This window comes from Psychroserpens luteolus (assembly GCF_021032705.1).
GTDB classification, from domain to species: domain Bacteria; phylum Bacteroidota; class Bacteroidia; order Flavobacteriales; family Flavobacteriaceae; genus Psychroserpens; species Psychroserpens luteolus.
Map to the genome: position 1 here is coordinate 115,343 of NZ_JAHVXI010000001.1, position 57,671 is coordinate 173,013.

The window sequence follows — 57,671 nt, forward strand, 5'->3', positions numbered from 1 at the left end:
CTTCGTCTGCAATATCTTTAGTTGCATTTACTAATGCCAACGATTTTATATGCTGCCCTAATGCTTGTCTTTTTTCCGAAGAAGACATTAACCTATTAAAGTGATTTTCAAACGTTTCATCTAAATCGTTTTCTTTAATTAAAATCGCAGCATTTTTATCGGCTATTGCTTTAGCGTTTTTGGTTTGATGATCTTCTGCAACATTAGGTGACGGAATAAAAATCACAGGCTTTCCAATCACACAAAGTTCAGACACAGAACTCGCTCCTGCTCGAGATATAATAACATCGGCAGCTGCATAGGCCATATCCATATTATTCAAAAAGGCATGCACCTGAACGTTTTCTATATCATTGTAGTGTTTGTACTGCTGATAATATAACTTTCCGCATTGCCATATCAATTGTATTCCCTGTTGTTTAAAATACTCTAGCTTATCTTCAATCAATTGATTCACACGCCCTGCACCTAAACTTCCGCCTAAGACCAACAGCGTATGTTTGCTATGTATAAGTGAAAAAGCATCTTTCCCTTCAATATGTTTATTCTCCACATTTAGTAAATCCTTTCGAATAGGATTTCCGGTAAGGACTATTTTTTCTTTAGGAAAGAATGTTTCCAGACCTTCATAAGCCACACAGATCTTATCTACTTTTTTAGACAGTAATTTGTTGGTAATTCCAGGATAGGAATTTTGCTCCTGAATTAAGCTAGGCACACCTTTAGAGGTTGCTACTTTTAATAATGGTCCACTTGCGAATCCGCCAGTACCAATCGCTATATCTGGTTGAAACGCGTTAATAATCTTGCGTGATTTTAATAAGCTTGATATCAATTTAAATGGAAACATTAGGTTTCTTAAAGTAAGCTTACGCTGAATTCCAGAAATCCATAGTCCTTCAATATCATAACCCGCTTGTGGCACCTTTTCCATTTCCATACGATCTTGAGCACCAACAAATAAAAATTCAGCATCAGGAAAACGAGATCTCAACTCATTTGCAATTGCGATAGCAGGATAGATATGTCCTCCTGTTCCGCCTCCGGATAATATGATCTTATAATGACTCATTAAATAGTTTCGCTTAAGATTTCTAGTGGATTATCATTATTTATCTCTTGTTCTTTAATTTGTTCTCGTTTCGCACTAACACTTAATATGATACCTATTGCTAAACAAGTCATCCATATTGAAGTACCACCACTACTAATTAAGGGTAAAGTTTGCCCTGTAACTGGAAATAATTCGACCGCTACAGCCATATTTATTAATGCTTGAAAAATGATGGGTAGGCCAACGCCTAAAACTAGGAGTTTACCAAAAATGGTATCTGATTTTTGTGATACAATCACAATTCTGAATAACAACCACGAATATAAAATCAACAAAAACAATCCGCCTAACAAACCATATTCTTCAACAATAATGGCGAAAATAAAATCTGATGATGACTGTGGCAATACATTTTTTTGTCTGCTTTTCCCTGGCCCTAAACCTCGAATCCCTCCAGAAGCTATAGCTATTTTAGCATTTTCGATTTGATAATCCCCTTCAGTATCTTCATTGTTTGAGTAATTAAGTATTCTATTTTCCCATGTTGTAACTTTCACATTTAATGATCCCGTTGTTAACTTTGCCATTGTCACAAAAAGAGCTAATGCAACGACACCAGAAATTAAAATTATTCCTAAATACCTTATAGGATAACCTCCAATAAAAGCCAACATCATTACCATTAAGAAAATAATAGCAGTCGTTGAAAAGTTAGCAGGTAATATTAAAATTAAAACTAAGAATACAGGTGCCCATAATGGAATAATGGTTTCGATGAACGACACTTTTCTATCGTGAATTTTTGATAAATACCTTGCTACATAAACCATTAATACTACAGCTGCCAATGTAGAGGTTTGAAAAGACATACCAACAAACGGTATTTGAATCCAACGACTTGCATTTGCACCTCCTATAGTAGTTCCTTGAAGCATTGTTATAACTAACAATACCAACACTATTGGAATCATTACCATAGACAACCCTCTGAAATAGCGATATGGAATTTTATGCACGCCGTACATAATTGCAAAACCTAAAAACAAATGCATAAAGTGCTTTACAAAATAGGTGAAAGTATTGCCTGAACCTCCAGTGTAAGCTAAATTACTCGCAGCACTATATACAGGAAGAAATGAGAAAATTGCCAACAGCGCTGCAATTGCCCAGATTAATCGATCTCCTTTTATATTTTTAAATAGTGCCTGCACTGTTTACCGATTATAAGTTTCTTACTGCGTCCTTAAACTGACGCCCTCTATCTTCATAATTTTCAAACAAATCAAAACTTGCACAGGCAGGAGACAACAATACATTATCACCTGCTTCAGCAATTTTATATGCTATTTTCACAGCCTCACTCATAAACTGAGTCTCAACGATGATATCTACCATACCACCAAAGTTTTTCATCAACTTTTCATTGTCGACTCCTAAGCATATCACAGCTTTAACCTTTTCGTTTACAAATTGAAATAATTCTTGATAATCGTTACCTTTATCTGTACCTCCAACAATCCAAATTGTAGGCGCATCCATGCTTTCTAAAGCGAAATATGTAGCATTTACATTAGTCGCTTTCGAATCATTAATATACTGCACCTTGTTAATTTTGAGCACATGTTCAAGACGATGTTCTACACCCTGAAAATTCTCTAAACTTTCTCGAATGGTTTGCTTTCTAATTTTAAGCAAATGCGCTACTGTTGAAGCAGCCATTGCATTTTTAATATTGTGTTTTCCCTCTAATGCTAAATTCGCTGTTGGCATAATTATTTGATTGTTATCTATTGTTATTTTAATATTGTTGTTGTCTAAATACGCACCGTTTTCAATGATTTTTGTCAATGAAAATGGTAATAATGTGGATTGAACTGGATGATCTTTTAACCAATTTAGAATTACTTCATCATCACCATCATAAATGAGATAATCATCTTTGGTTTGATTTTCTGCAATTCTAAATTTTGAAGCGATGTAGTTTTCAAATTGATACTCATACCTATCCAAATGATCTGGAGTAATATTTGTTATAACCGCTATTTTTGGTTTAAATTCAATAATATCATCTAATTGAAAACTACTCACTTCCAGTACATAGTTTTGATAATCATGTTCTAAAATTTGCTTTGCAAAACTATCTCCTATATTACCTGCTAAACCAACATTTAATTCTTGATTTAGCACATGATATGTTAAAGTAGCTGTTGTTGTCTTACCATTACTTCCTGTTATCCCAACTAATGTTGCATTGGTATATTGGGATGCAAATTCAATTTCAGAAACCACAGTAATTCCTTTAGCCCTAATCTCTTTTATTAAGGGAATTTTATCTGGAATTCCTGGACTTTTCATGATGATATCAGCATTTAGAATTTTCTCTTCAGAATGCGCTCCATCTTCAAATTCAATCTCATTATGTATAAGAACTTGTTTGTACTTTTCTTTTATTTCTCCTTTATCAGAAACAAACACTTCGAATTCTTTATCCTTTGCTAAAAGTGCTGTCCCAACACCACTTTCTCCTCCACCAAGAATTACTATTCGTTTCATCTATCTAATTTTCAGTGTTACTATCGTTATGATAGCTAACAGTATGCCTACAATCCAGAATCTAGTTACAATTTTACTTTCGTGATAGCCAGATTTTTGATAATGGTGATGCAAAGGAGACATCTTAAAGATGCGTCGACCTTCACCAAATTTCTTTTTTGTGTATTTGAAATAACTGACTTGCATTATGACTGATAAATTTTCAGCTAAGAATATTCCGCATAACACTGGAATGAGCCATTCTTTACGAACTGCTATTGCAATTACTGCTATGATTCCTCCAATAGTTAAACTTCCAGTATCTCCCATAAACACTTGAGCTGGATAGGTGTTATACCATAAAAACCCAATTAATGCTCCAACGAATGCTGCAATATAGATTGTGATTTCTTCCACTCTTGGGATGTACATAATATCTAAGTAATCTGAAAAAATGATATTACCAGAAACCCATGTGAAAATCCCTAAAGTGAGTACAATTATAGCCGAAGTTCCAGCCGCTAACCCATCGATACCATCGGTAAGATTGGCGCCATTTGAGACTGCAGTGATGATAACTATAGATGCTAAAATGAAAATAATCCAAGCATACTTACCTAAGCCTGGACTGATCCAAGTAATCAAATTTGCATAATCAAACTCATTACCTTTTACAAAAGGAATTGTTGTCTTTGTAGATTTTTCTTCTTCTTCAAATAATTTAGCAGGAGAGATATTTGGGTCTTCAGCTAAAAGCACTCTTTGCTGTTCTATAGGCAACTTTTCCTTGATTGTAACATCTTCATGAAAGTACATTGTTGTTCCAACGATAATCCCAAGACCCACTTGTCCAAGTACTTTAAAGCGCCCTTTTAATCCTTCTTTATTATTCTTAAATTTTTTAATGTAATCATCAATAAATCCAATGGTTCCCATCCATATTGTAGTTACAATAAGAAGTATGATATATATATTTTCGAGCTTAGCTAATAGCAATACAGGAATAAGGGTTGCAAGAATTATAATAATACCTCCCATGGTTGGTGTTCCCGCTTTTTCAACTTGACCTTCAAGACCTAGATCCCTTATAGTTTCACCTACTTGTTTTTTCTGCAAGAAACGAATGATACGTTTTCCAAAAATGGTTGAAATCAGTAGAGATAGTATAATAGCAACAGCAGCTCTAAACGTAATAAAACCAAAGAGTGAGGCTCCAGGAAACTGAAACTGCTGTTCTAAATATTCGAATAGGTAATACAACATATTATTTTTGTAACTGCTTTAAAAATTCTTTAACTATTTTATAATCATCAAAATCTGTTCGCTTACCATTAATCTCTTGATAGGTTTCGTGCCCCTTTCCTGCGATTAGAATGATATCATTTGAATGTGCTAATTGGCAAGCTGTTTTAATCGCTTGCTTTCGATCCACTATGGACATGGTCTTTTTGAAATTTTGAGGCTCTACTCCTTTTTCAATGTCTTCAATTATAACTTCAGGAACTTCACTTCTTGGATTATCACTCGTAAAAATGACTTTGGTACTTAATGCCGAGGCAATGTGTCCCATTTTTGGACGTTTGGTTTTATCTCTGTCTCCACCACAACCGACAACCGTAATCAATTCCTCATTATTTGTACGAATACTATTAATCGTTTCCAATACATTTTTTAGAGCATCAGGTGTATGAGCATAATCTACAATTGCGGTAACCTTTTCATCGGAAATGAGATACTGAAATCTACCACTAACACTTTCTAACTCACTTATTAATCTTAAAATCTCAACCTTTTCCAAGCCAAGTAATTCAGCAGCTCCATAAATTGCAGTAATGTTGTATGCATTAAAACTCCCAATGAGCTTAGTCCATAATTCACTGTCGTTAAGCTTGAGCAAAAGCCCGCTAAATTCATTCTCTAAAACTTGAGCTTTGTAGTCTGCATATGTTTTAAGTGCGTATGTGTGGGTTTTGGCTTCAGTATTTTGCAACATTACCAAACCATTTTTATCATCGATATTTACTAATGCAAATGCTGTCTTTGGAAGATGATCAAAGAATGATTTTTTGACATCACGATATTCAGCAAACGTATCGTGGTAATCTAAATGATCATGTGAAAGGTTAGTAAAGATACCACCTTCAAAATAAAGACCCTCGGTTCTATTTTGATGAATCCCATGAGAGCTAACTTCCATAAAGCAAAATTCAACACCTTCGTCATTCATAAGCTTCAAATACTTATTGATAGTCAATGAATCTGGTGTAGTATGCGTGGCTTTATATTCGACATTATCCACCATAATCTTAACAGTAGACAACAATCCAACTTTATATCCTGCCTTTTTAAACAATTGATATAGCAAGGTCACAATTGTTGTTTTTCCATTTGTTCCAGTAACACCGACTAATCGTAAATTTTCCGAAGGATTTCCATAGAAATTTGCCGCCATGAATGCCAAAGCCTGACTAGCACTTTCTACTTCTACATAAGTAATACCATCTTTTAAATCTGCTGGCAATACCTCACAAATAATTGCAATCGCTCCTTTTTCAACAGCCGTATCAATAAATTGATGACCATCAACCACTGTACCTTTTATAGCAATAAATACATCTCCTTTTGATACTTGTCGAGAATCAAAATGCAAAGCATTAACAGCTATGCTAGTACTTCCAACTACAGCATTAATAGTAACCTTATACAATATGTCTTTTAATTGACTCATCAAGTTCCTATAACAATGATTTGGTTTGGTTTTATCTTTGTTCCTTTACTAATGGATTGTGACTTAACAGTACCCACACCTTCTAACTTTACTTTTAGCCCCATATTTTCTAATAGTGCTAATGCATCCATGGCTGGGAGACCAATAACATTAGGCATAATCGTGATATAGGTTTGTGCTGTTTTGAAAAATGATTGGTATTGCTCCTCTGCTTTAGCGTTAACAACTTCCAATGATTCTACTTCATCAATAAGTGGTGTTTCGGTATAAATTTTTTGAGCAATTCTTTTGAATACAGGACCAGAAACATCAGCGCCATAAAATCCAACTTTGGTACTTGGTTTATGAATCACGACAATGCAAGAGTATTTAGGATTATCTGCTGGAAAATAACCCGCAAACGATGAGACATACTTTTTGTCCTTTTTCCATTCTTCAAAATTATTATACTCAGTTCTGGCGGTTCCTGTTTTACCAGCCATAGAAAAATTTTCAGAATACATACGTCTCCCTGTTCCTCTAACCACAACATTCTTTAATATTTCACGAATTTCACCAAGTGTTTTATCCGAACATATCTTTTGATTGATCACTTCTTTTTCAAACACCTCTACTTCTCGATCAAATTCTTTAACCGCCTTAATAAATCGTGGCCTTACCATTTCACCGCTATTAGCAATTGCATTATAAAATGCTAAGGTTTGCAAAGGTGTCATTCGTAAATTATATCCATAAGCCATAGAAGGCAATGCATTTCTACTCCAAATTTTATCGCCTGGCTCTGGAATAACAGGTTTTCCTTCACCTATAATTGAAACACCTAATGTCTCATGTAAATTCCAGCTTTTAATACGGTTGATAAACTTTTTTGGCTGCTTAGAATAATGCTCATCTACAATGGTAGCCAAACCAATATTTGAAGACACTTCTAAAGCACGAGCAGCAGAAATTTTACCATTTCCACGAGAGTCGCTTATCGTTCTTCCATAGAAGCGTTTAGATCCGTTTTGCGTATCAACAACTGTTGATGTATCAATAACTTTATCTTCTAAGGCTGCCATAAATGCCATTGTTTTAAAAGTAGATCCAGGTTCATGACTTTCTCCAACAGCATAGTTGAGACGTTCGTAATATTTCCCGTCTTTGTTACGCCCTAAATTTGAAATCGCTTTTATCTCACCTGTTTTTACATCCATCACTACAGCACAACCATGATCTGCTTCATATTTTTCTAACTGGCCCAATAAAGAATGATGTGCTATATCTTGAATGTTTACATCAATTGTCGTATACACGTCATACCCATCTTGAGGCTCGACTTGATTATAATCAACAATAGGTTTCCATTGTCCGTTACCAATTTTTTGTTTTAATCGTTTACCGTTGACACCACTTAAATATTTTGCTCCAAATGCGCCATCAATTCCTGGTCTAGTTACATTTCCATCTTCATCTTTTCTCTCATAACCAATAGTACGTTCGGCAATACCACCCATTGGATGCTCACGTCTAGTTGTTTGTTCTACTATAAGACCGCCTTTAATCGCACCAAGTTTTAACAATGGAAAATTTCGAAGTCTGATATAATCGGAATAACTGATATTTCTAGCCAAAAGGAAGTAACGATTTTTATCAAGCCTTGCTTTTTTAATACCTTTTAGATAATGACTTGAAGATTTCCCTGAATAATTAGACAAAGAATCTGCAAGCGCTTTTATGTTCTCGTTAAAGATGTCTTGCTTAGGTTGAATGGCATCAATACGAATGTCATATTTTGGAATTGAAGTGGCTAACAAACTTCCATCTGCAGAATAAACGTTACCTCTGTTTGCAGGAATTTCTACATCCTTTATCGTACGTTGTTCAGCTAAGCTTCTATATTGATCTCCTTGAATAAATTGGATACTGCACAACTTAAAGACCACAGCAAGAGCGAAGACAAACATACTGCCAGCTACGAAATACAATCTGTTTAATATGTTAGTTTCGGTTGTTGCCACGCTATCAATTCTGTGTTTTTACTTTTATTTTTTGAGGCGGAATCTCTGATATTTTGATTCCTTTTTTTTCTACTTTTTTTATGATTGAAGACTCCATTTTTAGCCTCATCAATTTTGATCTTCCATCTACAAATGCAGATCGTAATTCTTTTACTTCATTTTTGAGTCTTGCAATCTCATATACTTTTTGATCTGCACTATGCGAACTTGCAATCATAATAATGGCTAAAACCGAAATAAAAATGATGATTCGCCAGTTTTTAAAAGAGTCATCACTCACTAAAAATTTACCTCTTAATATGCTGTAAATGCTTTTTTTCATAGTTTTTCAGCTATTCGAAGCTTTGCGCTTCTAGCCCTATTATTTTGACTTATTTCTTCTTTAGTTGGAACAATTAAACCTCCAACTTTTTTTAGAGGCACTTCAAAATTCCCAAACATGTCTCGTTCAGGCTCTCCCTCAAACAAACCGTTTCTTATAAAACGCTTCACCAGTCTATCTTCCAAAGAGTGATAGGATATCACACTTAATCGTCCTCCTTTCACCAATACTTCTGGTGTTTGCAACAAAAACTCTTTTAACACTTCTATCTCCTGATTGACTTCTATACGAATCGCTTGATAGATTTGAGCCAACACTTTATTTTCCTTTTTATGATTAAGAAAGCGTTTAAGCGTTGTTTTTAATTGCTCGCTCGTTTTTATTTCTCCATCACGACGTGTTTCAACAATTACTCTAGCCATAGCTGGTGCCTGTCTTAACTCTCCATATTGAAAAAGAACTTGTCGTAGTTGTTCTTCATCATATTCGTTAACCACATGATATGCTGACAACGCATCATCTTGATTCATACGCATGTCTAAATCGGCTTCAAATCGTGTAGAGAATCCACGTTCGGCTACATCAAATTGATGTGACGACACACCAAAATCAGCTAGAATCCCGTCAACCTGTTTGACTCCATAAAACCTTAAAAAACGTTTTATGTATCTAAAGTTTTCATTAATTAATGTGAAGCGATCATCATCAATTGTATTTAAAAGAGCGTCTTTATCTTGATCGAAAGCATATAACTTTCCGTTAGGTCCTAATTGGCTTAATATTTCTTTGCTATGTCCTCCACCACCAAAGGTGACGTCAACGTAAATCCCGTCTGGTCTTATATTTAAACCTTCAACAGTTTCCTTTAACAATACTGGATTATGATATTCCATCGCTATCATCTTGTCCCATCACTTCCTCTGCTAAATCTGCAAAATCACCTGTCGCATCATCAATGGCTTTTTCATACTTTTCTTTATCCCATATCTCAATAATGTTTATTGCAGATGAGACCACGATATCCTTAGTTATGCCAGAAAAAGCGACTAGATCTTTTGGAATCAATAATCGTCCAGCAGCATCAACTTCCACTTGCTTTAAACCTGCTGTAAAACGACGAATGAAATCGTTGTTTTTCTTTTTGAAGCGATTGAGTTTATTTACTTTTTGCATCAAAACCTCCCATTCACTCATAGGATACAACTCCAAGCATGGCTGAAAAACAGCACGCTTCAATACAAACCCATTTTGCAACACAGGCAACAACTGCTTCTTTATAGCAGCAGGGAGCATCAGCCTTCCTTTGGCATCAACTTTACATTCGTATGTTCCGATTAAAGGGTTCAAAATGATTGATTTACTTAGAATAACGATTAAGATTCAAATATATTGAAAAATTTACCACAATTTACCACTCTACTCCACTTTTGTTGATAAATTTCTAGTTTAGACTAAATTTGCTCTAAAAAATTTCAGTTTAAAATGCCATAAAAACTTTACTATCAGCTTAATAAATCTTCAATTGAAAATCCCATTTTCATTGTTAACATCTTCGTTCAAACTATTCATTCTCATAGCAAATAATTATGCTAATGTTTTAATGGAAATACCTATATTTGTTTTTGACCAAAACCACTAACTCGTACATGACGCATCGTTTAAAGGAAGAGAAAGACTATAAGTATATTGAAGTTGGAGAGGGCACTCCTATAATTGTGCTACATGGGTTAATGGGTGGATTGAGTAATTTTGATGCTGTTACAGATTTTTTTAGCAAAAAGGGTTACAAGGTCTTAATTCCTGAACTTCCAATATACACGATGTCTTTACTAAAGACTAATGTTAAGAGTTTTGCTAAATACCTACGAGATTTTATTGATTTTAAAGGTTTTGATGATGTTATTCTACTCGGAAATTCTCTTGGAGGTCATATTGGTCTTTACCACACGAAATTATATCCCGAAAAGGTAAAAGCATTAATCATAACAGGTAGCTCTGGTTTATACGAAAGTGCCATGGGAGGTGGATACACCAAGCGTGGAGATTACGAGGTTATTAAGAAAAAAGCTCAAGAGGTTTTTTATGATCCAGCAGTAGCTACAAAAGAGATTGTTGATGAAGTTTATGAAACTGTTAATGATAGAAATAAGCTCATTAAGACCTTAGCTATAGCAAAAAGTGCCATACGACACAATATGGCTAAAGATTTACCAAAAATGGTTTTACCTGTTTGTATTATTTGGGGTAAAAATGATACTGTGACACCTCCTGAAGTTGCTACAGAATTCAATGAACTTTTACCTAATTCAGACTTGTATTGGATTGACAAATGTGGTCATGCTGCAATGATGGAACATCCAAATGAATTCAATCAAATCCTTAATGATTGGTTGACTAAAAAAGAATTATAGTTCTCCATTACAATTAACTTAAAGAACTATCATGGTCATAAAAACTGCCGAATTTATAGTGAGCAATTCTGATGTGGACAAATGTCCAAAAAATCAGATACCAGAATATGCATTTATTGGACGTAGTAATGTTGGAAAATCATCTTTAATCAACATGCTTACCAATCATAAAAATCTTGCTAAAACTTCGGGACGACCAGGAAAAACGCAGCTTATCAATCACTTTATGATTAATAAGGAATGGTTTTTAGTCGATTTACCTGGCTATGGTTATGCACGTGTATCTAAAACCGCAAAAAAGAAATTTCAGAAGTTTATTACCAACTATTTTGAGACACGCAGACAACTGGTTTCAGCGTTTGTTTTGGTTGATGTGAGACATGAACCACAAAAAATAGATTTGGAATTTATGGAGTATTTGGGTGTTAACCAAATTCCTTTTTCAATTATTTTTACAAAAGCTGATAAGCTTAAACCAAAAGCGATTGAGCGTAATGTAGAAGCATATTGTCAAGAACTTTTAAAAACATGGGAGGACATTCCAAATTATTTTATCACTTCATCTTCAAAAGCTATAGGAAGAGCAGAAGTTTTACAATTTATTGATGATACGAATACAGAAATTGAAGCCCTACGTTAGCATTAAGACTTGACATCTAACGCATCTCTCAAAGCATTTCCAATAAGCATAAACGCCATCACTAAAATCATAATACACAATCCAGGAATCATTGCTAAATACGGTTTCCCAAGAATAATATAATTATAATGGTCTTTGATCATTGCTCCCCAACTTGCCATTGGAGGTTGTGCACCAATTCCAAGAAAACTCAAACCACTTTCAATAAGAATAGCAGCAGCAAAATTTGCAGCAGAGATAACAATTATGGGCGCCATAATATTTGGCAAGATATGTTTGGTTATTATTCTATAATCATTAAACCCTAAAGCTCTAGCAGCAGTGACATATTGCATTTCTTTAGCACTAATAATTTGACCTCGTACAACTCTTGCGACCTCAACCCACATGGTCAAACCTACAGCTATAAAAACTTGCCAAAAACCTTTACCTAGAGCAAGTGTAATGGCTATTACAAGTAGCAAAGTTGGAATGGACCAAGTGACATTGATAATCCACATGATAATTGCATCAATTTTTCCACCATAATAACCAGCAATACTTCCCATAAAAATTCCAATAACTAAAGAAATCAACACCGCTATAAACCCAATGGAAAATGATATCCTTGAACCAATAAGAATGCGACTTAAAAGATCACGTCCATACTTGTCTGTTCCAAAAATGAAGGTTTTTTGCTTAATGTATGAAGCGTAATCTTTTTTTGGGAAAACATCTAAACCTATAGATTTACTTACACCAACTAGTCCATCTGCAGCATATTCTGTATAAATCAAGGTATCGTTTTCTACAGAATATTGAGACACAGGGATTTCATTGGGATTGTTATTTTTACCAAATAATAGTTTAGAAAATATATTTTGATCACTTACTATTTCAGAAGGCACATACAACATTTGCACTTTAAATCCTGGACGCTGGGAATGGATTGACAAATGCATTTGATTTGCATTTTGCGAATCGTCTGGCGCAATAACATAAGCAAACAATGACACTAGACCAATACTAACGATTAGCCAAAAACTCAAAACGCCCCAAAAGTTCTTTTTGAACTTTCGGAGCGCTAATTGTGTTAATGAGTCGCTTGTTTTACTCATTTTAATTTTTTACAGAAGTCGCTACTTTTTTGATTTCGTAGGTCATTTTAAGATCATTCAAAACATTTAATGCTTCTTCGATATATACATCTTTACTTAGACTAACATGCCAACGTTCACGTTTCTCTTTTAAAATAGAATCCTTATTCATTAATTTCATTTCATAAGGCAATGATTGGAACGTTAAATTTGTTTTATAATCTGAAAGCTTTTCAAAGCGCTTAGACTCTTCTTCATTACTTTCTAAAGCTTTTTTATAATCGTCATAGTTAAGTGAGTACATTTCTCGATCTCTGATCTTTTTTACCCACTGTGCATTAGCATCAATTAACTTAAGTTGTTCATTATTTGCCATACGTTCTTTACTCTTTGCAATAGTTGCATCGTAATCGTAATAGCTTTCCCAAACATTATAATCTACGGCATCTATTTTATCCCATTCTAATGGATTCTCTTGATCTTTCTCACCTATGTCGATATAACTATAACGATCTGGAACAACCACATCACTCTTTACACCTTCTAACTGTGTTGAACCTCCATTAATTCTATAAAATTTCTGGGTTGTAAACTTCAATGCGCCTAAATCGCCGTTACTACTTTGTCTTACCATTCGGTTCAGATCTAGTACATTTTGCACAGTTCCTTTACCATAAGTTTGCTTACTACCAATAACAATAGCACGTTTGTAATCTTGCATTGCAGCTGCAAGTATTTCAGACGCAGATGCTGATAATTCATTAACCAATATCACTAAAGGACCATCCCATACAATAGATTTATCTCTATCTCTAAGCACTTCTTTAGGCTCACCAGCTGTTTTAACTTGTACGATTGGACCTTGATCAATAAATAATCCACCCATATCAACCACGGTTTGTAACGATCCTCCTCCATTATTTCTTAAATCAAGAACAAGGCCTTCAACACCTTCAGCTTTTAATCTTTCGATTTCCAACTTGATATCTGATGCCGCATTTCTTTTCTTATAATCTTCAAAATCTACATAGAATTTTGGCAAATTAATTACACCAAACTTTTTACCATCTTTAATAACGGTTGATGATTTAGCATAGGTTTCTTCCAATTCAACTATGTCTCTTTTAATTGTAATATCTTCTACTGTACCATCAACTTTTTTCAACGTAAGTGTCACATCTGTTCCCTTAGGACCTTTAATAAACTTAATAGCATCATCTAAGCGCATACCAACAATATTAATACCTTCATCTTCATCTTCTTGTCGCACTTTCAGTATCTGATCACCAACTTCTAATTCATTTTGTCTCCAAGCTGGACCACCACTAATGATTTCATTCACAAGGATAGCATCCATTTTTTTCTGAAGCCTTGCGCCAATACCTTCAAAATTTCCAGACATGGCCACATCAAAACGATCTTTATCTTCAGGAGCGAAATAAAAGGTATGTGGATCAAACTCTTCTACAATGGCATTGATATAAACTGCAAACCAATCTTTACGCTGTCTATCATCAATAAAATCGTATAATTCATCTAAAGATCTTTGGGTAGCATCTCTAGCATCGGCTTCTAATTCGGCTTTTGACTTATCAACGATAGATTTCTCTGTTGACTCTGCAGAGCTTTCACTAGGTAAGTTTTGTTTTTTTGCATTTTCTTGATCACTTAATAGGTCATCATAGTTAGCAATAGTTGAAAACTTAAGCTGTTGTCTCCAACGCTCTTTCATTTCCTTTTTTGAAGTTGCATAGGTCAATTTCCCATAATCTGTTGAAAAGTCTTCAGCTTTAGAAAAATCGAAAGGTTCAGACAATACATCATTGTATATATCTTTAGACTCTTCAATTCTCTTTAACAAACGCTCATGAGTTAAGTTAAAAAACGAAATATCATACGCCTTGATTTGATCATCTAACTCAATTTTATAAGCTTCGAACTCTTCAATATCTGAGGCATAAAAATAACGTTTGAACGGATCTAATTGCTCAAGATAGTCATTGAATACTTGCTCTGAGAAGTTATCATTGAGATCTTGTGGGTTGAAATGTCCATTCTCTAAAACATAAGTTATAAGCTGTATTAACAACTTATCTTTATTTGGGTCTTCATTTTTGGTAGTAAAACTGCATGAGGCAAAAGCTAACAATAAAACAAGTAGCAGCAGTTTATAATTCCTTTTCATCATATTCTTCATATTTTTTTGATATAAAACGCACTTAACCAGAAATTAATTCTTTAGTCATGTAAGTTAATGCTAAATTCTATAATTTCTACTAAAGTAATTGAAAAAATCATGCCAATAAAATCATGTGCTACTAATTTTTTGTTAAACCCTTATTTATAGGAAATTCGAGCGCGTTTACCTATTTTTGTAAATATATAAATCAAGACATTTTATGCCAAAAAAGCCTCTAATTTTAATTACCAATGACGACGGAATTACTGCTCCTGGAATACGAACGCTAATAGACGTTATGAATACCATTGGAGACATTGTCGTAGTCGCACCTGATAGCCCTCAAAGTGGAGCTGGACATGCGATTACGATTAATTCTACATTGCATATTGACAAGATGACTGATGGCACTGGAGACTATGAAGAATATAGCTGCTCCGGAACACCTGCAGATTGTGTAAAACTAGGTATTAGAGAAATTCTTGAACGAAAACCAGACCTATGTGTCTCTGGAATTAATCACGGTTCTAACTCTTCTATCAACGTTATCTATTCGGGCACAATGAGTGCCGCTATAGAAGCAGGTATTGAAGGTATTCCTGCTATAGGATTTTCATTATGCGACTATAATTGGGGCGCAAACTTTGAACACAGCAAATCTTTTGTTAAAACTATTGTAGAAAATGTATTGAAACATGGTTTAGTTGATGGTACTGTTTTGAACGTAAATATTCCTAATTTGAATAAAAAACAGATAAAAGGGATAAAAATATGCAGACAGGCCAAAGCCAATTGGGAAGAAGAATTTGACAAACGTCAAAACCCGTATGGTAAAGATTATTATTGGCTTACAGGGAAATTTGTCAATTTAGATCATGGCGAAGACACCGACGAATGGGCCTTGGCTAATGGATATATATCGGTTGTACCGATTCAATTTGATTTAACAGCTCATCATAGTATTCAACATTTAAACACCTGGAATTTTAATGAAAAATAAAGAACTCATCATTGGCTTGGTTATAGGCTTATTGGCCAGTATTATCGGACTTATAGCAACGTTAATCATCTTCGGAAAAGGAAATTCAATAACAGACTCCTTAGACATAGCCATTAATAACGGTGTCTTAACAAAACTAGTTAGTATGGGTGCCATTTTAAATCTTGGTGCTTTTTTCCTGTTTCTTAAAAGAAAACAAGACCTAAGGGCGAGAGGAGTTCTTATTGCTACTATAGTTGTTGCCCTTATTACCATAATCATTAGATTTGTTTAACCCATAATTGGGTATGTATTAAAATGAAGTACTACATTATTGCTGGCGAGGCCTCTGGAGACTTACATGGTTCCAATTTGATGAAAGCATTACAAAATGAAGATCGTAATGCCGATTTTAGATTTTGGGGAGGTGACCTTATGCAATCTGTTGGTGGTACTTTGGTAAAACACTACAAAGAGCGTCAATTCATGGGCTTTGCTGAAGTTATTTTAAACCTTAGAAAAATTCTAGGGCTTATCAAATTTTGTAAAAGTGATATTGATCAATACAAACCTGATGTAATAATATTTATTGACAATTCTGGGTTTAATCTTCGTATCGCCAAATGGGCAAAGGAATTAGATTATAAAACGCATTATTACATTTCACCTCAAGTTTGGGCATCAAGAGCTGGCCGTGTTGAAAAAATCAAACGTGATATTGATGCTATGTACGTTATTCTTCCTTTTGAAAAAGAGTTTTATGACACCTATGGTTATGAGGTTAATTTTGTAGGTCATCCACTTATAGATGCCATTTCAGATAGAGAGCAAGTAGATGAGATGATGTTTAGAAAAGACAACAACCTAAGTGAAAAGCCTATTATAGCATTGCTTCCTGGTAGTAGAAAACAGGAAATCACGAAAATGCTAGGAGTTATGTTAAGTTTGGTTGATGATTTTACAGACTATCAATTTGTAATTGCTGGAGCACCTAGTCAAGATTTTAGTTTTTACAAAACCTTTATCAAACAAGACAATGTCGCATTTATCTCTAACAAAACTTATGATTTATTGAGTGTCTCTACAGCAGCATTAGTAACGTCTGGAACAGCAACCTTAGAAACAGCTTTATTCAAAGTACCGCAAGTTGTGTGTTACAAAGCCAATGCTATTTCTTACCAAATCGCCAAGCGTATCATAACACTTAAATATATTTCGCTTGTCAATTTAATTATGGACCGCGAAGTGGTGACAGAACTCATTCAAGGTGATTTAAATAAAAAACGTCTTAAAAAAGAGCTCATTACAATTTTAGATGAAAATGAGCGTATTAAGTTTTTTATCGATTATTACGATCTGGAGAAAAAGCTTGGTGGTAAAGGCGCTAGTGAAAATGCAGCGCGATTGATTTTTCAAAACATCCAAGACCAAAAAGAGACAAAATAACTATCTGTTAATTTTAAAAGGAAATTTAACGGCGTCAATACCAGCAACAACACTATTGAATACATAACTAGTCTATTTACAAGAGACAGCCTTTTTGTACTGTTATGATAGTTTTCTAAACCTAAAGTATAATGCTCAAAATCAGCATCATTCTCTAAAATAAGTCTTGATGGTTTTTTATTAAAAATGCGATCAATAATTAGAAAAAATAGTATGATACCCAACATAGCTAGTACGCCTCCAAAAGATATCGACTCAAATCTATTCCATGACCATGGACCAAGAATGTTCGTAAGAAAAAAATCCATCTACATCGTTTATTGATATCTAAATGTACAAAAAAATAGTTTTAGCCGTTTCAGTTTAATCAAAACGATCGCTCGAAGAAATTAGGCCCTAATTGTAAATAAGATTGTTGAAAACCCAATCGTTATCTTCTTAGTGGATTATACTAATTCTATATTTTTAGGCATTATTTACTACTTATGAAAAACATTATCCTGCTTTTAATTTTGTGCATTAGTTTTGCTAGTTGTAATTCCTCGAAAGGTGTTGTGACCAAAAAAGGTAAAACATCAAAAGTCTCGACGAAAACCTCAACATCTTCGTCATCAACTGTAACTTCAAAAGAAGTTAAAAATATTATTGATTACGCTAAAACATTTAAAGGCACACGCTATAAATATGGAGGGACAACTAAAAAAGGTATGGACTGCTCTGGTTTAGTTGTAACGGCTTTTAAGAAAGAAGATATTTTATTACCTAGAACTACAGGCGATTTATCAAAACGTGGTGATTGGATTGATGTCAAAGAGGTTCAAGAAGGTGATTTACTATTTTTTGCAACAAAAAAGAATAGTCGGAAAATAAACCATGTAGGTATTGTGACTGATAGTAGACCAGGTCATGTAGAATTCATTCACTCTACCACAAGTCGTGGTGTGATTACTTCAAATTTATCTGAAAAATATTGGTATCTCGCTTATGTTCAGGCAAGACGAATGCTGTAGATTATTTTCTATAATTGTAGATTATTTACTATATTAAGAGTGTGAAACCTCTTAATTTTATTATCATAAAGCTTACAGCCTGCCTTGTAATTGGCATTTTAGCTGCTCATTTCTTACCCTTATCTCTAAGTCAATCCTTTAGTAACACGATATTTCTTTTTTTAGGATTTATATTTTTATTCCGTCATTCTAAACGCCAATTTCGAAAACACATCTGGTTTGGGCTTTCATCTTTTCTTTTGATGTGTTGTATTGGTGTTTTAGTCTATAATCTTCACGATCAAAAAAATTTCAAAAGTCATTATACATCTATAATCGACGACAATAATACAAGCTCTTACGAATTAACTATTCAAATAAAAGAGCGACTTAAGCCAACGCTTTATCATAACAAATATGTGGTAAAAGTATTAAACATTGACGAACAAGTAGCTAGAGGTAAACTTTTGCTAAATATTGAAAAAGATAGTCTAGAGCACACATATAATGTAGATGATATATTATTTACTTCGCTAGATATTCAACCAATACACAAATCATTAAATCCTTATCAGTTTAATTATAAAGCCTATTTGGAAAAGCAATATATCTATCACCAACTATACAGTAATTCTAAGTCCATCTTAACATTAAAATCTCAAAAGCAAACTTTATTTGGTTATGCCGAGTCCTTGCACAAAACAATTAATTATGAGTTAAAAACATATGATTTTAAACCTGAACAACTCAACATTATAAATGCGCTCATTTTGGGGCAACGACAAGATATGGATCAAGACATTTATGCAGATTATATTAATGCAGGCGCTGTTCATATTTTAGCCGTTTCGGGTTTACATGTTGGTATTATTCTTATGCTTTTGAGCTATATACTCAAACCTTTTGAACGTTTTAAAAATGGCAAGCTTATAAAAATGTCACTCATTATTCTTTTGCTTTGGATGTTTGCCATAATAGCTGGACTTTCAGCATCTGTAACTCGCGCTGTTACCATGTTCAGCATAGTAGCTTTTGCTATAAACTTGAAACGACCTACAAACATATATAACACATTAACAATCTCTATTTTTATCCTTCTCTTATGCAAACCTATGTTTTTATTTGACGTTGGATTTCAAATGAGTTACTTAGCTATATTTGCCATAGTAAGTCTTCAACCTATACTCTATAAGTTTTGGAAACCTAAATGGAAAATTACAGATTACCTATGGCAAATTTTCACAGTAACTATAGCTGCTCAAATTGGAGTTATTCCAATTAGTCTGTATTATTTTCATCAATTTCCAGGTCTGTTTTTTATATCCAATTTAGCTATTATTCCGTGTTTAGGTCTTATCCTATGCTTAGGTATTTTAGTTATTATTTTGGCATTATTACATAGTTTACCAGAATTTTTAGCACATCTTTTTGAGTATTTAATTCACCTAATGAATGCTGTGGTCAATTGGGTTGCAAAGCAAGATACTTTTATAATAACATCTATTTCTTTTGACATAGAGCATGTTTTAGTCTCTTACTTTACCATTATTGCCATAGTATTCCTTTACCAAAAACAAAGCTTCAAACGCTTATCATTTTTTCTGATATCTATAATTCTAATTCAAGGTGTATGGATATATTCTGAATACAAAAATGCGAATAGCAAATTTGTAATATTTCACAAGAACAGATATAGTTTAATTGCAAAAAAGGTTGATTCAGAATTAAATGTTTTTGATAACCTTGATAGTATTGCCTACACAAAAGATAAAACGATTATGAGTTTTTGTGTTGGAAATTTCATTAATACCATTAAAAGAAGACCTTTACAATCGGTATATCAATTTCAGAATAAAACATTACTTGTTGTAGACAGTTTAAGCATTTATAATGTAAAACATTTCAAACCAGATTTTGTATTACTTCGTAATTCTCCTAGAATACACCTTGAGCGTCTCATTGACTCCATTCATCCAAAACTCATCATTGCAGATGGCAGTAATTATAAGTCTTACATAAAACGATGGGAATCCACTTGTAAAAAAAGAAAGCTCCCATTTCACCAAACGGGTAAAAAGGGAGCATTTATCATTAAGTAAGTAAATATTTTACTCTTTAAATTCTGCTTTAAACGCTTTGTAATACGTATTAAATTGTTCTTGTGTTTTGATCTTTTTATAATCATCGGTATGAAACAATTTCAAGTATAATTCGATTTGTCTTGGTTTCATATAGCCGCTAATAGGTTGAATTTTCTCCCCTTTCTCATCAAAATAAACGATGGTTGGATATGCTCTTATTCCTAAAGCACGAGTTAAGTCGTGTGCACTATTTCGGCGATTTTTTAATTCTGCCTTATAATTAGCGTTTTTATAAGATTTACCTTGGTAATTAACAACTGAATTTCCTTCACCATTAAACTTTACAGCATAGTAATTTTTGTTAACATAGTCTACCACATCTTTGTTATGAAAGGTATTCTTATCAAGCATTTTACATGGACCACACCAATTGGTATAGACATCCATCATGATCTTTTTAGGTGTTTTCTTTTGAGCAGCTAATGCTTCTTCAAAAGTCATCCAATTAATTTCTTGTGACTGAGCGATAGCAGACGTTGATGTGATCAAGGCTACTGCTAATATTAAAATGATTCTCTTCATAATCTAATTCGTTGCAAAAGTTATTCCGAACTTACAAAAAATGCTCCAAATCTGGAGCATTTTGCGTTATTTTAACGGTTTTATTCGATTATCGAACACCATGCATCAATCTTTTTAGAACGCGATTCAGCACCATTGAGATTAAACCAACAGCCGCTGGCACTAACGTGAATATTAAAAAGAAAGTACTTAATGAGTATTCTTCTGTAATTTTATCTATCATTCCTCCCATTTTACCAGCAGATTTTTGACCAATTGCAATGGCCAGATACCAAATACCAAACATAAAGCCAATCATACGACCAGGTACTAACTTACTTAAGTAAGATAACCCTACAGGTGAAATACAAAGTTCTCCCATGGTATGAAACAAGTAGGCTAATATTAAAAATATCATACTCACCGAAGCTGTTTTCGCTCCTTGAGGAATTCCCATGGTTCCAAAAACTAGAATACCAAATCCTAGTCCGAGTAATATAAGTCCAATACCATATTTCATAGCTGCACTTGGATTATATTTACTTTCCCACCATTTAGAAAAGAAAGGTGCTAAAGTGATTATAAAGAATGAATTTAAGATTCCAAACCAAGATGCTGGTACCTCTGTAGCCTCTTTACTAAATTCTCTATTTAATTTATAATACACAATGTACCATAAAAAGGCAAACGAGAGCGCTAATATGATATTAGAGTAAGGAATCTTAGAATATGTTTTCTTAAATAAAAGATATAATACCCAAGTAATAATTGCTAGCGGTCCAACCGTAAGAATTAAGTCTACAATTTTAAAAATCGTCGCAGAACTTCCAGTCAATGCTCGTTCAGTATAATCACGAGCAAATAAAGTCATAGAGCCGAGAGACTGTTCAAAAGCTGCAAAAAAGAACACTGTAAATATTCCAAAAACAGATACAGCTATGATTCTATCTCTAACAATTTTAGAGTAACGTGAAATTCTTGAAATAATTAGATATAAAAATAATGCTAAAGCTATTAATATAGTAGAATTAGACCCATTGAGATTTCCTATTGAAAACGGCAAAAGATCTACACCACCAATTGTAGAAAGCGGATCATTAAACAGATACAATAAACCTCCAATAGAAGATAGTACAATTAGAACTTTATCTAAAGTTGTAAAAGGATTCAATTTTTCTGAATCATCATCTCTCAGATGTTCTTGTGGGCTTTCTTCATTAATATTTTGCGGTAATTCAACCTCATGCACTTTACTAGGCTTTTCTCCAATCTGACCAAAAAGATCTTTGGCCAACCAAAACTGAATCAAACCTAATAGCATGAATATTCCTGCTAATCCAAAACCGTAGCTCCATCCAATATTTTCAGCAAGGTAACCACAAAGCATCATTCCAAAAAATGCTCCAGCATTCACACCCATATAATAAATCGTATAAGCACCATCTTTTTTAGACTCTTTTCCTTTGTACATTTCAGAAATCATAGACGTCATATTGGGCTTAAAAAAACCAGTACCAATAATTAATAATGCTAAACCTAAATACAAAGACCAAGGTGTTTCAAAAACCATTGCGGCATGACCAAGCATCATAATAAAACAACCAATAATTACAGCCAATTTGTAACCTGTAAATTTATCTGCCAGCCATCCACCTACGATAGGTGTAAGATAGAGCAAAGCTCCATAGGTTCCAATAAGTGATAATGCATGTTCTCGTGGCCATTCCCAGCCAGGGTTATCACTTATAATTGGTGCTGTAAGGAATAGAACAAGTAAAATTCGCATTCCGTAGAAAGAAAAACGCTCCCACATTTCAGTGAAAAATATCACGAATAGTCCAGCTGGATGACCAATTACTTTGTCTTTAAATAAATTTTCGATATCTGTATTCATAGGAAATATATTTAGTTAGAAAAGAGAAACCCTTGTAATACGAATATTACAAGGGTTTTTATTGTATGTTTTAGTTATTGAGTTTTGGGTCTGCTAATTCAAAACCTTCAGTTTCATCATTGTGCATTTCGCGTTCATTATCTTCAGCACCATGCGTTAAACGCTTCAGAGGCTTTAATAGCATGATAAATAATGCACCTATAACTACTGTAAACACTAATATCCCTAAAAAGATTGCATACTCTCCAAATTCTGATGCCGATTCACCTACAATACCGGCTACTTTATTTCCAAGTCCTGTCGCAGCAAAATACACACCCATCATTAATGAGGCATACTTTACAGGAGCTAACTTAGTAATAAATGACAAGGCTACAGGTGAAATGCATAATTCACCAATAGTATGAAATAAGTAAGCCAATACTAACCACAACATGCTAGAAGATCCATCATTTTCAAATTCCATAGCGGCAAATACCATAAATAGGAATCCGAATCCCATAATAATAATACCTAAAGCCATTTTAAATAATGACGAGGCTTCCTTACCCTTAAGCTGTCGTTTGGCCCAATATCCAGCAACAATCGTTGCGAAAATGATTATAAAGCCAGCATTTAAACTCTGAAACATTACAGTTGGTATTTCCCAACCGAGTAACATCCTTCTTGTATTGGTTTCGGTATAAAGATTCATTAATCCACCAGCTTGTTCAAAAGCTCCCCAGAATATAATTACCATGATAAATGATAATAATAGCACCATGAACCTATCTTTATAGACTTGAGAATCTAATTCTCTATAAATCATCATTAATAAAGAGGCGATTGCTGTTAAAAACAGGAATAACAATCCATAGCCCCATTCTAATTTATACCATCCATACGCTGAAGCTAATAAAAGAATAACTGTAAAACTTAACTGGACAGGAGATTTAAATAATTTACCATACAATTTACCATAAGAAATCTCATTAGGGTCATCCTTATCTTTAGTTAAATTACCAACATGGATTAAATATTTTTGCCCAATTATATAATTAATTAACCCTAAAACCATTACAATTCCAGCAAGACCAAATCCTGCATGCCATCCCCATTCTTTAACCACAAGACCAACAATTAGCGTTGCTAAAAGCGATCCTAAATTAATACCTATGTAGAATATACTAAATCCTTTATCTCGTCTAATATCACCTTCTCTGTAGAGTCCACCAACCATAGTAGAAATGTTAGGCTTTAATAATCCTACTCCTAAGATTACAAGTCCTAAGCCTGTATAGAATGCCCAAATATCGGTTAAAACTAAGACGCCATGACCAAGACATAATACTATCGCTCCTACAAGTACTGCTTTCTTTTGACCAATAAGTTTATCAGCAATCATTCCACCGGGTATTGACATCACATAAACTAACATCGTGTACCATCCATAAAGTGCTAAAGCTTCTTGATTAGTCCATCCTAAACCTGGCCCTCTATCATCTCCTATAGTTTGAGTTGTCATATAGAGAACAAGTAGAGCACGCATTCCATAGTAAGAAAAACGTTCCCACATTTCGGTTAAAAACAAAATATAGAGTCCAATTGGTTGCCCAAATAACTCTTTTTGATGTGGTTTAAGTGTTGTTGCTGACATAAATTTTATTTATTAGTTAGTATGTTATCCTTTGATCTTCACTTGTTCTTCTTTTGATTCTTCAGGCATCTCTCGATTCTTACCTAAAGTATCATGAATAAAGTTTGTCATTTTTTTATATAAGTGCAATCTTGTGTTTCCACCATAAATTCCATGGTTTTTGTCTGGATAGATCATCCATTCAAATTGCTTATCTGCTTGAATAAGTGCTTCTACCATGCGCATTGTATTTTGAACATGCACATTATCATCTCCTGTTCCGTGAATTAACAAAAAGTCACCTTTGAGTTTATTCACATGGTTAATTGGAGAGTTCTCATCATAACCTGAAGGGTTTTCCTGAGGCGTTGTCATATAACGCTCAGTATATATTGTATCATAAAATCTCCAACTTGTTACTGGTGCAACAGCGATGGCCATAGAAAACGTATCATTACCTTTAAATAAAGCGTTACTACTCATAAAGCCACCATAACTCCATCCCCAAATTCCAATATTATTTTCATCAATGTAAGGCAGTTTTGCTAACTGCTTAGCAGCAGCAATTTGATCTTCTACTTCATATTTACCCAATTCATTTTGAGTTACTTTTTTGAAATCGGAACCTTTAAAACCTGTACCTCGGCCATCAACACAAGCAACAATATAACCTAGCTGAGCTAAATGCTGATACCAATAATCGTTAGTTCCATTCCATCGATTAGCAACTTGCTGTGATCCCGGACCAGAATACTGATACATAAACAATGGATAGGTTTTACTCTCATCAAAGTTTGCAGGCTTGATCATCCACATATTTAAATCGTTACCATTAATATTAATAGTACTAAATTCCTTTTGTGATGTTTTATAATTAGATAACTTTTGAGCAAGCTTGTCATTATCTTTTATACTCTTAACCAAATCTCCAGTTTTAGAATTGTTTAAGGTATATTCTGGTGGGTTTGTAGCACTAGAGTATGAATTAATGAAGTATGTAAAATCTGCACTAAATGATGCAGCATTTGTTCCTGTGCTTTTGGTTAAGCGTTTTTTCTTCTTAGCATTGAGACCAATAGAATAGACACTTCGGTTGATTGAACCATCTTCTGTAGATTGATAGAAAATTCGTTTTGATTTCTCATTGTAGCCATAATAGTTGGTTACCTCCCAGTTTCCTGATGTCAATTGATTAATCAAAGTTCCTTTGTTATCGTAATGATATATATGATTGAATCCATCTTTTTCACTAGTCCAAATAAAACTATTGTCCTTTAAAAAAGTGAGGTTGAATGTCACATCAATATAAGCCTTATCTGTTTCGGCTAAAACCAAATCACCATCACCACTATTAGAATTAATCATCCATAGATCCAATTCATTTTGATGTCTGTTCATATATTGAGCACTTAATATATTAGCATCATTGGTCCATTTTAGTCTTGGAATATAAAAATCTGAATATTGCTTTTTAGGTTTAAATTCTTTAATTGTTTTCTGATTAACATCATAGATATGCAATGATACATCAGAGTTTGTTTCGCCTGCTTTAGGGTACTTAAAGACTTGCTGTGTTTGATACAACTGTTGTCCATAAACATCCATTGAAAACTCCGGAACATTGGTTTCATCAAACCTAATAAATGCAATCTTATCTCCAGATGCATTCCACTCAAAAGCCCTTACAAAACTAAATTCCTCTTCATAAACCCAATCTGTAATTCCATTTATGATTTTATTTTTCTCACCATCGTAGGTAAACTGTTCTGTTTTGCCCGTTTTTAAATCTTTGATGTAAAGATTATTATTTAATCCATATGCTATTTTTGAGGCATCAGGTGAAAACGTAGGCTCTTGTATTTTTTCTTCGGAAATGAGATCAACTGTATTAGATGTCACATCATAAACATAATAATGACCTAAAGTAGACCTTCTAAAAATCGACTCAACATTAGTAGCCAATAACACTTTTGATTCATCATCACTAAATGTGTAATCTGTAAAGTAATCAATATCATTAATGTTAGCAGAATTGACTAAGGTTTTAACCTTACTAAGTGTTTTGTAGTCATAAATATCGATTTGAGACGTTCTATTGCCAAAATTTAAAACTGAATATTGCTGACCATTTTTCATAGAATGCAAAGCATCCATGCGTTCGGTTCTAAAACTTCCGTTCCATATCTCTTCAAGGGTGATTTCTTTATTTTGTGCTGATGTTAAAGCGGTTACAAAAAATAAAAGAAGTGCGACCGATTTGAATATGTTCATAGGGATATTTTTTTGATAAAATAATGTCAAGTTTACTAAAAATAATGCAAAAAACAGTAACTATTGTGTGTTAAATGCGCAATAATATGGTATTGCATCAATAATAATACCAAGAATAGTATCTTTGCTTTTCGTATTGGAGCGCTTTTTACTGGCATCTATTTTAAATATAAACACATGACAAAAACGATTACAGGCTTTTCAAAATTATCAAAATCGGAGAAAATCGATTGGCTTGTCAGTACTTATTTTACCGATTCTAAATCGGCTAAAACACTTTTAAAACAATACTGGAATGCCAATGAAAAGCTACAACAACTTCATGATGAATTTATAGAAAATACGATTACCAACTACTATCTTCCATTAGGTGTTGCACCTAATTTTTTGATAAACAATAAACTTTACACCATACCAATGGCTATCGAAGAAAGTTCTGTGGTAGCCGCAGCAAGTAAGGCCGCAAAATTCTGGTATGATCGTGGTGGATTTAAAGCTGAAGTCATATCAACTCAAAAGATTGGTCAGGTTCATTTTATGTATCATGGCGATGTTGCTAAACTCAATCAGTTTTTTACAACATTAAAACCAAAACTTATTGAAGACTCAAAATCTATTACCAAGAATATGGAAAAACGTGGTGGTGGGATTTTAGATATAGAACTCAAAAACAAAACACAGGACATTGAAGGTTACTATCAGCTACATGCTACTTTTGAGACCTTAGATGCTATGGGAGCAAACTTTATCAACTCTTGCTTAGAACAATTTGCAAAAACGTTAAAAAATCAAGCACAATGCTTTGATTTATTTTCAGCGGAAGAAAAAGACATTGAAATTATTATGTCTATTCTTTCCAATTATGTGCCAGATTGTTTGGTAAGAGCAAAAGTAAGCTGCAAGGTTGAAGAATTAACAGAGAATCCTAATATCTCGGCTCAAGAGTTTGCTGAAAAATTTGTGCAGGCAGTGCGTATAGCCGAGGTCGAACCTTTTAGAGCTGTGACACATAATAAAGGCATCATGAATGGCATTGATGCTGTTGTCTTAGCTACTGGAAATGATTTTAGAGCTGTTGAAGCTGGTGTTCATGCTTATGCATCTCGTCATGGCAAATACAGTAGCTTAACACATGCTAAAATAGAAGATGGCATATTCACGTTTTGGATAGAAATTCCACTGGCTTTAGGTACTGTTGGCGGATTAACAAAACTGCATCCATTAGTAAGACTTGCGTTAGAACTATTAGGAGAACCTTCAGCAAAAGAACTCATGCAAATTGTTGCTGTAGCCGGATTAGCCCAAAATTTTGCAGCACTACGTTCTTTAACTACAACAGGCATTCAAGAAGGTCATATGAAGATGCATTTGATGAATATCTTAAATCAGTTTGAAGCTACTTCAGAAGAAAAAGTAAAACTTGTAGAGTACTTTAAAACCAATACTGTGACGCATAGTGCAGTTGTTGAGGAAATTGAAAAACTAAGACACTAAATTGAAAACTTTTTTCAGTCACGGAAAATTATTGCTAACGGGAGAATATGTTGTTCTTGATGGTGCCAACGCCTTGGCTGTACCAACGCGATTTGGACAATCGTTAACTATCGAAATCAATCAAAAGCAGACAATTAAATGGACCAGTCTAGATCACCAAGGTCACATTTGGTTTGAAACGGAATTTGAAATTCGAAATGACAAGCTACAGGATGTTATACATAATGACCATCCTATTTCAAAGCGATTGCTCAGTATACTTCAAGCGGTCAAAGATCTTAATCCAGAATTTTTAAAAGGCACTCAGGGTTATGAATGCACCACAGCGTTGGGGTTTCCTAAAGACTGGGGACTTGGCACATCATCCACTTTAATAAACAATATTGCAAATTGGGCTAATGTAGATGCTTATAAATTACTTGAAGCTACCTTTGGCGGAAGTGGTTATGACATTGCATGTGCCAATGCAGCGCAAAGTTTAACCTATCAATTAGCCAGTAGCAATCGCCATATAGAAATGGTTGATTTCAATCCTTCATTTAAAGAGCATCTTTATTTTGTTTACCTCAATAAGAAACAAAATAGTCGTGATGGTATACAGAAATACAGAGCAAATACATCTAATCTATCATCAATCATTTCAAGAATCACAGAACTCACTCAAGCTATGATCATTTGTAATTCTCTAACAATGTTTCAGCAGCTAATGAATGTGCATGAAGAGCTCATTTCAACAATCATAAAACAAACACCAGTTAAACAACAACTGTTTAATGGTTTTAATGGTAGTATAAAAAGCTTAGGTGCTTGGGGAGGTGATTTTGTAATGGCAGCCTCAAAAGACAACCCTACAGCTTATTTCAAATCGAAGGGATTTGATATTATACTTCCTTATACTGAAATGGTTTTAAACTAAAAAAAGCTTCACAAATTGCGAAGCTTTTTTATATCTTGATTAAAAAGATAATACTAGTAAAATCTAGATCTATTATCTTCTATATCTGCAGTTTCTTTTAATGCATTATACACTTTAGTTTGAGCTGCATTTAATCTAGCAGCACTCAATCTATTAGCAATAGCTTGGTAATTATCTAATTTAGTAGCCTCATTCGCTTTGGTCACTGTCACCATATAAACACCTCTATTACCATTAATCAATCCTGAAGTATCACCTTCATTTAAACCAAAAGCAACACCTACAACTTCAGGCTCAAGTCCTGCTCCAGAGATCGTCGGGTTTTTCATATTTACTGCAGCTGCTGTATTAGCTGGTCTATTTTGATTTTTAGCAACGTCGTCTACTGTAGTACCAGTAATTTTTTCACGAATCATCTGTGCTTTTTTCTCTTTTCTAATCTCACTTAAAGCAGATGCAGATGCATTTTCTGGATCCATTAATCCAGCTTTGCTCTTTTTAGTTAATTGAACAACAGCATATCCACCGCCTGGAATTGTAAAACGCTTGTAGTCTCCTACTTTAGTCTCACTTTCAAAAGCCCAACGCACTATAGGTCTTTGTGCTTGCAACCCTGGTATATTCTCATCTAATATCTTGATATTATTAACTGGCTTAACAACTAATTTTCGTTCTTCGGCCATTGTTTGAAAATCACCATCTTGGATAGCTAGTTCAAATTTAGAAGCATTAGTAAATACGTCATCTATAGTTTCTTCTGAAGGCTCTATTGGTCTAGCAATCGTAGCCACCTTAACCGCTTTAGACGATCCTTTTTGATCTAAGATTTCAATGATATGGAATCCAAACTGTGTTTTTACAACATCAATATCTCCAACATTATTTTGAAATTCGAAATCACTAAATGGTTTTACCATTTGAGTACTTGGGTGAAAATCATAAACACCACCATTAGCAACACTACCTTGATCTGAAGACAATGCGGTTACTAACTCTGGGAATTTAGAATTATCTGCTTTTACAATAGCTAATACACTATCGGCTGTTTTCTTTGCATCTTCCTCTGATTGCGCATCTATTCCTGCTCTATTTGCTCCTATAAATGGAATTAAAATATGACGAACTTTAGCAGAGTCTGGAACTGTAGTTTCTGCCACCAATCGTGTAAGTTTCATCATTCCATTATCCTTATAAGGACCATATACACCTCCAACATTTAAATTAAAGATTGTATCAGCAGCAACTGTTGGCAACAATGATTTCTTAATAAATGAATCATTATAACTTTGAGCAGATTCTCCAGTAAGGTTAACGTAACCTGCTAAATCTTCCTCTTTAACTTGCGCAAACGGCTGCACTCTAATTGTATCATTAGTTGTATTATCAAACTCTAATTTTCCATTGATAAGTCGATCGAAGTCAGATTTAAGAGCTTCTTCATCTTTCAGGCTTGGTTCTTCCTTAAACTCAACAAATACAATATCTCTTGAAGCTTCAACTTCAAATTGCTTTTTATTCTCATTGATATACGCCTTTATATCGGCCTTAGTTACATCAATTAAACTGTCATTGATAGTTGAGTAAGGTATCTGAACATATTTTAAATCTCTTGTAGAATTTTCCAACATATGATCAACTTCGGCTTCATTTAAAGTAGCACTAACACCAGCTTTAACCATATTATAATACGATCTTTCTTTCGCAATTGTTGCAATAGAATTTTCATTACTAACCCACTCATCATAGTTTAACTGAAAGTTCCCAAGAAGCATTTTTTCTGGGTTAGCTTCTTTCAAGTTAGCAATAAAGGTTGTTAGTTTACTTTCATCAAAAAGACCTGCTTCATTTTGAAATTCTGGGTAAGCAGAAAAGTTTTGTTCTAATAGATCTCTCATTTGATCCTCTTCAACTGTTAATCCAAGTTCTTCAAATTGAGTAGTCATCACGGCTCTTCTTACCTGTTGATCGTAAACTCTATTCATTGCTTGAGTATTAGTTGCTGTAGGGCCTAATTGTCTACGCATATTCTCAACTCTGTTCATAAAGTCAACTCTGTTGATGTTTTGTCCGTTAACAGTAGCTACTACATCCTGTGATCCTCCAAATAAGGCATCACTATTTTTGAATAGATCTGTGAGTACAAATGAAAATAACGCTAGTGCGATGATTAAAATCAAAAACAATGAACGTTGTCTAATTTTATTTAAAACTGCCATTTTAATGTATAATTTATCGAATAATAAGTGGGCGAAAATACCATTTTCTATCTAATTATAAAAGCAGATTTATGTTTTTATTACCGATTTTTAATAGGTTTCATCGATTGTTAGGCAAAGGGTGATGATTAAACTCATAAATGAAGAATGCAAAGCATTGAACTTTAATAGGCAATACCTTACAAAATAGTTCATTTTGCAGATTTAATCGGTTTCAATTATTTGTAGAGAAACAACGTCAATTTTAGTTGATGACACTTCTAAGATTTCAAATTTAAAGTTATCAATAACCACTTGATCGTTTAACTCTGGAATACCTTCGGTCTCAAAAACTATAAGTCCGCCAAGCGTTTCATAATTTTCATTTTCAGGTAAATTGAGCTTATAAGTCTCATTGATATGATCTACTTCTAATCGTGCAGAGAATCTATAGTGTTGATCATCAATTTTTTCTTCGATTAATTCCACGCTATCGTGCTCGTCTTCAATTTCACCAAAAAGTTCTTCAACAATATCCTCAATAGTCATTATACCTGCAGTACCTCCATATTCGTCAATAACAACCGCCATACTTTTTCGTTTCTTGGTTAATATGTTCAATACATCTTTAACCAACATAGTAGCAGGAACATAAACTACTGGTTTAGTTACAGACTTTATAGATTTAGGTCTTTTAAACAGTTCAAATGAATGTACATACCCTAAAATATCATCAATAGACTCTTTATAAACCAAAATTTTTGACAGTCCAGAATCGATAAATAGTGTACTTATATTTTTAATTGTATCATTAACTTCTACTCCTATGATTTCGGTACGAGGCACCATAACTTCACGTGCTTTTACTTCGGAAAACTCTAGTGCATTCTGAAAAATTTGTATTTCACTATCAACTTCGTCATGCTCTTCGACAGATTCCATTTGCTCGCTAATATAATTTCCCAGTTCTACTTTGGTCATAGCTAACTGGACATCGTCACCTTCAGTTTTAAAAAAACGTTTTAAAATGATATCTGAAATCCAAATGACAAACGACGATAAAAACCAAAATAATAGGTAAAAGAGATACGCTGGAAGCGCAAAAATTTTTATAAATCTATTGGCATAAATTTGAAAAAAGACCTTTGGTAAAAATTCGGCAGTAATTAATATAACGATTGTTGAAATAACAGTTTGAGTTAATAAACTAAGATCGACAATTAAGTAATTGATTATTTGATATTGAGAAGGCCACATGGATTGAAACCAACTCATCAAAACATCTCCCATAACAAATCCATAAATCACCAATGCTATATTGTTTCCAATAAGCATTGTAGCAATAAATTTTGAGGGTTTTTCGGTAAGTTTGGTTAAAATCCTGGCTAAGAAATCGCCTTGTTTTTTTTCAATTTCTATGTGGATTTTATTTGATGACACGTAAGCGATTTCCATTCCGGAGAAAAACGCCGAAAGCAATAGCATAACTATAATAATAACAATGCTAAGATCCATGTTTAGGAACCATTTCTATTATCGAACTTTTTTCTAAATTTCTTTCTAAAGAAAAACATAAATATTGCTAGACCAGCAAATACGAATGAGATGATAGACCTGTTACCGTCTTCTCCTAAGTTTTCAAAACCGTCATAAATAAATAAGGCTGCAAAAAAGAGATATACGTATTGAAAAAACTGAAGTATTTTCATGTGTTAATTTCTAATGATTTTTTTTGAATTGTAGTACAAAGATAAAGATGTTTTGCCAACTATGGTGCAATCCATTAATCTTTTAGAACACCCTGCCCTCTACCTTCTAGAATGGTATAGTTGTTAAATTTAGTATCTGCATCAAAGATATCACCAGAACCGCTTCTAGATAATGCCGACTTTAATTGCACTGGATGGTTGCTAAATAACCATTCTCGCTTTTGATCATAATACATTTGGTCTGCAAAAAGGGTATCTTTTTGAGGCGTAATTAAAATAACGTTCCCTTGTAAATCTATTAAATCTGTGGCATTATAAACAATCGCATAATCTGCTAAAACGATATTCTTTTTATCGTTTTCGTCAAACAAAGACAACCGCACACCATCTGGAAATTCGGAGAAAGAAAAGTCACGATTGGAGTAATCTAACATTCTAGGACTCTCTAGATTAGCGACAACTCGTCCAATCGTATCTTGGGCTTCGGTATACTTTAAATTGATATTTTTAGCCTCGCCAATAGGCTGATTTTGAAGTACTCCTATTTGTTGTATTTCTTTTAGATCCTTTTCACATGAAAAAAACATAGTCACAACAATTGCTGTGACTATGAATATATTAGTATGTGAAAATTTCGTTTTCATTTACAGATTAGGAACAACTACGCTTCCACCAATCCAACAACCAATCTTGATTGTAGTACCTGCACATCCACAAGTGAATATTTCAGATTTTGTTGGTGCATTAGCTCTGTAAGATGTAGCTGCTTGATTTGCGGCTCCCTTTAAACCTGGATCAACTTTCCCTGCTTTTAAAGCTTCTTGTGCAGCATACCAGAATACAGCTCTCTTATTAAAGTTTGTATCACCACAGTTATTAGCACTTTTAGCGTACATTGCTGCAATTTGTAAATGTGGCGTTCCATCAGACGGGTTTAATTTCAAAGCTTCTCTGTAGTAAGTTCTAGCTTTACCATAACTACCACGCTTTTTGAAATCGTTAGCAATCTTTTTTGACATTCTTGCCTTTTTGATAGGATCTGTTTGCAAATCATATGATTGCCTAACATAGTCATCAGCCTCTTTAGTTTTTCCTTGCTTACGCAATACAGTAGACACAAAGTATTTTGTTTCTGCCGATGGGTCAACTTCGTCGTATGCCTTTACTAAATCGATATATAACGGATCATCTGTACATTCTTTATTGTACATTTTGCTCACTGCTCTTTTTAACCACGCTGCATCATTTTTATACGTTGGAAAATCCTTTTTATATAATGGGATTAAGTTTTCACAGTTTGCTAGATCTCCAATATAAGTATCTAAACTTCCAGCAATTTTAGCATTGGCTTCTAATGACTTTTGGTAAAACCCTTTGTACTGTTTTTCTTTTCTCCCTAATGCAGTACCCGCATTTTCCTTTTCAATTAATTTATTTAATGACTTTGCATATTTATCATTTAAGTTTTCAAGCAACTCATTAACATCGTCATACTTATCAAACACCTTTTGAAGTTCAAACTTCTTAGCTTTAAATAAATCTACAGTTTTTGTAAAGTATACATACAGTCCTTTAGTACTTTTAAAGTTCTCTTTATCCTTAGTATATACTTCATCAAAAGCTTCATAGATTTGCATGTTATCAACACCTAGATCTTTTCTGTTTTCATATTTCAATAATGCCTTTTGCTCTAATACTTCTCCTAATGGATACTTGCTAGCAAAATATTCTGCACCTTTATCTAGAAGTAACATATAATCATTGATGAAATCAATTTTCTCTTGTCCACTAGAATTCTTGATTTTATGAGCTAAGATCTTCTCTCCTCTTTTGTATATAGCAATATTAAATTTAGGACACTTGTTTCTTACAGCCATCCATGGCTCATAAGCTTCGTCGTACTTTTTGCTTTTAACGTAGTCGTTAAACAACGTCAAATTTAGCATACACTCTTCGTCTTGCTGCGCAAACCCGAAGTTTGTCGCCATAAACAAAGCCGCTATTATAAGTGTTAATTTCGTTTTCATCTTCCTTTATATTTATGTTAGTTATATTTTCTTTTTTGAAACCATCTATCATTTAATGACAGACTTATATTTATATTGAAAAAGTTTTCTTGTATCAAGTTTTGGTTTGTTGTCCCACGTCGTCCGAACTCAAAACCAAGGTTGGCATTTGAAAACACATTTCCAACTGGTAATCCTACTCCAAAAGACATGCCAAACTCATTTATGGTCTCATTATTAATTTCTAGGCCAGTATTCTCAAAATGAAAGCCAGCCCTGTAGGTAACACGTTTCCAGTAATTTGAAAACGATGTATAATCTGGGATATAAAAACCTCCAACAGAAATATTTGAGGCGTTTACAAAATTAGCATTTTCTATTGAAACTATTGGATTAGAAAATTCACTTGTATTCTGACGTGTATATTCTGCACCTAAAAACCAGTGTCTAGGTTCTCCAATACCAGCACCAAATGAAAAACGGGATGGCAATGTTAAGTCTGTTTCTGCAAGACCTTGCGATTCTAAATCACCTTCTATTTCATTAAGTACAAACTCTTGACCATTAATTTGATTGATAACTATGGTAGCGAAAGATCGTTCATTTATTGAGGATAAATCACTTTTTGGAGAATACGTTAAACCTGTTTGAAGTTCAAGTTTTTCATTAAGCATGGTTTTGTATGTCAACCCAATATTGAAGTTAAGTCCGCTTAAATCTGAACGGTTATTTTCTCTTGTTTGATATTGAACCGGATTACCATCTTCGTCATAAGCAAATTGGATCACACTATTTTGAATGTTTCCAAAATTATAATTCGCATCAATACCAATATTTAATCCATTTGCAATTTGATAACCGAACCCTAAAAATGCTCTATTCACACCACCTTCACCTCTATATCTATTTTGAAGTACGCCATCATCATTATCTTCAAGTTTATATCCAACTGATGTATAAGGCACCAGTCCAAAACCAAAGCCAAATTTACCAACTGGGATCGATAAGGCTAAATAATCAAATGTTGTAGAATTTACTTTAGACTCTCCCGAGTTTGCTTTAAGATTTAAATTAGTATGGCTTGCACCTACCGAAAACTTTACTGGTCTAGTTTCATTATTCCATAGTTTAAGATTGGGACTCACATAAGCTGCCGGATTACGAAGATTAACATGTATACTATCTGTATAAATGCTCAATCCTCCCATACTTCTATTCTCAACCGTTCCTTTAAATTTCAAACTTCCAATTCCGTAGAATGAATATGGAGACGCTGTACCTTCTTGCCCATACGATTGTAGTGCAAAAAAAGCGATTAAAACTATTACAAGTTTTTTTATCATTATTTCGTATTATATTCTAAAATAAAATTCAAACCTTCCAAAAGAAAATTTGAGTTGGCAAATATGCTATTTTTTAATTGGTTTGACAAGAATTTGGTGTCTCCTCCTGTTAAAATAACTGTTAAATCTGAATATTTTCTAACATATTCATCAATTACACCGTCGATTTCTTTTAAAACACCAAACACAACTCCAGAGTGAATTGAATTTTGTGTCGAATCTCCCAATATATCTTGAGGCATCTCCGTGTCCAATAACGGTAAATTTGCCGTTAAATTATTTAGTGTTCGATATCTCAATCTAATTCCTGGAGAAATAGCACCTCCAAGATATTCGTTTTTTGTATTTATAAAATCATAGGTAATACAAGTTCCTGCGTCTATTATAAGCACATTATGGTCTGGAAATTGTTCTACAGAGGCACTAACTAATGCTATACGATCAACGCCTAATGTAGTAGGTGTTGCATATAGATTGGTAAAAGGCAATTTTAGTTTATGAGATAGTTCTAAGACTTGGACTTTATCTTCAAGCGATTTTATAGTTGACGCCTCCAGCTTTCCTACAGACGAGACTATAGCTTGATTAACTTGGGGATGATCGCTAATGATACCTGAGACCATACTCTCAAAATCATTTAGCTCACCAATCACCTTCTCTTTTAGTTCACCTTCCATGTAAACGGCAAACTTGACATAGGTGTTACCAACGTCAATAATTAAATTCATAAATAATATCAAAGTGTTAAAACTACAAAACGAAGATACATTTAGGGGTAGTAATTAACCAAATTATAACATTATTTTGGTTGAAATCAACAATTTGGGGCATGAAACAAATAATATACTTAATTTTTTATTGTTTCTTTTTGTGAATATTAAAAATGGGTCTATATTTGCACTCGCAATTTTATGCAACTGGTGCCTTAGCTCAGTTGGTAGAGCAAAGGACTGAAAATCCTTGTGTCCCTGGTTCGATTCCTGGAGGCACCACCATCAAAAACCCGATTCGTATGAATCGGGTTTTTTGGTTTTAAAAGATAACAAGTAGGGAGAAAGGAGTCTATAGTATTAAAAAATGACTTCTTATTTATTTCAGTAGTAACTTACCAAAATTCTATATTTCTCGATGCTTTTTTAATTAACTGAGCCGTATTCTTTACTTTAAATTTTTCTATTAAATTCTTACGATGTGTTATCGCCGTATGGTTACTTATATAGAGCATATCGGCTATTTGCTTTGACGAAAAACCATCAGCAACAAGCATTAAAACCTCTTTTTCTCTTGGTGAGATTAAATTCTTTTTTTTATAAAAATCGTTATCATTAATAGTATCTACTTTAAAATAAGTTTCAATTTTTTCCTTCTCAGTGATATCAAAAAAATAATTGACAACAAGAATTTGATCATCAATACAATGCCTTAATAATTCATGTCTTAAGAACGTTTTCTTACCATCTTCATTTATAATATGATACTTTAAGGTATGTGACGTTTTAAGATGAGACATTGAAAAAAAATATTCTATTTCACTTTTTACATACAACACTTCATCTTTACTAACCATATCAAACCAAAACTGCCAGCCTTTGCTCAAAATTTCACAAAAATCACCTCCTACAATTTTTTCCAACATCGAATTACAATAAATGAACTTGTCTTTTTTAAGTAAATAAATTGATATGAGTAGATTATCAAGACAATCGCATGCTTTGATTAAACCTGAAATACTGCATCGATCAGATTCATTACCAAAATTGATAAGCTTTGTATGGTTGTCTTTAGGACTCATAAAACAGATAAAACTAAATGTAACATCAAGCTTGTTGTCTTGCTTTATCATGCAAAACAACATTAATTTTTATCTATTAAATTAGTTACTCTTATTTGTAGATTTTAGTGGAGATATAGAATAAAAGTTAAAGAAACTCCCATTCTTGAAAAATGTATCTACAAAACAAAATATCAATATTTGTTCAGGATTGTAAATATACTGATTCACAATAACTTGAACAAATTTTAGAAGAAAAAACAATTCATTAAATACATCCTCTTGATTTTGGCATTTCCACTTCATGTATTTTATACCAAAACATTACCTAATAGAATAATGCTTTTATAGAATATTTAAGATTTGTCCCAACATTTGTTAACGCATAATTTTACCACTTTTTTGAAATTCGCGTTGTATACCACTCAGAATATATTCTTGATAGATCGTTTTCTTATTTGCAGCCAAGGCTCTTAAACAACTGTACTGTACTACATTCATTATTTCGGCACCAGATAATTCATAATTTCTAGCGTTTTTTGATAGATTCACATCATTATGCAGACGAACTTTACTCGGAAAAGCTTTTTTCCATAATCGTAAACGTTCGGCACTTTTAGGAAGCGGAAAATGTACAATAGATTGAAACCTCCTTAAAAAAGCCTCGTCTATATTATTTTTTAAATTAGAAGCCAAAATAACTAAGCCCTTATAGCCTTCTATCCTCTGAAGTAAATAGGACACTTCTTGATTTGCATATTTATCATGTGCATCTCTAACACTTGTACGTTTACCAAACAAGGCATCTGCTTCGTCAAAAAATAAAATATTATCTGTTTTTTCTGCCTTAGATAATAGGCTCGCAAGGTTTTTTTCTGTTTCACCTATAAATTTTGAAACAACCATAGAAAGGTCAATTTTGAATACGTCTTTACCTGTATGTTTACCCAACAAACCTGCTGTTAGTGTTTTTCCTGTTCCGGGTGGCCCATGAAATAATACTCTAAATCCTGGCTTTATTTTTTTATGCATTCCCCAATCATTCAACAATGTATTTCCATGAGTAATCCAAGTTTTTATCTCTTGTATTTGTTTACTAGTCTCAGTATCCAATACTAAATCTTCCCATTCCATTTCTGTCTCTATAATCTGTGCAGGAAATTTCATGCTAAATTTAGGTCTGCTTGGCCTACCAAATATAAATAAGTGCGCATATTCTTGAGATATAATTATCTTCCCACTCATTTTGGGTTCTCCTTCAGGAACATCCTCTAACCAAAGGATGTGGTTTTGTTCAAAAAAATGACCTGTATTAAATACTTCTTGGATTTCCTTTCTTTTTTTTGAATTATCTCCTGCTAATAAAAACAATACAGTCTGTCCCGTAGGTAAAAACCCTCTGAAGTTTTTACCTCTTACACCTCCTAATTGTGGAAAATCTCCTGTAGATGCCAATGTATTCTGAATAACCTCATCTAATAAATTACTATTAAAATGCGGACACAGAGCAAGTAATAATAAGGTTAATTCAGATTCAGAAAGTGTAGCCTTAAGTATATTCTCTGGCACATGCAAAGACCAGGTTTCTATAGCTGGAAAAACAGGTAGCGATATCCCTTCATTATGATCAAAATGCCGCTCCAATCTAAATTGGATTAATCTTTTGAGATAATTAAATTCTGGTGTAATTAACCTGTTTATATACATATTATCTAATTGACTTTCGCTCATATCTTTTTATTTATTATGGTGAGTAACGTATCTCAAATGTTTCGTTAGTAATAATCCTATTCTTTTTACCAACACCCCTTTTTATGGTTTTGTTGATTTACATTTATGGGTTGTTACCCCTTTTGACTTATTAAATTTATCAATTGAGATTCCAACACAATGTCCCTTTTTGACTAAGAATGCATCCATTTGAGATTTATAGTTACTAAGAGCATTAATGTACGTCTTCCCTTCTTTTTCAATTGATGTTTTAGACATTCGTAGTCTCCCATTAAACGTTGGTAAGGGATTTGCTTCTAAATAACTTAAAATATCCAAAACGTGTTGCCCTTCATGATGAGCCAAACTAGTCGTATTGTTATTTTTATCTTGCGCTCTAGTTCCATATCCATATCCAGAAGCACCTTCTCTATCTCGAATCTGTTTATAATTAGATTGAATAGTCATGATATAATCAAAATCTATTGACGTTACTTCTTTCGTTTTTGGATGAGTAACCCAATTAATCTTATCTGGGAATGAATATTTAGTAACTCCATCTTGCCCAATAGTAGTATCAGATTGATCTGCTAAGACTACTACTTTTAACCCATTTATCATTTTCGTAAATGGAGGGTTTTGAATTTTATAACCTAGAGCAACTTCATGACTTGTATAACTGTCTATAATATTTTGCATGTATAATTTAACGTCAGGATCACTAACATTATCTCTGTAATGTATAAGTCCATTCCAATTCAAAGCTTCAATTCTACCTTTAATCTCAGGATCACTTAAATCATGTTTAGTAATTCTATAGGTGTCAAACGCATAATTAGTTTTATCTTCCAAGTCAGGAGCATGAGGTTTAGGCTGAATGCTATTTTTAGTTTCATCTCTTGCTTTCTCTTTTCCATTTTGTTGTACCACATGTGTCAACTCATGAGCTAATAAATGCTTTCCCTCTGATGAATCTGGATTATACTTTCCTGAATTAAAATACACATCCTTACCGTGGGTAAAAGCTTGAGCGCCTAATTCTTTATTCATATGTATTGCATCATCATCTGTATGAATATTGACATCACTAAAATTTGTTCTAAAAGAAGATTCCATTTCAGTTTGTGTTTTTTTAGGTAGACTTTTTCCCTTGCCTGACTTATTCTTTATTTGTTGAGATAAATTTGCATTTGCCGTTTGTGTTGCTCCTGTATTACTTTTAGTTTGCACCTCTCCCTCTTCTTCGTCCAACTTGTTCACCATGTCTTCCTCAGGCTCTTCCAATCTTTGAACTTCTGGTTTTTCCTGTATTAGTTTATCTTCCTCTATACGCTGTTCGGCAGTTCCTAACTTCTCATCTTCCTGAGGTGTAGTCAACGATTCTCGCTGAATATTACTAATCTCTTTATTCTGAATCTCTGGTTTAGATGAATTATTGACAACAGCATCGGCCATAGTATCAGCCTCTTTTTCATATTTGTCATTTGGTTGCCCTATGGTGAGTTTTGTTTGCACTGTTGCTCCCTTATTAAAAAAAGGCGTTTTACTCTCTTTTGAAAAAAATGGAGTTTCTGATTTTTCAGCTTCTTCATTATTATGTGGTCTTTTATTTCTATTTCGACGACTTGAAAATATATTTTTCATGATTTCAATTTTTAATTACATTTTTAACAAAAACTCTCGAGTTAAATCATTGTAGTCAATTGCTCCATTAGATGTCTTATCATATGTAAAAATATCCATGCCTTTTTCTTGAGCATTTGCAAGGGCAATATTGGTTCGGATATGAGTTTTAAAAACTTTATCGGTTGTAAACTCACGTTCTAGTTCTCTTTTAACCTCTTGGTTCATTTTTTTTCTATAATCATACTTCATCAAAATAAAACCCAGCAATTTTAATTGACTATTTAATTTATGAACCAGCTCAAAATGTTTTAAAAAACTTAGTGCTCCTTTTAAGGGTAAAAATTCTGCTAGTAACGGGATTAAGACAAAGTCACTAGCGACTAAAGCATTAATAGTTAACATTCCCATCGAGGGTGGACAATCAATAAACACATAATCGTATGTTTTTAATTGTTTTATTAATTGAGAAAGTATTTGCTCTCTTCCATAGACGCTTGCTAATTCTAATTCGACGCTAGCAAGATCTAAAGAAGACGGTATTACATTAAGACCAGAAACACTCACTAATGCATCAGTTAACTTCGTTGTTTCACCAAATGCTTCCTTACGCAAAATAGTATAAACAGAAGTTTCAATCTCATCTGTTATACCTAGAGATTGTGTTAGGTTGGCTTGTGGATCAATATCTATGATTAAAACTTTTTTACCAAGGTTCTTTAATCCAGCGGCTAGGTTAATAGCCGTAGTTGTCTTACCCACACCTCCCTTAAAATTTGCTATTGATATTACTTTCATTTTATGTTGATTTAGCCCAGTTCTCCATTAAAATATTCATTGGCTTTATACCATACTTCACATCCCACTTTATTTCCAAGTTTTCGTCCTTCTAGGTCTCCATCTATAAAATGTATACCGCCATACAACCTTGAAATACCTGCCTGATTAGCAGCATCCTTTAAAGTTGCCCAAGTCAAGGTTATATCTTCACAAGGTGTACAGCTAGGTTCAATTCTAGAGCCTCCTTTGGGTATCACAACAGATTCTCCATAATCTCTACTATTGCAAAAACTATATAGCACTTCGTCGGCAGCAGCGCTAAACGTGCTATGTCCCGATACATATTCTGCAAAAGGCGGTGTTGGTATGTATGGCATCCACTTTTCACCTTCTATCTCTTTGGCACCTTCACAAGGGCCTCCCCAAGCTTCTAAGGTTTCTCCTTTGTGCAATAAGTTAATTAGCGATTTCGGTCTCACATAGTCATAATACACTTTACAATCCCAAGCTGCAATAGCCGCATCTAGCAAAGCATTAGACAACACGAAAAACATTTTTACATCATTCGCATTTTTATACTTGTATTTTCTAGATAAATAGCGTGCTTGCCTACAACATTGTTCGGGTGGTGAAGCCCAAGGGCCTTTTTCACTATTTGCAGTATCTACAAATTTATCTTCGTGCATGCCTGCCCAAAACTCTGCAATTAACTTTTGCTCATCAGTTAAATTAGCACTGTAATCAATAAGAATCTCTATTTGTTTTTTAAACTCTTTTTCATCACACGCAGCAGGTGGAGGAGGTCTAAATTGCCCACTCCATTGTAATGCAAATGGTTTAACTACGCTCCAATGTGGTGTCAAAAATTTTTGCGGTTGAAAATCTCTTAATTGTGGTTGCCATCGGTCTATATGTCTTAATGGTTGTGGCACTGGTGGATTAACAGGATGGTAGCCTGTGAAATCAGAAAAGTTACCTTTATGCAATGTAGCATGCGGATTAGAACCGTCTCCCATACGACATTCTAACACTAGTTTTCCAGATAAATTTCCAATACCAACGGCATTGAAAGGTTTTAAGCAAGTATCATCAGGATCGTAACCACAATCGCACATAAAATCCCTAAACATATTTTTCTTTTCTGGTGGTAATTCCAGCCAAAAAAGTGCTTGCAATACCGTAAAAGCCGCATGACTATATACCTTTGCTCTGTTTTCGGAAGTACATTTACTATCGGGTTGTTTTAAACGACTTCCAGTAGTAGTACTCACTTCACATCCGCCATCATTATAATTGGTCCAAGCATCATACATTGCTGTATGCACCATAGCCAAGGCTCGTGCTGCTACAGTAGGAGGTGCTCCAACGTAGTGCAATGCATCACAGGTTAAACGGTTCCATTGATGGGCTTTGCTAGGTTTGTATTTTTTTGTTGCCATGATCTTATATTTAAAAGTTTTATTTATTAGAACCTACTACCATTTTGTATGGTTTCTGCCCTTAATATTCTCGATAACTCAATTAATTCACTGGAACTTATACCAGTTTCTAATGCCTCATGCTGTATTTCTAAATTGTCCAAATGGCTAAAAGTTGAAGTAAGAGATACATCATCAGGCGCAATAGCTATAGCTCTAGTTGTCCTTCTGGACGCCTCAACTTCAACTAGTTCTCCATCTATCCTTATTGAAGTGGTTCTCCCATCACCAGAGATTGGCATTAGTCGCTCAAAATCTTTTTCAATTTGACCCATATCATGAGTATGTATTTCACGCATGATTGCTTCAATTTCGGCCTGATGTGTTTGTGATATATTTTCCATCAATGCCCATTCAGGAATACCAGCATTATTAGGATTTAAACCATTTCTTAACCGCAATTCTTCGATCGCCACACCTCTTAGTTCAGACAATTCCCTTTCACTAAGACCTGAAAAGCTTGTATAAGACCTCCTGAGCCCTCGAGAAGATGCTTGTCCTGCCTTAGATTCTGCAATGGCAAGTACTATTAGATTTCCATCTGGTCCTCTTCTTACAAGTATTCCGTCAGTCAATTGATTTCCAACTGCATCTTGTATACGATGACCTGCAATAAATTCAAAAGCTTCACCTGCGGCTTCGGCTCTTGAAGTAAGAGATGCTGTTGCTATTTCCTCAAGAAGCTGTCCTTTCATGTGATTTATATTTGGAGAAAAACGCATGACTCTTTCAAGGGCTTCATCACTTAAGTTTTCTAAGCCAGAAATAGTTCTCAAACGACTTAGCCAGTCTAATCGGGAAACTGCTTCACTACCTATATGTGCTAAACTTGCAAGTTCTTCTTCAGATTCTAAGGCAACAGATGAAGTCCTTGGAGGTCTATCTATAAACTCTCTTCTTTCAACATCAAAATATCGTCTTGCGATCTCTTCTCCCTCATCATCTAATCTTCTTACTCTATCATATCTTAAGGTTCCATCTTGCAGTAAAACCCATCGATATCCTGATTGTGGTTCTGCTTCTGGACCATATCTGAACCTTGCTTCATCTCGAGCTCTCCAACCACTAGGTCTGTGCTCCAAATGAAATTCGGCAGAGCCTCGACGTTCTAATAAATCGTCATAATCCGAAGAACCTACCAGCGGTGATGTCCATGTTTCCGAAGGTGCAGAAGTTAATCCGTTTGAACCTGTAAGCGTTGTTCCGCATAAACTTGGGGTTCCGCTAAACCTACACCAAGTTCCATCGGAATTTTGTCTCCAGATGTGCCCGTTTCCTAAGTCTACTTCTCCAATGTAATTACGTCTGCTGGATGGTTGTACTTCACTTCTTCTAACAATATCCAGTTCTGCTTCAAGTTCTGATGGAGTCAATAACCTTCCATCTTCAATATGTGAAGTGTCTTGTAACAATCTGGTTTGTCTACTAGACGTAGGTCTTGCAGATCCAGCTGGATTTCTTAAAGAAGAAGCCTCTTCCACTTCATTAGAAATTTCTCTTGAAGTCCTTACTTCTCTTTCTACTAATTCTTCTGAAGTATTAGTAGCTCTTCTAGCGGCTCTTCCAACCTCAGAAAAATCATCTAAAAACCTACCTACAGTTACTAACTCTGTTCCAAAATCAGATATATTTAATAAAACTAAAAGACTATCGATCACTACTTGACGGCGTCTTTCTTCATACTGTTCTTCACTAAAAACACCTTCCCTGAGCCCAGCATTATGTCCTGCTCTGTATATTTCTGCTTCCTCCCAGCTTTCTGCGGCTTGATGAGCTCCTTCAATGAGCCCGACAGCTGCACTCAAAAACGGACCTATTCCTGGCACAAATAACAATGCAATAGAAACTCCTGTTATACCTAGAGATAACCAGAGATCATCCCCACTTTCATGGTAATTATTCAAAGCCGTTCTGAGATTAGGGTTTTGCGGAATCAATCTATTTCTAAGATCTGTTGTTATAGATTGGATTTGCATAATATCAATATTCCCACTAATAATATTATGTCTTGTAGAATCAATATCTCTTTCAACCCCACTAATAGTTCGTATCATTTGTCCCACAAAACCACCACCAGACGCCGAGCTAGCTTGAATATTTTCTGAAAGCGAAGCTTCATTCCTAAACCTCCTAAGGGCAGCAACTTCAGGGTAGTTCATTTCAATTTCAGTAATTGCCTCACGAAGTCTAATCAGTTTTTGACGTAGAGGCTGCCTTCTAGTTTCTGTGGCAACATGATCTACTATTGTAATGGGTCTACCAGATGCATAATCGCCAGTTGGCACTCTTACTTCTATATTTTCCATCTCTTCTTGTGTTTGATTCTTTTGCTCTACAAGATTTCGATGAACTGGAGCTAGTCTAAATGCAAAACCTGTTCTTAAATCATAATCAGTTGCCGCACTTGGATTTCCCATTAATCCTTCATAATGTCTTTTGAGTTGAATGGCTTCCCTTTTATTATCAGATAGCATTTCCAAAGCATCACGTGAAACTATTCTTTTAAAAAGAGTAACTAATTCTCCATATCCTGTATCTGGATTGGTAATGAGTTCCAAATCACCTTGAGAAACTTCTGCAGCATCATCTAAATAAGGTGCACTAGCCCCATCACCGACAAATATTACATGCCTCACATAGACTGTATTTCTGGAAAACTGATTAGGCCTTCCTCTAAAGTAAATAATGCGTCTACCTTGTTGATTAAAGGTATGTTCAAATTCTAAGGGATATCCAGAAGTTCCCGAAGGCCATGGAAATTCTCTACCCGTTTCATCAATTATTCCAAATTCAGCTTCTTCCCAAGTATAGACAGGAATCTCTCCTTCTCTAAACTGCAGGGCTCCTTCTCCTGAGGCACTATCACGCGCTAATTCTTCCCGTCTACTTGGATTAAGCCTATTATTGTTCCTCAAGCTTAATGTTAGAGTCGTACCCGTTCTTATGATAGGACTTGGAATATCGGGTTGCAGAAACCATCTCAAGTCTCCAGATTCTCTTTCCCTAGAAAGCTGTTCGGCCTCAGTATTTTGCTCTTCATTAGGCCTGAAATCAGGAAATAATTCTCTTAATTGATTAGATTCAAATAATAAACGCTGCTGTTCATCTCTAAAAAACTGTCCTCGAAGTCCTACTTCTCCTCTTAAATTAATTAACGCTGTAAAAAGTGGCCTAAGATGTCTTAAGGCTGCCAAGTATTTTATACGCCATTGACTAACATGATTAATATCAAAGAGATTGTTTTGATTCATTGAATGCTCAAAAGCAAATAATTGCTGTCGGCTCGTTCTCTGTGAATTATTTGCCAAAAGATAATTTACCGGAATTCCATTAAGCATTCTTCTTCCTGTTAAATCATATATACCGTTTTCACTAAATAACGGATCAACATGTCGAATAAGGTTTCTGTAGGCATCAGACAATCTTGAAAGCTCAGCTGCAATTTGAGGGAATTCCTGACTAAATTCACTTAAAGCCGAACGTTGAATATTTCTAGCTGACTTACCTTGCTGAATAGTGTGCGTCAGTTCATGAGCCAATAAATGTTTTCCCGAATTAGAATTGGTATCATACTTACCTTTATTAAAGTAGATATCAGAGCCATGAGTAAATGCCTGTGCTCCTATATCTTGACTTAGCTGAGCAGCTTCAGAATTAGTATGTATTCTTACATTACTGAAATTGGCTCCGAATTCTGAGCTCATTGAGATTTGCAATTCTAAAGGCAGAGGGTGTCCTTTACCTTTGCTCGAACTTAATCTACTTTCAAGATTTGGAGTACTTACATTTTCATGTCCCATAGGTTTCATCTGCAAATGTTTATCTTCCTCGCAATTCTTACATTTTTGCTGAATTGATAGATGATTCATCAATTTAGGTTGGACTGCATCTGTGATTCCGTGTATTCTTTTTAATTCGTTAATTCTCACATCGAATGCTGCTCTCACCTGTGCTCCATCATATCTTATTTCTCCGTTAGATACTCTTGCCCCATTTGCTAGTGGCCCTTCTTGAATTCTTGTTGTAGGTTCTGGAGTTGTTCTAGTGCTGTCCCATTCTGTTTTATAAGCTCTTCCCCTTAATCTACCAGCATCTGCAGCGCGCAAAAATTGTTCTACACGTGGATGCATGGCAAAATTTCCTTGAGCATCGCTATGATAAATATTAAACTCAGCTAGCTTAGTACCTATCCATTCATCACTCATTTGCCTACCATGTCTCGTATTTCCAAGAGATGAGCTACCTCCTTTCCATTCTAGAACATAAAAAATATTACCCTTTACACCAATGTCGTCTATTCCTTTACCATAAAGACCAAGATGCTGATCGGGAGAATGGAAATCTGTCATTCGTATTCCTTCAGATATAGCTTGAGCTCGGCCTTGTTCTACACCCATATCGTGGGTTTCTTTTATTCTAGTCATTCTTTCAATGCTCGTCATATCACGACTACTAAAACCTTCTTCGATTAACATTCTTTGATAAGGATCGCCGTGGTATACATATCTTGCTCCATTGATTTCAAAAGATTGACCAGGCCTTAAGTTATTGGGTACAGCTGATTCATGAACTAGAGTTATATTTCCGCTTTCAGATTCAACAGCTCTCATTGATTCTACACTTAACCCTCTACTTGAGCCTGTTAACTCTGTAAGACTTCTTATTGAAGACAATCCGTCTTCAAAAGATCGTGCTCCATCTCGATTAAAAATGGCGTCAACCACATCAGGATGTTCACGACCAATAGCCTTTAATCTGCCCATCATTGCATTTATTTTAGGCTGAGCGTTTTGTAATGAAATTTCTTGATTGTTTATTTTTTCTTGTAAAGCTGTAGCATCATTTTTTAAACCTCTAATCCTCTCCATTGCTCTAGTGTTTCTCTGAATACTAGGCATTTCCATAGCAACATTCAAAGCACGAATGAATAAATCACAATCAGAACATACCCGAACTACCAATCGGCCATCTCTATAACTAACACTCATTCCATGATTTTCACCACGTACTGTAATTGTCGAATCTGCTCGTATAATACTGTCAGCCTCGGTTCCATTACCTCTTATAGGTTCTGCAATAATTGGTCGGTTTCGCGCAGAACCATCAAGTCTGAGAAGGATATCATTAATAAGCTCTAACCTTGAATTACTTTGATTTCCAGATCCCTGTCCCTCAATCGATTGCTTTTGAGTTAAAAGTTCTGCTCGTAGTATTTGTTTCATTTCTGGATCTCGAATAATAACATCCAGATCTTTCATTACTTCGTCCACACTTGAATGAGGTTTAGATCTTATAGTTCTGACATACTGAAATGCGATCATTGGAGAGCTTACTGCTAAACCTTGAACTAATTTTCCAAATTCACTCAGAATAAATTTCCCAATATATCCCCATCTTCTGGCGGCATAAAAACCATTAGCATTCCCAGCTTCTTTAATAAAGCCTGCTATACTAATTATACTACCCACATCAGTTGCAATACCATACCTTTTTAGAATTTTACCAATAACATGGGATAAAGCATAGCCAATGTATGGTATTAATCTAATTGCAGAAACCATTGCTGCAATTCCCAAACTAATACCCAATGCCTTGCCTAATTCCCAGGCAGTAAGGTGATGGAACATCATCTCGTCGCCACGATGTTCTTTAATACTAATACGCAGTATGGCTAATACTCTTGATTCAACATCTTCGTTTTGAACAAAATATTCATCCAAGTAATTATTAAGATCATTCAACAAATTTTGAACTACCAATTCTTCAACTGAATTAATACTACCTGAGCCTATTGGATTCCAAAGGTTTGGATACAGATTGTTTCTAGCTTCCGACATACTTCGTCTCAATTCAGTAGCTTTGCGAGTAGCCGCTGTTGACTGTCCTCCCTGGAGATAGGTACTTGTGCTTGCTGCTCTTCCTGATTCTATTCCTTCAACCCTTGTTGAACCATCTCCGATGCCTGGTTTATGAACCTCATTTAACGTATTATAGTGCTGCGTTTGAGCGAGCAAAAATCGTGATGTTGATTGTGGTATTACTTGTTGTTCATGTATTGGAAAATAACTATTGGACGATTTGTTTGGAATATGTGTTGTAATAAGATAACTCCAAAGATTTTGATGTCTTTCTTTGGGAAGTAAAATAATTGGAGCTCTTATTCCATTGATAACTAATCCCAAGTCTTCGGCCGTTTGTGTTATTTCACTCACTGGCGCACTTGCTTGTTTTAATTCTCGTATTCTATTAAATCCTTCTGTAGATTCAAATCGCTCTCTTTGAATAACGGTATTTCTAGAGTCTGCTTCACCTGAAGGACCAAAATTAGTTGCAGTACCACCAAAGAATTCGCCTACTTGGTAATTAATATTGGTAGCATCTCCACTAACTCTTTCCTCACGCTGATTATCCAAACTATGAATGATATTAGTAAAGGAAGATCGATTAGGGCTACCAAGATGATTTATGTTATTTATTATCTGCTCCATAAATAACCACCTTCCTATACCTCCTTCGACTCCAGCGTATCCCATTATCATATATATTTCTGAAATGAAAGTATCCATTTCTCTATAATAAGGATCTAAATCACGAGCGGTAGGGCTAAAAAATGCAAACCATTGATCATAAATCCTCATAAATTCGTTTATCGAATAATCTGGATTAGATGGTATTACCTCTTCCTGTAACCCTTCTAGATTTGTTATTTGTGTGTCGATTCTTTCTGCAAGTGTACCCATCATAGTTAAAGTAGCATCATCTGTAGCAACAGGGAATGCTGAATCTGGAGAAATAATAAGGTCGGTTCCAGTATATGCATAATTACTATATGGCAATTGATTAACTCCTCTATTCTTGAGTAAATCTGTTTCATTTCCTAAAGCCAATAATGATTCTGATTCTGAATTTGATTCTGATCTTATTCTCTCGATATCTACAATGTTTGACTCAATAAATATTTCCAATTCAGATTGACTAGAAGCTGTTGGCAGTTCTTGATCATTAGAATTAAGAACATCTCTTAGCTCTTCCAATTCTCTATCTAGCAATAAAATGTACCTTGACAATCTGGTAATCTCAGTTCCAATTCTAATATTATCCTCTCTTGTATTTTCGGGATTAATAAATTCGCTTCGAAGTTGGATTAAAGCTTCCATGCTTCCGATAAACTCAAGCTCTATGAGATTATCCTTCGTTCCCCATGCTGACACATAACCATCAAAGTAGTGTTGTAAATCTTCTAATGAATAATTTGGACAATATTCCTCATCTAGCATTAATCTATCTCTAAGTGGTCTAATAATATAACTAGCCATTTCATTAGCAACCGTATTAATAAAAAACTGGAGACCATAAGAGACTTCTCCTCCAGCATCTAAAACTTCAGGAGGGTTACCTAAATAGGTCTGCAACCATAAAACGGCCGAGACATAATTAAATCTAAGGTCATAAATAGAAGATTCTATAGTTGAAATTAAATACGTATTATTTTCTATTAGATTAAATGTCGGTTCACTAATATCTAGATGTTGTTCTGCAATATCATCAACGACCTCATCTAAAAAAAATATAAGTGAATTTTCGTTATATTGTGGGTTTACCAATAAGGCCGTTAGATTTCTTTTAATTATTGGAGAGAGAATAGAAACTAGTTCATGACAAGAATATGGAATTTCCATATATTCTGAGTCTATGCCTTCTTCATATTCATCTGACTCATATCCAGTATCTCCGTCTTCATCTTGTTTCTGAATATTTGTAGAAGTTTGACCTTGTTGTATCGTATGCGTCAACTCATGCGCCAATAAGTGTTTTCCAGAATTTGAATTGGTATCATACTTGCCTTCGTTAAAGTAGATGTCTGAACCATGAGTAAATGCCTGAGCTCCTATATCCTGGCTCATTTGAACAGCTTCAGTACCAGTATGTATTCTTACAGTACTGAAATCGGCTCCAAATTCTGAACCCATAGAGGTTTGCAAATCTGAAGGAAGGGAATTTCCACCTCCTTTACTTGAATTCAACCTGCTTTCAAGATTTGGTGTATTGTTGGAAGGTGTTTCCATACCTTTTCTTTGCAATGACAATTCATTATCAGAAAGTTCTTCCTCTTCCTTTTTTTGTAAATGTTCTTCCTGTTCGCAACTCGAACATTTAGCTTGAATTACAACATTATTAATTGGTTTGGTTTGAACATTTGCTTCAGGATGTTCAGCATTACTTTCAAAAATAGGTTTTAATTGTACCGAATTAATCTCTTTTGCTAAAGGCTCTTCTTTTTTTTGTAATTGTTCTTCTTCACATTCTGAACATTGTCTTTGAACTGTTCCTGAAGATGTACTAGAAATTGAATTATTTTCAGGTTGACTCAGTCGTTGCACCACTTTATCTGCCATGGCATCTGCCTCTACTTCATATTTATCGTTAGGCTGCCCAATAGTTAGTTTTGTCTGTATAGCTGATGCATTGAAAAAAGGTTGTGTTGTTTCATTCGGTTTAGAAAAAAAGCCGTCTTGTCCTTCTTTATTAAAAAAGGGCTGCTGCTTCTTTTGTATTTGATTTAAAGCAGTTGAACTTGTTTTTATTTCTGCTGTTTGCACCTAATATAATTATGAAAAACCGTTTTATTTGACCTATTATTTTATACTCATCCTTTTACCTCCATTCAACTTTTAAAATCTCTTTCATCCAAGGCAATTTTATCAAGCTTAAATTCCATGGCAAACGGTCTAGGAGTATATCTAATGTTTTATGTTCTACATACAACTTCCAGCCTGTTGCTTCATGGTCTAGCTTACCTTCTCTACTTAAAAATCCTTCTCGCAAACCATCTGGAGTTGTACTTCCCAAAGCTCCCCAATGCTCAAGAACCGCTACTAATAAGTTATTAGCTTCTTCTTTCTCTTCATCTGTTATTGACAGCGTATGATCTATAGGTATGTTAGTTGGCATTTGACAAAGAAACTTTGGCAATACCATTTCATATTCTAGTGGATTATTTTCACCAGTTGCCAGATAATGTAATAGTATTACTGCCTTACTTTGGCTTCTAAAATCTTTGAATCTATTTTCTTTAAGTAGGTTAAGGTTTTTAAAGAAACTATTTAAGAAAGGATGTATTAATACGACTCCGGCGTTTCTAAAAAATTGAGGGGAGTCTATTTGTAAATCATCTTGAGTTTCTTCTACATCTTTGGTATTGTCTCTTGAAGTGAGATCAGTTTTTATCACTTTGAGCTCAATGGTTTTGTCTTTTGAAGTATTCAAATCATCTGTTTTGAACACGTCTTGTAAAAAGGGATATACACTTTTAATTGGATTGCTTTTTTTTATTAATTCATTCCTGAATGTATTAACAAATGGATGATTAACGACCTGAATTCCTAAAGCTATACTATCTAACTTTTTTCTTTCGAGAATGACTTTCTTTAAAATTATTTCCCAAGCATTAATTTCAAATACCCTATAGTGCATTAAGTTCGAGTGGATTGATTTCTCATTAAACAATTGTTTTAATTCACTAAAAAAATCTAATAATTGTATCTGAGATATCGCTGTGTATAATTCTACTATTGATTTTAAGTCTTTCAATTTATGTTGAAGGATTAATCTTTGAAGCACCACTGGATATTGTTTTATTTTATTCTCTAATAGCGTCACTGCATCTATATCTAACGCAAGTGTTTCTAATACCAACTCCATCCAATTTTCTTCTGGTTCAATAGAATAGGAAGGTAAAATCCCTTTTTCTAACCAGTGTAGCCATAATTCAAAATAATAGCGTCTAAGGAGTTGATGACTCTTTCTGTTTAGTTTTTGTTCTTCGTGATGGTTTTTATGATTCGTGTTATATTTTTCCTTTAGGTACTTTTTTAGAATTTTTTCTTTTTCATTATAGTGGCTGTCCTTTTTTAATTCCGATTCATCGTTAAAATGATCTTTACTTTTAAGTTCCGAATCTTTTTTCTCTAGAGAATAATTATGTATTTGCTCTTTTATTTTTTCTTCTAAAAGACTAATTATTTTGTTTACTATTTCACTAATACTATTATCGGTACTTAAACCTATGCGACCTATATCTAACTCAATTTTATTTATACATATGACCTCATTTTCACTTACGACTCTATCAAATAGATTATTTAGCTCAGGTAATAAATCGTTCCATAACAAATCACTCATACGCTGTTGCATGGCATATATTTTATCAGAGGAACTAACTTGCAGTTCTAAAATCTGTTTTCCTATGAGGTGTTTATCGGTCATTGTATTACTTCAATATTCTTTTTAATTGGTTTAGAGATTTTCGGTTCACTAATGATTTCACCTCTTCAATATTCCATTCTTTGACTAACATTTGAAGAGAAAGGCCTTCGCGTTTTAAAACTTGAAGATTGGCTTTTAGGCTATCGAGATCTTCTTTTTTGATTTCTCCTTTCTGATGTAGTACCATATTGTCAAATAAATGCCATGTTGCATTCTTTAAGAGGTAAAAGAAGCCTTCTATATTATTGTCTTTTTGTAAGCTGTATCTTTTAAAGAAATTTACTAACTGAGTATGAGCTTTCACGGTAGGTATATTTTGTAGAAAAAATAGTGTTCGCTCATAGCTTTTAGTTTTCTGAATATCATTATTTGTTAATGATTTTATATCCGATAAGTACTTAGGTTTTCTCTTTCTCACAAGAGTTAGCACATCTCTTTCTTCACTTACAGATTTTTTGACTTTTTCTATAGATGTTTTTGATTTGGGCGTCTTTTTAGATGTTTTACGCTTTGAAACTGATTTCTCTTTTACATTTACAGACTCTAAATTTGAAATCTCACTATAAATTACAGAATCTGATGCTTCACAACATGACCAAAAGATGGTTCCCTTGGTCTCATTTGGCATACAGCATTCATCATCATTCACCCAGTCCTTTTCCTCACAATCACAATCACCTTTTTCGCCTGGCATTGTAGGACAAGCAGCTTCAGATTTTAGTGTTTTAATGCAATCTGCCAAAGTGCATATTGGTAACTTTTGAGGTCCGCATAGATATTTTTTAGAACTTTCTATCCATTCTAACCATCTTTGATATTCATCTTCAAATTTGCACATGTTAGATGGGCTTAACCATAAAATATTTAGTCCAACTAAAGCAGGTGCTTCCTTGTAAAGTAACTTTTCAAAAACCTGTCTAGATTCATTTGTTCTAAATTGTTTTATCCATCCTGGCAATGCTACAGTTGCCCAAAATGAGTAGGGATCTGTGCCTGGCAAATAATAAATTTTGTTTTGTTCTGTGTTATTTGAACATGGATCCTCTTTATCCATATCTGGTTGCCATTCTATATCACAGCAATAATCTGGACATATAGGTAAGAGGCAATTTTCAATGTTATTACTTACAGAAACATCATCACCTGTATGAATACTGTGACCACATTCATTTGCCGTTTTAGGTCTTAATAAAATATGCTCTAAAAGGTGCATCCCAACATTATTTACACAATCTTTAGTTATTTGAATGGCGTCCTCTACTTCCTGTAGACATTTATATTGTTGCGGATGGTATGCTAGTACTTTACTCGTATCAATTATTTGAAAAGAATATGGACCATATTTTGTTTTTGAAACAGACTCAAAATCAAATGTTTTCTTTAACTCTATCAATTCTCGAAATGCTTTGAATGCATCAAATGCTTCCGAACAACAAGAATAACAATTACTGCTTATAAATGGATGCGCCTCGTCACATGCATCGTTTTTTTCAATAGTATTTTCGCTATCACATCCACAAGGTTGTAACTCCTCTTCTTTAATCCCTTCATCGTCTTCTTCCAAATAGATTCTATAGCAGTAGCCTTTATCTGTTTTATGTATTGGGAAGTGATTTATCAAAAAGTGAAATTGGTCAATATCTGAATCAAACAAGTCTAGTAATTTAGTAGCTTTATCGTGCTTTGTACGTTTTTCATCTCTGCAAATCCCGCTTTTAATCTCTTCTTCTGTACATATATATGTTTTAAATTTTTCAACTAAGCACTTCCTGATTTCAACTAATTGCTTATCTCTTTCTAAGCCTTTAGAGCATAATTTTAAGCATTCCCTAATGTCATGAACCATATCACAACATATTTTAAATGGCTTTTTGTTTGATTGAAATGAATCTATGTGAGTCAATGGATGATCATCTAAAATAATCTCATCATTTTCAAAGAGTAATCCTGTTGTATAGTTATCCCAATTCAATGCTTTTAAGCTATCCATCCATTCATTTTTTTGATGGTCTCTCTCGCATTCAGAATTATACCAGCACTTATGATCAACTACAAAATAGTCTGGTGAAACCACTTTGAATTTCCAATACTCTTGATCACAGACTGGAATATAATTTTTATCATCTTCTGCGGCATAAATAAATGCTCTAACTCCTTTCGGAATACAATCTCCGCATGAATTTTTATCTTCTGGAAATGCGTCATCCCAAGCTTCTTCTTTTGAGATAAAATCACATGAACTTTCAGCAAGAACCTCAACTAGACCAATATAAAACTTACCTTTTTCACATAGAATTCTACAATTATTATAAGTTCCTGCCAAGGTGTAAAAGTGTCTGTAAGCATGCATAACCTCATCAATACTATTAAAACAATCTACACTATCCCATACTAAAGTACCATGATATTCATTTTCATCTTTTAATGTGCAATCGGTGTCAATTAATTCTTTATCTGATACAACGACACGATATTTATATTTATCCTTACACTTTTGAATCTCTTTATTTTGTTCTTCATCTTCATCATCAATTTCAACTTTGTATAAAGGATATAAATTAGCCTGTTGTATATAGTGATCTATTAATTCTTGCTCTTTTTTATCGGTTTTTCTTTTGTCTGGAATTACTGCAATAAATGATATATCATCACATGTTTTATCCTCAGGTTTCTTATACTCTTCAACAGGACTTATTTTTCCACCAGGTATATATTGCTTTGGGTCTCTAGCTAGATTAATGACTTCAAACCATTCTTTGGACCACGCATCTTCGGCTTCTTTTTTAGTTGCATAGCCAACATAACTTGTTAAGAGAAATTCATTATCCTCATTATCATTAAAACATACTTGATAGTGATACTTTTTTTTGTCTTTATCTGGACAAACAACAATATCTTTTACAGGACATTTATTTAAGTTTACTGGAGGTATTATGCCACAAACATTGGTTTTTATGGACTCTGTTTGCTCTTTTCTTAGACATAGATATGGACTCTTAGCTAATGGTGAATTTTTTTTGTAAAATCGCCATTCATATGATTTTTGCTGACTCTCAGCCATTTGAGAACGCACAAATTCTTGATTAGGAGCTTTACTGTCTTTATATATCTTACTTATATAACTTGTTAATTCTCTTGCAGTACTTAAATCTCCTTTAACCCTCCCTTTTTTATATTGTACAGCTATAGGAGATGTTTTATGATACAACCTATACTGAAAAGGTTTCCCTTTTGGTTCTTTTAATGATAATTGAGGTAATTTTTTTACAAATTCTGTATATGCTTTTTTGGCTTCTCCCTCATTATCATAAGAAGCTTCACTTATAAAAAGGGGATTTAATTCATTGTATACATTCGTATTACCATAAATAAATTTAAACTGTGAAGGTGTAGATATGATATCAAATTTATAAATGTGTTCCTTACATAATTCATGACAACTTTTTAGAGATTCAGACGCTATAACACTATCAAAATTTGATTGTGCTCTTACTTTTGATGAGAATTCAGCTTCTGACTTTAATAATACATTTTCATTATCAAGCAAAGACCAGACGTATGTATTAGGCTCTTTTTTAATCAGAACAGGAGCTGCGTTGCTT

40 protein-coding genes and 1 tRNA gene (2 of these 41 running past the window's edge) are annotated in these 57,671 nt (G+C 34.1%); 10 read left to right on the top strand and 31 right to left on the bottom strand.

Translation table 11 applies throughout. The features are described from left to right. The 9 genes in view from murG to mraZ are tightly spaced (at most 58 nt apart) and all read right to left on the bottom strand, a layout consistent with a single transcriptional unit that may run on beyond the window. A protein-coding gene (gene murG / locus KWG70_RS00495; protein ID WP_230934027.1) for an undecaprenyldiphospho-muramoylpentapeptide beta-N-acetylglucosaminyltransferase crosses the window boundary here: on the bottom strand, window positions 1-1,072 show its 5' portion. It extends 23 nt beyond the left edge of the window; only the first 1,072 of its 1,095 coding nucleotides appear in the window; the start codon lies at window positions 1,070-1,072; its stop codon lies off the left edge, out of view. Beyond that, a complete protein-coding gene (locus KWG70_RS00500; RefSeq protein WP_230934028.1) occupies window positions 1,072-2,265 on the bottom strand; it encodes an FtsW/RodA/SpoVE family cell cycle protein in 1,194 nt (397 codons plus the stop codon). Before KWG70_RS00500 ends, murG begins: the two co-directional genes overlap by 1 nt. A gap of 10 nt (window positions 2,266-2,275) precedes the next feature. Then, complete coding sequence (gene murD / locus KWG70_RS00505; RefSeq protein WP_230934029.1) at window positions 2,276-3,607, bottom strand: UDP-N-acetylmuramoyl-L-alanine--D-glutamate ligase; 1,332 nt, start codon at window positions 3,605-3,607, stop codon at window positions 2,276-2,278. After that, the gene (mraY, locus tag KWG70_RS00510; protein WP_230934030.1) at window positions 3,608-4,849 is read right to left on the bottom strand and encodes a phospho-N-acetylmuramoyl-pentapeptide-transferase; all 1,242 of its coding nucleotides are present in this window, start codon (window positions 4,847-4,849) and stop codon (window positions 3,608-3,610) included. 1 nt (window position 4,850) lies between these two features. Next, a complete protein-coding gene (locus KWG70_RS00515; protein WP_230934031.1) occupies window positions 4,851-6,314 on the bottom strand; it encodes a UDP-N-acetylmuramoyl-L-alanyl-D-glutamate--2,6-diaminopimelate ligase in 1,464 nt (487 codons plus the stop codon). Then, window positions 6,314-8,260, bottom strand: coding sequence for a penicillin-binding protein (locus tag KWG70_RS00520; protein ID WP_230935008.1), 1,947 nt, complete (start codon window positions 8,258-8,260; stop codon window positions 6,314-6,316). Before KWG70_RS00520 ends, KWG70_RS00515 begins: the two co-directional genes overlap by 1 nt. A 58-nt stretch (window positions 8,261-8,318) precedes the next feature. Further along, window positions 8,319-8,636 (bottom strand): FtsL-like putative cell division protein, encoded by a 318-nt coding sequence (locus tag KWG70_RS00525; RefSeq protein WP_230934032.1) that lies wholly within the window; start codon window positions 8,634-8,636, stop codon window positions 8,319-8,321. Continuing rightward, entirely contained in the window at window positions 8,633-9,529 is an 897-nt protein-coding gene (gene rsmH / locus KWG70_RS00530) for a 16S rRNA (cytosine(1402)-N(4))-methyltransferase RsmH (RefSeq protein ID WP_230934033.1), read from the bottom strand. The genes KWG70_RS00525 and rsmH overlap by 4 nt, the downstream gene beginning before the upstream one ends. Further along, complete coding sequence (gene mraZ / locus KWG70_RS00535) at window positions 9,516-9,983, bottom strand: division/cell wall cluster transcriptional repressor MraZ (protein WP_230934034.1); 468 nt, start codon at window positions 9,981-9,983, stop codon at window positions 9,516-9,518. Before mraZ ends, rsmH begins: the two co-directional genes overlap by 14 nt. Window positions 9,984-10,282: 299 nt before the next feature. On the opposite strand from mraZ, the gene KWG70_RS00540 reads away from it, so the two are divergent. After that, window positions 10,283-11,047, top strand: coding sequence for an alpha/beta fold hydrolase (locus KWG70_RS00540; RefSeq protein ID WP_230934035.1), 765 nt, complete (start codon window positions 10,283-10,285; stop codon window positions 11,045-11,047). A gap of 31 nt (window positions 11,048-11,078) precedes the next feature. Continuing rightward, entirely contained in the window at window positions 11,079-11,687 is a 609-nt protein-coding gene (gene yihA / locus KWG70_RS00545) for a ribosome biogenesis GTP-binding protein YihA/YsxC (protein WP_230934036.1), read from the top strand. A gap of 2 nt (window positions 11,688-11,689) precedes the next feature. On the opposite strand, the gene KWG70_RS00550 is transcribed toward yihA, so the two are convergent. Next, window positions 11,690-12,784, bottom strand: coding sequence for an ABC transporter permease (locus tag KWG70_RS00550; RefSeq protein WP_230934037.1), 1,095 nt, complete (start codon window positions 12,782-12,784; stop codon window positions 11,690-11,692). Window position 12,785: 1 nt separating this feature from the next. After that, window positions 12,786-14,948, bottom strand: coding sequence for a carboxy terminal-processing peptidase (locus KWG70_RS00555; RefSeq protein ID WP_230935009.1), 2,163 nt, complete (start codon window positions 14,946-14,948; stop codon window positions 12,786-12,788). 214 nt (window positions 14,949-15,162) lie between these two features. On the opposite strand from KWG70_RS00555, the gene surE reads away from it, so the two are divergent. The 3 genes from surE to lpxB are packed head-to-tail and all read left to right on the top strand — an operon-like array spanning window position 15,163 to window position 17,367. Then, window positions 15,163-15,942, top strand: a complete 780-nt coding sequence (surE, locus tag KWG70_RS00560; RefSeq protein ID WP_230934038.1) for a 5'/3'-nucleotidase SurE — start codon at window positions 15,163-15,165, stop codon at window positions 15,940-15,942. Then, on the top strand, window positions 15,932-16,216 hold the full coding sequence (locus KWG70_RS00565; RefSeq protein ID WP_230934039.1) for a hypothetical protein: 285 nt from the start codon (window positions 15,932-15,934) through the stop codon (window positions 16,214-16,216). The genes surE and KWG70_RS00565 overlap by 11 nt, the downstream gene beginning before the upstream one ends. Window positions 16,217-16,239: 23 nt before the next feature. Then, window positions 16,240-17,367: a lipid-A-disaccharide synthase gene (gene lpxB, locus KWG70_RS00570; RefSeq protein ID WP_230934040.1), complete on the top strand. Its 1,128-nt coding sequence runs from the start codon at window positions 16,240-16,242 to the stop codon at window positions 17,365-17,367. Here the strand turns inward: lpxB and KWG70_RS00575 are convergent. Next, a complete protein-coding gene (locus KWG70_RS00575) occupies window positions 17,334-17,675 on the bottom strand; it encodes a hypothetical protein (RefSeq protein ID WP_230934041.1) in 342 nt (113 codons plus the stop codon). The genes lpxB and KWG70_RS00575 overlap by 34 nt on opposite strands. A gap of 177 nt (window positions 17,676-17,852) precedes the next feature. Here KWG70_RS00575 and KWG70_RS00580 point away from each other — a divergent pair, with 177 nt between their 5' ends. Together KWG70_RS00580 and KWG70_RS17915 are read left to right on the top strand one after the other, a co-directional pair. Beyond that, window positions 17,853-18,377, top strand: a complete 525-nt coding sequence (locus KWG70_RS00580; RefSeq protein ID WP_230934042.1) for a C40 family peptidase — start codon at window positions 17,853-17,855, stop codon at window positions 18,375-18,377. A gap of 41 nt (window positions 18,378-18,418) precedes the next feature. After that, entirely contained in the window at window positions 18,419-20,455 is a 2,037-nt protein-coding gene (locus KWG70_RS17915) for a ComEC/Rec2 family competence protein (RefSeq protein WP_230934043.1), read from the top strand. 9 nt (window positions 20,456-20,464) lie between these two features. Here KWG70_RS17915 and KWG70_RS00590 read toward each other — a convergent pair whose 3' ends face one another. The 4 genes from KWG70_RS00590 to KWG70_RS00605 form a co-directional block, all read right to left on the bottom strand. Then, complete coding sequence (locus KWG70_RS00590; protein WP_230935010.1) at window positions 20,465-21,022, bottom strand: thioredoxin family protein; 558 nt, start codon at window positions 21,020-21,022, stop codon at window positions 20,465-20,467. A gap of 85 nt (window positions 21,023-21,107) precedes the next feature. Beyond that, on the bottom strand, window positions 21,108-22,892 hold the full coding sequence (locus KWG70_RS00595; RefSeq protein WP_230934044.1) for a peptide MFS transporter: 1,785 nt from the start codon (window positions 22,890-22,892) through the stop codon (window positions 21,108-21,110). Window positions 22,893-22,962: 70 nt separating this feature from the next. Next, entirely contained in the window at window positions 22,963-24,528 is a 1,566-nt protein-coding gene (locus KWG70_RS00600; protein WP_230934045.1) for a peptide MFS transporter, read from the bottom strand. A 24-nt stretch (window positions 24,529-24,552) separates the two neighbouring features. Continuing rightward, complete coding sequence (locus KWG70_RS00605) at window positions 24,553-26,778, bottom strand: S9 family peptidase (RefSeq protein WP_230934046.1); 2,226 nt, start codon at window positions 26,776-26,778, stop codon at window positions 24,553-24,555. Between the two features lie 177 nt (window positions 26,779-26,955). Here KWG70_RS00605 and KWG70_RS00610 point away from each other — a divergent pair, with 177 nt between their 5' ends. Further along, entirely contained in the window at window positions 26,956-28,272 is a 1,317-nt protein-coding gene (locus tag KWG70_RS00610; protein ID WP_230934047.1) for a hydroxymethylglutaryl-CoA reductase, degradative, read from the top strand. Window position 28,273: 1 nt separating this feature from the next. Beyond that, on the top strand, window positions 28,274-29,188 hold the full coding sequence (locus KWG70_RS00615; protein ID WP_230934048.1) for a GYDIA family GHMP kinase: 915 nt from the start codon (window positions 28,274-28,276) through the stop codon (window positions 29,186-29,188). A 53-nt stretch (window positions 29,189-29,241) separates the two neighbouring features. Here the strand turns inward: KWG70_RS00615 and KWG70_RS00620 are convergent, their stop codons facing one another. From KWG70_RS00620 to KWG70_RS00650, 7 genes are all read right to left on the bottom strand, one after another. Continuing rightward, window positions 29,242-31,404 (bottom strand): SurA N-terminal domain-containing protein, encoded by a 2,163-nt coding sequence (locus KWG70_RS00620; protein ID WP_230934049.1) that lies wholly within the window; start codon window positions 31,402-31,404, stop codon window positions 29,242-29,244. Between the two features lie 204 nt (window positions 31,405-31,608). Next, on the bottom strand, window positions 31,609-32,898 hold the full coding sequence (locus KWG70_RS00625) for a hemolysin family protein (protein WP_230934050.1): 1,290 nt from the start codon (window positions 32,896-32,898) through the stop codon (window positions 31,609-31,611). Window positions 32,899-32,900: 2 nt separating this feature from the next. Further along, window positions 32,901-33,092: a hypothetical protein gene (locus tag KWG70_RS00630; protein ID WP_230934051.1), complete on the bottom strand. Its 192-nt coding sequence runs from the start codon at window positions 33,090-33,092 to the stop codon at window positions 32,901-32,903. A gap of 74 nt (window positions 33,093-33,166) precedes the next feature. Continuing rightward, window positions 33,167-33,736: an LPS export ABC transporter periplasmic protein LptC gene (gene lptC, locus KWG70_RS00635; protein ID WP_230934052.1), complete on the bottom strand. Its 570-nt coding sequence runs from the start codon at window positions 33,734-33,736 to the stop codon at window positions 33,167-33,169. Continuing rightward, a complete protein-coding gene (locus KWG70_RS00640; protein WP_230934053.1) occupies window positions 33,737-35,119 on the bottom strand; it encodes a tetratricopeptide repeat protein in 1,383 nt (460 codons plus the stop codon). It abuts the gene before it with no gap. Between the two features lie 17 nt (window positions 35,120-35,136). Continuing rightward, window positions 35,137-36,441, bottom strand: a complete 1,305-nt coding sequence (locus KWG70_RS00645) for a hypothetical protein (protein ID WP_230934054.1) — start codon at window positions 36,439-36,441, stop codon at window positions 35,137-35,139. Continuing rightward, entirely contained in the window at window positions 36,441-37,169 is a 729-nt protein-coding gene (locus tag KWG70_RS00650) for a type III pantothenate kinase (protein ID WP_230934055.1), read from the bottom strand. The genes KWG70_RS00645 and KWG70_RS00650 overlap by 1 nt, the downstream gene beginning before the upstream one ends. A gap of 191 nt (window positions 37,170-37,360) precedes the next feature. Between KWG70_RS00650 and KWG70_RS00655 the strand changes: the two genes are divergently transcribed. After that, window positions 37,361-37,436, top strand: a tRNA-Phe gene (locus tag KWG70_RS00655). A gap of 110 nt (window positions 37,437-37,546) precedes the next feature. On the opposite strand, the gene KWG70_RS00660 is transcribed toward KWG70_RS00655, so the two are convergent. From KWG70_RS00660 to KWG70_RS00695, 8 genes are all read right to left on the bottom strand, one after another. Further along, the gene (locus tag KWG70_RS00660; protein WP_230934056.1) at window positions 37,547-38,284 is read right to left on the bottom strand and encodes a response regulator transcription factor; all 738 of its coding nucleotides are present in this window, start codon (window positions 38,282-38,284) and stop codon (window positions 37,547-37,549) included. A 306-nt stretch (window positions 38,285-38,590) separates the two neighbouring features. Then, complete coding sequence (locus KWG70_RS00665; protein ID WP_230934057.1) at window positions 38,591-39,943, bottom strand: ATP-binding protein; 1,353 nt, start codon at window positions 39,941-39,943, stop codon at window positions 38,591-38,593. An 81-nt stretch (window positions 39,944-40,024) separates the two neighbouring features. Next, window positions 40,025-41,566, bottom strand: coding sequence for an eCIS core domain-containing protein (locus tag KWG70_RS00670; protein ID WP_230934058.1), 1,542 nt, complete (start codon window positions 41,564-41,566; stop codon window positions 40,025-40,027). A gap of 15 nt (window positions 41,567-41,581) precedes the next feature. Then, window positions 41,582-42,343 (bottom strand): ParA family protein, encoded by a 762-nt coding sequence (locus KWG70_RS00675; protein WP_230934059.1) that lies wholly within the window; start codon window positions 42,341-42,343, stop codon window positions 41,582-41,584. Between the two features lie 11 nt (window positions 42,344-42,354). Beyond that, window positions 42,355-43,764: a vanadium-dependent haloperoxidase gene (locus tag KWG70_RS00680; RefSeq protein WP_230934060.1), complete on the bottom strand. Its 1,410-nt coding sequence runs from the start codon at window positions 43,762-43,764 to the stop codon at window positions 42,355-42,357. 26 nt (window positions 43,765-43,790) lie between these two features. After that, window positions 43,791-52,403 (bottom strand): eCIS core domain-containing protein, encoded by an 8,613-nt coding sequence (locus KWG70_RS00685; protein ID WP_230934061.1) that lies wholly within the window; start codon window positions 52,401-52,403, stop codon window positions 43,791-43,793. 55 nt (window positions 52,404-52,458) lie between these two features. Beyond that, window positions 52,459-54,069: a contractile injection system tape measure protein gene (locus KWG70_RS00690; RefSeq protein ID WP_230934062.1), complete on the bottom strand. Its 1,611-nt coding sequence runs from the start codon at window positions 54,067-54,069 to the stop codon at window positions 52,459-52,461. Window positions 54,070-54,073: 4 nt separating this feature from the next. Further along, on the bottom strand, window positions 54,074-57,671 hold the 3' portion of the coding sequence (locus KWG70_RS00695) for a hypothetical protein (protein WP_230934063.1). It continues 3,485 nt past the right edge of the window; the window shows 3,598 of its 7,083 coding nt (coding positions 3,486-7,083); the start codon falls outside the window, past its right edge; the stop codon is at window positions 54,074-54,076.

Coding starts and splice junctions, on each gene's coding strand:
- murD (WP_230934029.1), bottom strand. CDS start 3,607: ATGAAACGAATAGTAATTCTTGGTGGAGGAGAAAGTGGTGTTGGGACA.
- mraY (WP_230934030.1), bottom strand. CDS start 4,849: ATGTTGTATTACCTATTCGAATATTTAGAACAGCAGTTTCAGTTTCCT.
- KWG70_RS00515 (WP_230934031.1), bottom strand. CDS start 6,314: ATGAGTCAATTAAAAGACATATTGTATAAGGTTACTATTAATGCTGTA.
- KWG70_RS00520 (WP_230935008.1), bottom strand. CDS start 8,260: ATGTTTGTCTTCGCTCTTGCTGTGGTCTTTAAGTTGTGCAGTATCCAA.
- KWG70_RS00525 (WP_230934032.1), bottom strand. CDS start 8,636: ATGAAAAAAAGCATTTACAGCATATTAAGAGGTAAATTTTTAGTGAGT.
- rsmH (WP_230934033.1), bottom strand. CDS start 9,529: ATGGAATATCATAATCCAGTATTGTTAAAGGAAACTGTTGAAGGTTTA.
- KWG70_RS00540 (WP_230934035.1), top strand. CDS start 10,283: ATGACGCATCGTTTAAAGGAAGAGAAAGACTATAAGTATATTGAAGTT.
- yihA (WP_230934036.1), top strand. CDS start 11,079: ATGGTCATAAAAACTGCCGAATTTATAGTGAGCAATTCTGATGTGGAC.
- KWG70_RS00550 (WP_230934037.1), bottom strand. CDS start 12,784: ATGAGTAAAACAAGCGACTCATTAACACAATTAGCGCTCCGAAAGTTC.
- KWG70_RS00555 (WP_230935009.1), bottom strand. CDS start 14,948: ATGAAAAGGAATTATAAACTGCTGCTACTTGTTTTATTGTTAGCTTTT.
- surE (WP_230934038.1), top strand. CDS start 15,163: ATGCCAAAAAAGCCTCTAATTTTAATTACCAATGACGACGGAATTACT.
- KWG70_RS00565 (WP_230934039.1), top strand. CDS start 15,932: ATGAAAAATAAAGAACTCATCATTGGCTTGGTTATAGGCTTATTGGCC.
- lpxB (WP_230934040.1), top strand. CDS start 16,240: ATGAAGTACTACATTATTGCTGGCGAGGCCTCTGGAGACTTACATGGT.
- KWG70_RS00575 (WP_230934041.1), bottom strand. CDS start 17,675: ATGGATTTTTTTCTTACGAACATTCTTGGTCCATGGTCATGGAATAGA.
- KWG70_RS00580 (WP_230934042.1), top strand. CDS start 17,853: ATGAAAAACATTATCCTGCTTTTAATTTTGTGCATTAGTTTTGCTAGT.
- KWG70_RS00595 (WP_230934044.1), bottom strand. CDS start 22,892: ATGAATACAGATATCGAAAATTTATTTAAAGACAAAGTAATTGGTCAT.
- KWG70_RS00600 (WP_230934045.1), bottom strand. CDS start 24,528: ATGTCAGCAACAACACTTAAACCACATCAAAAAGAGTTATTTGGGCAA.
- KWG70_RS00605 (WP_230934046.1), bottom strand. CDS start 26,778: ATGAACATATTCAAATCGGTCGCACTTCTTTTATTTTTTGTAACCGCT.
- KWG70_RS00610 (WP_230934047.1), top strand. CDS start 26,956: ATGACAAAAACGATTACAGGCTTTTCAAAATTATCAAAATCGGAGAAA.
- KWG70_RS00620 (WP_230934049.1), bottom strand. CDS start 31,404: ATGGCAGTTTTAAATAAAATTAGACAACGTTCATTGTTTTTGATTTTA.
- KWG70_RS00625 (WP_230934050.1), bottom strand. CDS start 32,898: ATGGATCTTAGCATTGTTATTATTATAGTTATGCTATTGCTTTCGGCG.
- KWG70_RS00630 (WP_230934051.1), bottom strand. CDS start 33,092: ATGAAAATACTTCAGTTTTTTCAATACGTATATCTCTTTTTTGCAGCC.
- lptC (WP_230934052.1), bottom strand. CDS start 33,736: ATGAAAACGAAATTTTCACATACTAATATATTCATAGTCACAGCAATT.
- KWG70_RS00640 (WP_230934053.1), bottom strand. CDS start 35,119: ATGAAAACGAAATTAACACTTATAATAGCGGCTTTGTTTATGGCGACA.
- KWG70_RS00645 (WP_230934054.1), bottom strand. CDS start 36,441: ATGATAAAAAAACTTGTAATAGTTTTAATCGCTTTTTTTGCACTACAA.
- KWG70_RS00650 (WP_230934055.1), bottom strand. CDS start 37,169: ATGAATTTAATTATTGACGTTGGTAACACCTATGTCAAGTTTGCCGTT.
- KWG70_RS00660 (WP_230934056.1), bottom strand. CDS start 38,284: ATGATAAAGCAAGACAACAAGCTTGATGTTACATTTAGTTTTATCTGT.
- KWG70_RS00665 (WP_230934057.1), bottom strand. CDS start 39,943: ATGAGCGAAAGTCAATTAGATAATATGTATATAAACAGGTTAATTACA.
- KWG70_RS00670 (WP_230934058.1), bottom strand. CDS start 41,566: ATGAAAAATATATTTTCAAGTCGTCGAAATAGAAATAAAAGACCACAT.
- KWG70_RS00675 (WP_230934059.1), bottom strand. CDS start 42,343: ATGAAAGTAATATCAATAGCAAATTTTAAGGGAGGTGTGGGTAAGACA.
- KWG70_RS00680 (WP_230934060.1), bottom strand. CDS start 43,764: ATGGCAACAAAAAAATACAAACCTAGCAAAGCCCATCAATGGAACCGT.
- KWG70_RS00690 (WP_230934062.1), bottom strand. CDS start 54,069: ATGACCGATAAACACCTCATAGGAAAACAGATTTTAGAACTGCAAGTT.